54 protein-coding genes, 1 tRNA gene and 1 riboswitch (2 of these 56 only partly in view) are annotated in these 55,708 nt (G+C 69.2%); of the genes, 30 read left to right on the top strand and 25 right to left on the bottom strand.

What is annotated here, in order from left to right; translation table 11 throughout:
• Both ACGFNU_RS03205 and ACGFNU_RS03200 read left to right on the top strand, forming a co-directional pair.
• A protein-coding gene (locus tag ACGFNU_RS03205; protein ID WP_392589695.1) for a peptidylprolyl isomerase crosses the window boundary here: on the top strand, nucleotides 1-498 show its 3' portion. The gene continues 39 nt to the left of window position 1, outside the view; only the last 498 of its 537 coding nucleotides appear in the window; the start codon falls outside the window, past its left edge; the stop codon is at nucleotides 496-498.
• A 40-nt stretch (nucleotides 499-538) separates the two neighbouring features.
• Entirely contained in the window at nucleotides 539-1,450 is a 912-nt protein-coding gene (locus tag ACGFNU_RS03200; protein WP_392589694.1) for a rhomboid family intramembrane serine protease, read from the top strand.
• 466 nt (nucleotides 1,451-1,916) lie between these two features.
• Here the strand turns inward: ACGFNU_RS03200 and ACGFNU_RS03195 are convergent, their stop codons facing one another.
• Complete coding sequence (locus ACGFNU_RS03195) at nucleotides 1,917-2,174, bottom strand: cell division protein CrgA (RefSeq protein WP_392589692.1); 258 nt, start codon at nucleotides 2,172-2,174, stop codon at nucleotides 1,917-1,919.
• Nucleotides 2,175-2,391: 217 nt separating this feature from the next.
• Between ACGFNU_RS03195 and ACGFNU_RS03190 the strand changes: the two genes are divergently transcribed.
• The 4 genes from ACGFNU_RS03190 to ACGFNU_RS03175 are packed head-to-tail and all read left to right on the top strand — an operon-like array spanning nucleotide 2,392 to nucleotide 4,285.
• A complete protein-coding gene (locus ACGFNU_RS03190; RefSeq protein ID WP_392589690.1) occupies nucleotides 2,392-2,844 on the top strand; it encodes a DUF881 domain-containing protein in 453 nt (150 codons plus the stop codon).
• 39 nt (nucleotides 2,845-2,883) lie between these two features.
• The gene (locus tag ACGFNU_RS03185) at nucleotides 2,884-3,504 is read left to right on the top strand and encodes a class E sortase (RefSeq protein WP_392589688.1); all 621 of its coding nucleotides are present in this window, start codon (nucleotides 2,884-2,886) and stop codon (nucleotides 3,502-3,504) included.
• Between the two features lie 7 nt (nucleotides 3,505-3,511).
• Nucleotides 3,512-3,697, top strand: a complete 186-nt coding sequence (locus ACGFNU_RS03180; protein ID WP_392589686.1) for a hypothetical protein — start codon at nucleotides 3,512-3,514, stop codon at nucleotides 3,695-3,697.
• Nucleotides 3,698-3,709: 12 nt separating this feature from the next.
• Entirely contained in the window at nucleotides 3,710-4,285 is a 576-nt protein-coding gene (locus ACGFNU_RS03175) for an anthranilate synthase component II (RefSeq protein WP_392589684.1), read from the top strand.
• Between the two features lie 439 nt (nucleotides 4,286-4,724).
• Here ACGFNU_RS03175 and pknB read toward each other — a convergent pair whose 3' ends face one another.
• The 7 genes from pknB to ACGFNU_RS03140 all read right to left on the bottom strand — a co-directional run bounded on the left by pknB (nucleotide 4,725) and on the right by ACGFNU_RS03140 (nucleotide 14,179).
• Entirely contained in the window at nucleotides 4,725-6,548 is a 1,824-nt protein-coding gene (pknB, locus tag ACGFNU_RS03170) for a Stk1 family PASTA domain-containing Ser/Thr kinase (protein ID WP_392589682.1), read from the bottom strand.
• A gap of 22 nt (nucleotides 6,549-6,570) precedes the next feature.
• Nucleotides 6,571-7,896: a serine/threonine-protein kinase gene (locus tag ACGFNU_RS03165; protein WP_392589680.1), complete on the bottom strand. Its 1,326-nt coding sequence runs from the start codon at nucleotides 7,894-7,896 to the stop codon at nucleotides 6,571-6,573.
• Between the two features lie 274 nt (nucleotides 7,897-8,170).
• Nucleotides 8,171-9,631 (bottom strand): penicillin-binding transpeptidase domain-containing protein, encoded by a 1,461-nt coding sequence (locus ACGFNU_RS03160; protein WP_392589678.1) that lies wholly within the window; start codon nucleotides 9,629-9,631, stop codon nucleotides 8,171-8,173.
• A 54-nt stretch (nucleotides 9,632-9,685) separates the two neighbouring features.
• Nucleotides 9,686-11,338, bottom strand: a complete 1,653-nt coding sequence (locus tag ACGFNU_RS03155) for an FtsW/RodA/SpoVE family cell cycle protein (protein WP_392589676.1) — start codon at nucleotides 11,336-11,338, stop codon at nucleotides 9,686-9,688.
• On the bottom strand, nucleotides 11,335-12,933 hold the full coding sequence (locus tag ACGFNU_RS03150) for a Stp1/IreP family PP2C-type Ser/Thr phosphatase (protein WP_392589674.1): 1,599 nt from the start codon (nucleotides 12,931-12,933) through the stop codon (nucleotides 11,335-11,337). The genes ACGFNU_RS03155 and ACGFNU_RS03150 overlap by 4 nt, the downstream gene beginning before the upstream one ends.
• Nucleotides 12,930-13,415 (bottom strand): FHA domain-containing protein, encoded by a 486-nt coding sequence (locus ACGFNU_RS03145; RefSeq protein ID WP_392589672.1) that lies wholly within the window; start codon nucleotides 13,413-13,415, stop codon nucleotides 12,930-12,932. Before ACGFNU_RS03145 ends, ACGFNU_RS03150 begins: the two co-directional genes overlap by 4 nt.
• 11 nt (nucleotides 13,416-13,426) lie before the next feature.
• Nucleotides 13,427-14,179: an FhaA domain-containing protein gene (locus ACGFNU_RS03140; RefSeq protein ID WP_392589670.1), complete on the bottom strand. Its 753-nt coding sequence runs from the start codon at nucleotides 14,177-14,179 to the stop codon at nucleotides 13,427-13,429.
• 133 nt (nucleotides 14,180-14,312) lie between these two features.
• Between ACGFNU_RS03140 and ACGFNU_RS03135 the strand changes: the two genes are divergently transcribed.
• A tRNA-Leu gene (locus tag ACGFNU_RS03135) sits at nucleotides 14,313-14,395 on the top strand.
• Between the two features lie 931 nt (nucleotides 14,396-15,326).
• On the opposite strand, the gene ACGFNU_RS03130 is transcribed toward ACGFNU_RS03135, so the two are convergent.
• Nucleotides 15,327-16,709: an MFS transporter gene (locus ACGFNU_RS03130; RefSeq protein WP_392589669.1), complete on the bottom strand. Its 1,383-nt coding sequence runs from the start codon at nucleotides 16,707-16,709 to the stop codon at nucleotides 15,327-15,329.
• A gap of 141 nt (nucleotides 16,710-16,850) precedes the next feature.
• Between ACGFNU_RS03130 and ACGFNU_RS03125 the strand changes: the two genes are divergently transcribed.
• Complete coding sequence (locus tag ACGFNU_RS03125) at nucleotides 16,851-17,447, top strand: TetR/AcrR family transcriptional regulator (protein ID WP_392589667.1); 597 nt, start codon at nucleotides 16,851-16,853, stop codon at nucleotides 17,445-17,447.
• A gap of 28 nt (nucleotides 17,448-17,475) precedes the next feature.
• On the opposite strand, the gene ACGFNU_RS03120 is transcribed toward ACGFNU_RS03125, so the two are convergent.
• Nucleotides 17,476-17,745, bottom strand: a complete 270-nt coding sequence (locus tag ACGFNU_RS03120; protein ID WP_392589665.1) for a hypothetical protein — start codon at nucleotides 17,743-17,745, stop codon at nucleotides 17,476-17,478.
• A 354-nt stretch (nucleotides 17,746-18,099) separates the two neighbouring features.
• Nucleotides 18,100-18,573 carry a hypothetical protein gene (locus ACGFNU_RS03115; protein ID WP_392589663.1) on the bottom strand — a complete coding sequence of 158 codons (474 nt, stop codon included), beginning with the start codon at nucleotides 18,571-18,573 and terminating at the stop codon, nucleotides 18,100-18,102.
• Nucleotides 18,574-18,677: 104 nt separating this feature from the next.
• Between ACGFNU_RS03115 and ACGFNU_RS03110 the strand changes: the two genes are divergently transcribed.
• From ACGFNU_RS03110 to ACGFNU_RS03095, 4 genes are read left to right on the top strand one after another with little or no spacing between them, the layout of a single operon-like run.
• Nucleotides 18,678-18,947, top strand: coding sequence for a helix-hairpin-helix domain-containing protein (locus ACGFNU_RS03110; RefSeq protein ID WP_392589661.1), 270 nt, complete (start codon nucleotides 18,678-18,680; stop codon nucleotides 18,945-18,947).
• 16 nt (nucleotides 18,948-18,963) lie between these two features.
• Complete coding sequence (locus ACGFNU_RS03105) at nucleotides 18,964-19,605, top strand: TetR/AcrR family transcriptional regulator (RefSeq protein WP_392589659.1); 642 nt, start codon at nucleotides 18,964-18,966, stop codon at nucleotides 19,603-19,605.
• A 56-nt stretch (nucleotides 19,606-19,661) separates the two neighbouring features.
• Complete coding sequence (locus ACGFNU_RS03100) at nucleotides 19,662-20,522, top strand: SDR family oxidoreductase (protein ID WP_392589657.1); 861 nt, start codon at nucleotides 19,662-19,664, stop codon at nucleotides 20,520-20,522.
• Nucleotides 20,515-21,249, top strand: coding sequence for a carboxymuconolactone decarboxylase family protein (locus ACGFNU_RS03095; RefSeq protein WP_392589656.1), 735 nt, complete (start codon nucleotides 20,515-20,517; stop codon nucleotides 21,247-21,249). Before ACGFNU_RS03100 ends, ACGFNU_RS03095 begins: the two co-directional genes overlap by 8 nt.
• Here ACGFNU_RS03095 and ACGFNU_RS03090 read toward each other — a convergent pair.
• From ACGFNU_RS03090 to ACGFNU_RS03080, 3 genes are all read right to left on the bottom strand, one after another.
• Nucleotides 21,197-21,988, bottom strand: a complete 792-nt coding sequence (locus ACGFNU_RS03090) for an alpha/beta fold hydrolase (RefSeq protein ID WP_392589654.1) — start codon at nucleotides 21,986-21,988, stop codon at nucleotides 21,197-21,199. The two genes, ACGFNU_RS03095 and ACGFNU_RS03090, sit on opposite strands and share 53 nt — an antisense overlap.
• A 73-nt stretch (nucleotides 21,989-22,061) precedes the next feature.
• Nucleotides 22,062-22,493, bottom strand: a complete 432-nt coding sequence (locus ACGFNU_RS03085) for an SMI1/KNR4 family protein (protein WP_392589652.1) — start codon at nucleotides 22,491-22,493, stop codon at nucleotides 22,062-22,064.
• Between the two features lie 26 nt (nucleotides 22,494-22,519).
• The gene (locus ACGFNU_RS03080; RefSeq protein WP_392589650.1) at nucleotides 22,520-23,326 is read right to left on the bottom strand and encodes a glutamate ABC transporter substrate-binding protein; all 807 of its coding nucleotides are present in this window, start codon (nucleotides 23,324-23,326) and stop codon (nucleotides 22,520-22,522) included.
• A gap of 636 nt (nucleotides 23,327-23,962) precedes the next feature.
• On the opposite strand from ACGFNU_RS03080, the gene ACGFNU_RS03075 reads away from it, so the two are divergent.
• On the top strand, nucleotides 23,963-24,571 hold the full coding sequence (locus ACGFNU_RS03075) for a TenA family protein (protein WP_392589648.1): 609 nt from the start codon (nucleotides 23,963-23,965) through the stop codon (nucleotides 24,569-24,571).
• On the opposite strand, the gene ACGFNU_RS03070 is transcribed toward ACGFNU_RS03075, so the two are convergent.
• Both ACGFNU_RS03070 and ACGFNU_RS03065 read right to left on the bottom strand, forming a co-directional pair.
• Nucleotides 24,568-25,638: an alkene reductase gene (locus ACGFNU_RS03070; protein WP_392589646.1), complete on the bottom strand. Its 1,071-nt coding sequence runs from the start codon at nucleotides 25,636-25,638 to the stop codon at nucleotides 24,568-24,570. The two genes, ACGFNU_RS03075 and ACGFNU_RS03070, sit on opposite strands and share 4 nt — an antisense overlap.
• Nucleotides 25,639-25,882: 244 nt before the next feature.
• Entirely contained in the window at nucleotides 25,883-26,269 is a 387-nt protein-coding gene (locus ACGFNU_RS03065) for a RidA family protein (protein WP_392589644.1), read from the bottom strand.
• A 105-nt stretch (nucleotides 26,270-26,374) separates the two neighbouring features.
• Here ACGFNU_RS03065 and ACGFNU_RS03060 point away from each other — a divergent pair, with 105 nt between their 5' ends.
• Both ACGFNU_RS03060 and ACGFNU_RS03055 read left to right on the top strand, forming a co-directional pair.
• Nucleotides 26,375-26,797 carry a MarR family winged helix-turn-helix transcriptional regulator gene (locus ACGFNU_RS03060; RefSeq protein ID WP_392589642.1) on the top strand — a complete coding sequence of 141 codons (423 nt, stop codon included), beginning with the start codon at nucleotides 26,375-26,377 and terminating at the stop codon, nucleotides 26,795-26,797.
• 293 nt (nucleotides 26,798-27,090) lie between these two features.
• The gene (locus ACGFNU_RS03055; protein WP_392589640.1) at nucleotides 27,091-28,626 is read left to right on the top strand and encodes a M28 family metallopeptidase; all 1,536 of its coding nucleotides are present in this window, start codon (nucleotides 27,091-27,093) and stop codon (nucleotides 28,624-28,626) included.
• Between the two features lie 119 nt (nucleotides 28,627-28,745).
• On the opposite strand, the gene ACGFNU_RS03050 is transcribed toward ACGFNU_RS03055, so the two are convergent.
• Nucleotides 28,746-29,504, bottom strand: a complete 759-nt coding sequence (locus ACGFNU_RS03050) for a hypothetical protein (RefSeq protein WP_392589638.1) — start codon at nucleotides 29,502-29,504, stop codon at nucleotides 28,746-28,748.
• 157 nt (nucleotides 29,505-29,661) lie between these two features.
• Between ACGFNU_RS03050 and ACGFNU_RS03045 the strand changes: the two genes are divergently transcribed.
• Both ACGFNU_RS03045 and ACGFNU_RS03040 read left to right on the top strand, forming a co-directional pair.
• On the top strand, nucleotides 29,662-30,078 hold the full coding sequence (locus ACGFNU_RS03045; RefSeq protein ID WP_392589636.1) for a hypothetical protein: 417 nt from the start codon (nucleotides 29,662-29,664) through the stop codon (nucleotides 30,076-30,078).
• Nucleotides 30,079-30,149: 71 nt separating this feature from the next.
• Nucleotides 30,150-30,395, top strand: coding sequence for a hypothetical protein (locus ACGFNU_RS03040; RefSeq protein WP_392589635.1), 246 nt, complete (start codon nucleotides 30,150-30,152; stop codon nucleotides 30,393-30,395).
• A 61-nt stretch (nucleotides 30,396-30,456) separates the two neighbouring features.
• Here ACGFNU_RS03040 and ACGFNU_RS03035 read toward each other — a convergent pair whose 3' ends face one another.
• Genes ACGFNU_RS03035 through ACGFNU_RS03025 form a run of 3 tightly spaced genes read right to left on the bottom strand, consistent with a single transcriptional unit; the run spans nucleotide 30,457 to nucleotide 34,005 of the window.
• The gene (locus ACGFNU_RS03035; protein ID WP_392589634.1) at nucleotides 30,457-32,763 is read right to left on the bottom strand and encodes a heavy metal translocating P-type ATPase; all 2,307 of its coding nucleotides are present in this window, start codon (nucleotides 32,761-32,763) and stop codon (nucleotides 30,457-30,459) included.
• A gap of 29 nt (nucleotides 32,764-32,792) precedes the next feature.
• Nucleotides 32,793-33,791, bottom strand: a complete 999-nt coding sequence (locus tag ACGFNU_RS03030) for a hypothetical protein (protein ID WP_392589633.1) — start codon at nucleotides 33,789-33,791, stop codon at nucleotides 32,793-32,795.
• Between the two features lie 7 nt (nucleotides 33,792-33,798).
• Nucleotides 33,799-34,005, bottom strand: a complete 207-nt coding sequence (locus ACGFNU_RS03025; RefSeq protein WP_392589631.1) for a heavy-metal-associated domain-containing protein — start codon at nucleotides 34,003-34,005, stop codon at nucleotides 33,799-33,801.
• A gap of 382 nt (nucleotides 34,006-34,387) precedes the next feature.
• On the opposite strand from ACGFNU_RS03025, the gene ACGFNU_RS03020 reads away from it, so the two are divergent.
• The gene (locus ACGFNU_RS03020; RefSeq protein WP_392589629.1) at nucleotides 34,388-35,251 is read left to right on the top strand and encodes an Fpg/Nei family DNA glycosylase; all 864 of its coding nucleotides are present in this window, start codon (nucleotides 34,388-34,390) and stop codon (nucleotides 35,249-35,251) included.
• A gap of 162 nt (nucleotides 35,252-35,413) precedes the next feature.
• Here the strand turns inward: ACGFNU_RS03020 and ACGFNU_RS03015 are convergent, their stop codons facing one another.
• The gene (locus tag ACGFNU_RS03015) at nucleotides 35,414-35,848 is read right to left on the bottom strand and encodes an SSI family serine proteinase inhibitor (protein ID WP_392589627.1); all 435 of its coding nucleotides are present in this window, start codon (nucleotides 35,846-35,848) and stop codon (nucleotides 35,414-35,416) included.
• 73 nt (nucleotides 35,849-35,921) lie between these two features.
• Between ACGFNU_RS03015 and ACGFNU_RS03010 the strand changes: the two genes are divergently transcribed.
• From ACGFNU_RS03010 to ACGFNU_RS02995, 4 genes are all read left to right on the top strand, one after another.
• Nucleotides 35,922-36,254, top strand: coding sequence for a rhodanese-like domain-containing protein (locus ACGFNU_RS03010; protein ID WP_392590983.1), 333 nt, complete (start codon nucleotides 35,922-35,924; stop codon nucleotides 36,252-36,254).
• Between the two features lie 57 nt (nucleotides 36,255-36,311).
• Nucleotides 36,312-36,430, top strand: a riboswitch (TPP riboswitch).
• Entirely contained in the window at nucleotides 36,422-37,906 is a 1,485-nt protein-coding gene (locus ACGFNU_RS03005) for a purine-cytosine permease family protein (protein WP_392589626.1), read from the top strand. (Overlaps the previous riboswitch by 9 nt.)
• A gap of 115 nt (nucleotides 37,907-38,021) precedes the next feature.
• Complete coding sequence (locus ACGFNU_RS03000) at nucleotides 38,022-39,884, top strand: PAS domain S-box protein (protein ID WP_392589624.1); 1,863 nt, start codon at nucleotides 38,022-38,024, stop codon at nucleotides 39,882-39,884.
• Between the two features lie 394 nt (nucleotides 39,885-40,278).
• The gene (locus ACGFNU_RS02995) at nucleotides 40,279-40,824 is read left to right on the top strand and encodes an ATP-binding protein (RefSeq protein WP_392589622.1); all 546 of its coding nucleotides are present in this window, start codon (nucleotides 40,279-40,281) and stop codon (nucleotides 40,822-40,824) included.
• A gap of 240 nt (nucleotides 40,825-41,064) precedes the next feature.
• On the opposite strand, the gene ACGFNU_RS02990 is transcribed toward ACGFNU_RS02995, so the two are convergent.
• Entirely contained in the window at nucleotides 41,065-42,279 is a 1,215-nt protein-coding gene (locus ACGFNU_RS02990; RefSeq protein ID WP_392589620.1) for an arginine deiminase, read from the bottom strand.
• Between the two features lie 66 nt (nucleotides 42,280-42,345).
• On the opposite strand from ACGFNU_RS02990, the gene ACGFNU_RS02985 reads away from it, so the two are divergent.
• The 5 genes from ACGFNU_RS02985 to ACGFNU_RS02965 all read left to right on the top strand — a co-directional run bounded on the left by ACGFNU_RS02985 (nucleotide 42,346) and on the right by ACGFNU_RS02965 (nucleotide 48,166).
• Nucleotides 42,346-43,740 carry an MFS transporter gene (locus tag ACGFNU_RS02985; protein WP_392589619.1) on the top strand — a complete coding sequence of 465 codons (1,395 nt, stop codon included), beginning with the start codon at nucleotides 42,346-42,348 and terminating at the stop codon, nucleotides 43,738-43,740.
• Between the two features lie 107 nt (nucleotides 43,741-43,847).
• Nucleotides 43,848-44,882: an NBR1-Ig-like domain-containing protein gene (locus ACGFNU_RS02980; protein ID WP_392589618.1), complete on the top strand. Its 1,035-nt coding sequence runs from the start codon at nucleotides 43,848-43,850 to the stop codon at nucleotides 44,880-44,882.
• 524 nt (nucleotides 44,883-45,406) lie between these two features.
• Entirely contained in the window at nucleotides 45,407-45,559 is a 153-nt protein-coding gene (locus ACGFNU_RS02975; RefSeq protein ID WP_392589616.1) for a hypothetical protein, read from the top strand.
• A gap of 180 nt (nucleotides 45,560-45,739) precedes the next feature.
• Nucleotides 45,740-46,924: an elongation factor Tu gene (gene tuf / locus ACGFNU_RS02970; protein WP_392589614.1), complete on the top strand. Its 1,185-nt coding sequence runs from the start codon at nucleotides 45,740-45,742 to the stop codon at nucleotides 46,922-46,924.
• A 339-nt stretch (nucleotides 46,925-47,263) separates the two neighbouring features.
• Entirely contained in the window at nucleotides 47,264-48,166 is a 903-nt protein-coding gene (locus ACGFNU_RS02965) for an endonuclease/exonuclease/phosphatase family protein (RefSeq protein WP_392589612.1), read from the top strand.
• Between the two features lie 410 nt (nucleotides 48,167-48,576).
• Here ACGFNU_RS02965 and ACGFNU_RS02960 read toward each other — a convergent pair whose 3' ends face one another.
• From ACGFNU_RS02960 to ACGFNU_RS02950, 3 genes are all read right to left on the bottom strand, one after another.
• A complete protein-coding gene (locus ACGFNU_RS02960) occupies nucleotides 48,577-50,139 on the bottom strand; it encodes a long-chain-fatty-acid--CoA ligase (protein ID WP_392589611.1) in 1,563 nt (520 codons plus the stop codon).
• A gap of 122 nt (nucleotides 50,140-50,261) precedes the next feature.
• Complete coding sequence (locus tag ACGFNU_RS02955; protein ID WP_392589609.1) at nucleotides 50,262-50,432, bottom strand: hypothetical protein; 171 nt, start codon at nucleotides 50,430-50,432, stop codon at nucleotides 50,262-50,264.
• Nucleotides 50,433-50,497: 65 nt separating this feature from the next.
• Nucleotides 50,498-51,271 carry a hypothetical protein gene (locus tag ACGFNU_RS02950; protein ID WP_392589608.1) on the bottom strand — a complete coding sequence of 258 codons (774 nt, stop codon included), beginning with the start codon at nucleotides 51,269-51,271 and terminating at the stop codon, nucleotides 50,498-50,500.
• Between the two features lie 117 nt (nucleotides 51,272-51,388).
• On the opposite strand from ACGFNU_RS02950, the gene ACGFNU_RS02945 reads away from it, so the two are divergent.
• The 3 genes from ACGFNU_RS02945 to ACGFNU_RS02935 form a co-directional block, all read left to right on the top strand.
• Nucleotides 51,389-52,111 carry a response regulator gene (locus ACGFNU_RS02945; RefSeq protein ID WP_392590982.1) on the top strand — a complete coding sequence of 241 codons (723 nt, stop codon included), beginning with the start codon at nucleotides 51,389-51,391 and terminating at the stop codon, nucleotides 52,109-52,111.
• Entirely contained in the window at nucleotides 52,108-53,226 is a 1,119-nt protein-coding gene (locus ACGFNU_RS02940; protein ID WP_392589606.1) for a sensor histidine kinase, read from the top strand. The genes ACGFNU_RS02945 and ACGFNU_RS02940 overlap by 4 nt, the downstream gene beginning before the upstream one ends.
• Nucleotides 53,227-54,339: 1,113 nt before the next feature.
• Nucleotides 54,340-55,708, top strand: partial view of an FG-GAP-like repeat-containing protein gene (locus ACGFNU_RS02935; protein WP_392589605.1) — the 5' portion only. It continues 74 nt past the right edge of the window; 1,369 of the gene's 1,443 nt are visible here — the first part of the coding sequence; the start codon lies at nucleotides 54,340-54,342; its stop codon lies off the right edge, out of view.

The following is a 55,708-nucleotide window of genomic DNA, read 5'->3' as shown; positions in this document are numbered from 1 at the left end:
GGCAAGATCGTCATCCAGCTCTACCCGGAGCAGGCGCCCATCACGGTCGACAGCTTCGTCGGCCTCGCCGAGGGCACCCGCGACTGGCGGCACCCCGAGACCGGCGAGCAGAAGAGCGGCACGTCGCTCTACAACGGCACGATCTTCCACCGGGTCATCCCGGGCTTCATGATCCAGGGCGGTGACCCGCTGGGCCGGGGCACCGGCGGCCCGGGCTACGAGTTCAAGGACGAGTTCCACCCGGACCTGAAGTTCAACAAGCCGTACCTGCTGGCCATGGCCAACGCCGGGCCCGGCACCAACGGCTCGCAGTTCTTCATCACCACCGACCAGATCGGCCAGGTCCAGCACCTGACCCACCGTCACACGATCTTCGGCAAGGTCATCGAGGGCACCGACGTCGTCGACGCGATCAGCAACGTGCCGACCGGCCGCCAGGACAAGCCGGTGACCGATGTCGTCATCGAGTCGGTGACGATCGACCGCCGCCAGTCGTAGTACCTAGAGAGACCCCCTGCGCCGGCCCTACGGAGCCTCGATGAGCACAGATCCCACCCCATCGTCCGGGGCGGACACCCCGGTGCCGACCTGCTACCGGCACCCCGGGCGTGAGACGTACGTCCGATGCACCCGGTGCGACCGCTACATCTGCCCGGAGTGCATGCGGGACGCCGCGGTCGGGCATCAGTGCGTCGAATGCGTGGCCGAGGGCAACAAGGGCGTGCGGCAGGCCCGGACGCGCCTCGGCGCCAGGAGCGCGGCGGACGCCACGCCCGTGGTGACCTACTCGCTGATCGGCCTGTGCGTGCTCGCCTACGTGGCCGAGCTGGTCTCGACGCGGGTGGTCGACGAGTTCGCGATGTTCGGCGGCCAGGACCGGTTCGGCCAGCTGATCCCCGGGCTGGGCGTCGCCGGCGGCGAGTGGTACCGGATGATCACCGCGATGTTCCTGCACCAGCCGCTGAGCGCGGGTGGGTTCGCGCTCACCCACATCCTGTTCAACATGTGGGCGCTGTGGGCCCTCGGGCCGGCGCTGGAACGGGAGCTGGGGCGCCTGCGGTTCTTCACGCTCTACATGGTCGCGGGCTTCGGCGGGTCGGTGCTGACCTACCTCGTCGACCCCGGACAGGTCGGCGTCGGGGCCTCCGGCGCCATCTTCGGCCTGTTCGCCGCGTTCTTCGTGATCGGCCGCAGGATGGGCGGCGACGTCAGGCCGATCGTGTTCCTGCTGGTCCTCAACCTGGTGATCACGTTCTCCGCGAGTTCCGCGATCTCCTGGGAGGCCCACATCGGCGGCATGGTCACCGGAGCGGTGATGGCCGTGGCCTACGCGTACGCACCCGCGGCGCGGCGCACGATCGTCAACGTGGCCGCTCCCGCGATCGTCCTGGCGGCGCTCATCGTGCTGGTCGCGGTGAAAACATCCCAACTAACCTCCGGCGCCGCATAACGCACGAACACGCAAAACCAACCGCGAGCAGCCCGCACGCTGCCCTGCCCAAGGCAGGCCAGCGTGCGGGCATGCCAGCGCGTGGGCGGGCCAAAGCAGGCAGGCCAGCGCGAGCAGGCCAGGGCAGGCGCTAGCAGGGACGCTCTGGCAGGCCAAGGCGGCAGGCCAGCGCGTGGATAGGGGGTGCTGGTTGGCGGGTGGGTTGCCTGGTTGGGTAGGACGGCAGAGCCCGGCGTCAGGGGGGTCCTGACGCCGGGCTCTTCTTGTCGCGCGATCTCCGCGTAGAGGCCCAAAGTCTCTGCGTGCGGAGTCCAAAAGTGGCCAGCGCGACGGCATGCTCGCGCGCCGCGGTGACAGTGTGTGCTGGCCTCTGTGGAAAACCTGTGGAAAATCGGCCCTGAAATCCCCAGGGTGTGGATAACTCTGGTGGATTACGTGGCCGGGATGTGGGTACCGGGACGGCCGATCAGCGCCAGCGGGTCGACAAGATCACGCCCATGATGATCGCGGTGAAGCCGATCCCGAGGTTCCAGTTCCTCAGGTCGCTCATGACGGGCACCTCGGTGTTCGTGCTCGCCGTCACGTAGAACACCGCGATCCAGGCCAGTCCGACCAGCCAGAGGGTGATCATCGTCGGGACCAGCCAACGGGGGCTGACCTCGGGAGCCTTCGACTTCTGCGGCGGCGTGTAGACGGCCTTCTTGCGCACTTTGGACTTGGCCACGGTGGGATCGATCTCCTCGGGCGGGCGACGGCCGGAGCGCCGGTCCGCGCATGGGTGTTTTGTCGGTTAGCGTAGTCGCTGGTGAGCAGCGTACGGCGTCGAGCGTGGGGAAGCATCATTCCAGGCTTCACGCTTGTGGCGGGAACTTCGTTGCGGCCGGCGCGAGCGCGCGAGGAGGGCCGGCCCCGGATCACGGCCGAGCAGCGCCGGACACGCCATGAGCGCGCCGACTACCAGCGGCTTCAACTCGATCTTCGGGCAGACCGGCCGGCGGGACGCCCGTCTCAAGGCCGCGCCGACGCCCTCGCGGGCCGGTCTGGATTCGCCTTGCTGTGGGCGCGTGTCCCTGGACGACGCGTCGCAACGCGATTATGGCCATGAGGTCAGGCCCCGACCTCGTCGTCCACCAGGTGGACGTGAACGCCCCGGCGGCGCGGCCGGAATGCAAATTATGGACCAACGCGTGACCTCCACCAGCGCGGTGCGGTGCGTGGGCAATACCCTGATCCTCCAGGGCGTCGTCTGCTCGCCGCCGTCAACGATCACCGCAGTGGGAATCCGCGACGGCTGCGGGCCGCGCTCGACGGCTCCCCGGAGACAACGACGTGCAAGCGCTACGTTCGCGAACACGGGCTCGGCTATTCGGCCAGGACGCCGATCGAGTCAGTGACGATGAACCACGTGATGGTGCCCTAGGAGGAGACGCGCAGTGCGGATTCTGATCCGTAGCCTGGGCGAGCTGTGCATCACCGCCGGCCTGGTCCTGCTTCTCTTCGTCACCTATTCGCTCTGGGGCACCGGCCGGTACACCCGCGAGCAGCAGGACCGGCTCGGCAAAGAGCTCATGAAGACCTGGCAGGCCCCCCAAGTCACCACGGAGAAGGTGCGGCTCGGCTCCGGCCTGGCCATGATCCGCATTCCCCGCTTCGGCGCGAAGTATCGCTACGTGGTCATCGAGGGCGTCGACCTGGCCGACCTCCGCAAGGGACCCGGCCACTACCCCGGGAGCGCCCTGCCTGGCGAGGTCGGCAACTTCGTGGTCTCCGGCCACCGGACGACCTACTCCGCCCCGTTCAACCGCGCGGGCGAGCTGCGTCCCGGCGACAAGATCCTCATCGATACCCGGCAGAAGCAGTACGTCTACCAGGTGACCGGCAAGAGGATCGTCAGCCCCGGCGCCGTCGAGGTCACCGCCCCCGTCCCGTTCAAGCCCAAGGACAAGCCCACCAAGCGGCTGATCACCCTCACCACCTGCAACCCCAAGTACTCCGCCGCGCAGCGACTGATCATCTTCGGTGAGCTGACCGGCGAACTGCCCCGCCGCGCCTAGGAGAGCCATGTACGCCTGGATCTGGCGTCACCTGCCCGGTCAGTGGCAGGCCAAGACCGCCCTCGCCGCAGCCCTGGTCCTCGCCGCGGCCGCCGTCTTCTGGTACGTGGTCTTCCCCTGGCTCGAACCCAAGGTCCAGTTCGACCGCGGCGTCATCAACACCCCGTCGTCCCCCGCCACCGACCGCCGCTGAAACACTGAGGGCGTGCGTCTCCTCGTCGTCGACAACCACGACAGCTTCGTCTTCAATATCGTGCAGTACCTCCTCGAACTGGGAGCCGACTGCACGGTGAAGGACCGCTCGGACGTGACGCTCGCCGACGCCTCCGTGGACGGCATTCTGGTGAGCCCCGGGCCCGGTCATCCCGCCGACGCCGAGATCTGCCTGGACCTCGTTCGGCACGCCCACGAACGCCGCACACCGCTCCTGGGCGTCTGTCTCGGCCACCAAGTGATCGCCCACGTCTACGGAGCGGTCGTCTCCCGGGCCCCCGAGATCGTGCACGGTTACACCAGCCAGATCCGCCATGACGGCCGCGGCGTCTTCCAGGGCCTCCCCGATCCCCTGGAAGCCACGCGCTACCACTCGCTCGCCGTGGAGCCCGCCACGATCCCCGCGGACCTCGATGTCACCGCTCGTACGTCCGACGGCGTCATCATGGGCCTCCGGCACCGCACCCGGCCGATCGAGGGCGTCCAGTTTCACCCGGAATCTGTGCTCTCCGCCCACGGCCACGACCTGCTCCGCAACTGGCTCGCGACCTGCGCATCTAGCGTATGAACGGCCCGCCCGCGAGCCGATCGACCACGCTGGGAGAAGTTTTTGGGAGAAATCTGTAACACCGGCTCCCCCTGATCCGAAGAACATGATGAGGGCTTCCGCCATTGCCCCCGAGTGGCGGAAGCCCTCCTCTATGCCCAGGCATCCCCCCGGCGCCTGCACCCACCGGAACCGCCCGGACAGCCTCGCACCCTTGGATGTTGCCGGACCTCAGTTCCTTGCTGCTCTCGGCGTCCCTCAGGAGCCTGGAGTCGGCTGCCCTGCGCTCAGCGTCCGCCAAGACGCGCCTAGCGGCCACCAAGATGCGCTTGGCGGCCGCCAGATGTCCTCGGCGTCCGACCACCGCGTTCGGCGTCACACCAAACCGCGTGTGGCGGCCGCAAAGACAAACGCCCGGCTCCTCAGCAGAGGAGCCGGGCGTTCAGTGCGTGGCGGGCTGTCAGCCGCCGCCTTCGTCGTCGCCGGACGGGGTCGGCGAGCCGGTCCCGGGGCCCGGCTGCTGCTTGGGAGCGACGACGATGGTCACCGTCTCACCCTGGGCGAGGGTCGAACCGGCCGGCGCGCTCTGCTGGTAGACGAACCCGGGCGTGACGGTGGTGCCCAGCGGCGGGGCCACGATGTCGATATTGCACCTCAGGTTCAGCTGCTTGAGCTGGCCGCAGGCCGCCTTGGCGCTCCGGTTGGACAGGTCCGGGACCTCGACGTTCTCGGCGCCGGACGACACGTACATCCGGATGATCGAGCCCTTCTTGACCTGCTCGCCGGCGGACGGGTCGGTCCGGGTGACGTTCCCCTGCTCGACGCTGTTGGAGGCCTCCGACTTGGTCACGACGCGGAAGCCCTTGGACGCGAGCTGCTGCTGTGCTTCGGTGACGGACATGCCCGCCACCTTCGGGACCTCGACGGTCGTGGCCGGCTTCTTGCCCTTGGAGACGACGAGGTTGACCGGGGTCTTGGCCGGAACCTCCTTGCCCGACTCGGGGTCGGAGCTGATGACCATGCCTTCGTCGACCGAGCTGCTGTACTGCTGCTTGACCTCGCCGACGGTCAGCCCGGCGCTCTCGATCGCCTTGGTCGCGGCGTTCTGCGTCTGGCCGACGATGCTGGCGGGAACGGCGATGTTCTTGGTCTTCTCGCCCCCGCCACCCCCGCCGCCGCCATCGGACAGCAGGAGGCCGACGAGAGCGGCGCCGCCGATGAAGAGGACGGCCACGGCGATCCAGATGGCGGCCTTCTTGCCGCCGCCGCCACGCTGGTCGAGGTCCTGGTCGTCGTAGTGGACGGGCGGCAGGTCGTAGCCGGTGCCGACCGGACGCTGCATCTGGGTGCGCGGGCCCCCCATGGCACCCATGACCTGGGTGCCCTGCGGGTGCTGCTGCTGCGCGCCCATGAGCATGGTCGAGGCAGCGGTGGACGCGACGGGCTGGCCGTGGAGGGCGCGCTGGATCTCCTGGCGGAACTCCGTGGCGTCCTGGTAACGGTGGTCGGCGTCCTTGGCCATCGCCTTCAGGACGATGGCGTCGGCCCACTGGGGGATCTCGGGGTCGACCTGGGACGGCGGGATCGGCTCCTCGCGGACGTGCTGGTAGGCGATCGCCACCGGGGAGTCGCCGGTGAACGGCGGCTTGCCGGTGAGGAGCTCGTAGAGCACGCAGCCCGTCGAGTAGATGTCGCTCCGGGCGTCGACGCGTTCGCCGCGGGCCTGCTCGGGCGAGAGGTACTGGGCGGTGCCGATCACCTGGGCCGTCTGGGTCATCGTGGACGCCGCGTCGTGCATGGCCCGGGCGATGCCGAAGTCCATGACCTTGACCTCGTGATTGCGGGTGAGCATCACGTTGGCCGGTTTGATGTCGCGGTGCACGATCTGGCCGCGGTGGCTGTAGTCGAGGGCGCGCAGGATGCCGTCGACGATCTCCAGTGCCTTCTCGGGCATGAGCGCGCGGTTCTCGCGGAGGAGGTCGCGCAGCGTGCTGCCGTCGACGTACTCCATGACGATGTACGGGATCGAGGTGTCGCCGATCATGTCCTCGCCGGTGTCGTACACGGCGATGACCGACGGGTGGTTCAGCGACGCGGCCGACTGGGCCTCGCGGCGGAACCGGGCCTGGAACGTGGGGTCGCGGGCCAGGTCGGACCGCAGGGTCTTGATGGCGACCACACGATCGAGGCGCAGGTCTCGAGCACGGTAGACCTCGGCCATGCCGCCGCGCCCGATGACGCCATCGAGCTCGTAGCGGCCGCCGAGCAGCCGAGGTTGACTCATATGTGCACTTTCCCTCGTACGTCTACACCTTGTCCTCCGAACCTAGCTCCCCGCTGTCGGTGGGTGAGGGAACCGGGCTCGGAGTTGACGGAGTCGTGGTGCTCCCCGTCGGTGTGGGTGTTGGGGTGATGGGAGATCTTCTGGTCGGTTTCCTGGCGGGCTTCTTCTGGGACGTCTGAGACGGCTTGATCGTTGACCGGGGGCCGGGAACGTTCGGCGGCCGCCGCCCGTTCGTTGAGCGTGGGCGTACGGCGGGTGCGACCGGCGTGGACTGGAACGCGGGGTCGCCGTCCGGTTGAACGGTCGGCAGGGGGCTCCGGTTCTCCACGAGGTCGGCCGAGCTGAATCCGCGCCACAGCGAGCCGAGCACGATGGCGCCGAGCAGGACGACGCCGGCGGCCACCGAGGTGTACATCAGCGCCGAGCGTCGTTGCCCAGACCCCTCCGTGAGGTTATCCGGCCTTACGCCGCCGTCAAACTCCGGTATGGCAGGGCCTTCGCCGAGCAGCGCGGCCGGGTCTTCGCCGAGCAGCAGGGCCTGACGGATCTTCGTGGCCCGGCGCGCCACGTCGCCCGCGCCCGCGGGGCGTTCGGCCGGGGTCTTGGCGAGCAGCTCGAAGATCAGCGCCCGGACGGCGGCCGGGACGTCCCCGGGGAGCTCCGGCGGCGCCTCGCGGACGTGCTTGAGCGCGATCATCACGGGGGTGTCGGCGTCGAACGGGGCGTTGCCGGTCAGGCACTCGTACGCCACGACGCCGAGCGAGTAGAGGTCCGAGGCCGGGGTGATCTCCTGGCCGGACGCCTGCTCGGGCGAGATGTAGTGGGCGGTGCCCATGACCATGCCGGTCTGGGTCTGCGAGCTGGCGGCCCGCAGCGCCCGGGCGATCCCGAAGTCGGTGATCTTGACGGTGCCGTCCGCGGTGATCATCAGGTTGGCGGGCTTGACGTCGCGGTGCACGATGTCGTGATCATGCGCGACGGCGAGCGCGCGGGCGGACTGGGCGACCAGGTCGAGGGTGGCCTCGGGGGTCAGCGCGCCGGTGCGGTCGAGGATGGCCGACAGGGGCTCGCCGGGCACCAGCTCCATCACGAGGTAGGCCCGGCCGTCCTGCTCGCCGTAGTCGTACACCTGTGCGATGCCGCCGTGCTGGAGCCCCGCCGCGAAGCGCGCCTCCGCGCCGAACCGGCCGCACGCGCGGACGTCGGAGATGAGTTCTTCGCGCAGCAGCTTGACCGCCACCTCGCGTGCCAGCGCCTCGTCCAGGGCCCGCCACACTTCGCCCATACCGCCGGTGGCCAGCAGTTCGAGCAGCCGATAACGGTCGCTGAGCAGAAGATCGCCACTCATGCGACCCCTCCCAACGCCCAAACGCCCCCCGCAACCCGCACGCCTCGCATCGCCCGCGTACCGCGCACGGCGCCTGTACCCCGCATCGCCCGCGTACTCCGCACCGCGGGCGCCTTGCCAGAACCCTGCGCCGTCCGTACTGCTGCGGAGGGCTGCATCGGTTGTGTGGTCTGGCTTGGTGCGGGCGGGCTTGTTGGTCGACTTGACCGGGCCGTGGCATACGGCACCGGCGCGGCCCCGTGGGACGCACCGGTGGGCGGGGTGGCGGGGCCGCTCAATCCTTGCGCACCGCCTGCATGATCTTGCCGGCGACCGGCCCGGCGAACTCGCCACCGGAGCCGTCGCCCACGGTGTAGACGGCGAAGGCGTAGCGCGGGTTCTCGATCGGCGCGAACCCCACGAACCAGCGGTTGTTGAACTCGACGCCGTCGATGTCGGCGGTGCCGGTCTTGCCGGCGATGTTGAACTGGGCCAGCGACTTGCCGGTGCCGGAGCGGACGACCTCGCGCATCATGTCGGCCAGCTGGTCGGCGTTGCCGGCGGACATGGCCTGGCCGAACTCCTTCGGGTCGGCCTCCTGGATGACGTTCTGGTTGTCGCCGGACACGACCTTCTCCACCAGGTACGGCTTCATGATCTTGCCGTTGTTGGCGGCCGCCGCGCCGATCATCGCCATGTGCAGCGGGGTCGCCGAGTTGCTCCCCTGCCCGATGGACGCCAGCGCCGTCTGGGCGCCGTCGGCGTCGGGGGCGGTGAAGGTGCTCTTGGCGGACGTCATGTTCGGCTCCACCTCGATGCGCTGGTCATACCCGAACTTCTTCGCCGTGGCGGTGACCTTGTCCTTGCCGAGTTGCTGCGAACCCAGGATGCCGTAGGTGGTGTTGCAGGACTCGGCGAACGTCAGGATCAGCGGAGCCTGGCCGGCGCCGCCGCAGGCGCCGCCCTCGTGGCTGTTGGGCAGCGAGGTGTTGGTGCCCGGCAGCAGGAACGTCGACGGGGCGGGGACGCTGCTGTCCTTGCTGAGCCCGTTCTCCAGGGCGCTGGCGGCGACCATCGACTTGAACGACGAGCCGGGGAAGTTGACCTCGCTCATCGCCTTGTCGACATTGGGCTTGGCCTTGTCCCTGTTCAGCTGGTCGAACCGCTTGACGCCGGCGTCGCCCGTCTGCGGGGCGACCGTCGTCGGGTCGTAGGACGGGAACGAGGCCAGCACCTTGAGCGCGCCGGTCTTGATGTCCATCACCACGGCGCCGCCCTCGCGGCTCGTGCTGGCCTTGAGCGCGTTGTAGGCGACGCGCTGGGCCTGCGGGTCGATCGTGGTCTGGAGGTTGGCGGCCTTGGCCTTCTTGCCGATGAACGTGTCGAACCACTCCTGGTTGACCAGGCGCTTGTCCTGGCCGCTCAGCAGCAGGTTGTAGGCCCGCTCCAGGCCGCCGGCCCCGGCCGCGCCGGTGAAGTAGCCGGTGATCGGGGCGAAGATCTCGCCGTCCTTGTAGGCGCGGCCCCACTTGGGGTTGTTCTTCTTGGTCTCGACCGAGGTCACCAGGATCTCCGGGCCGGCCATGATCGTGCCGCGCGGCTCGTTGAAGAGGTTGAGGAACTGGCGCGAGTTGTTGCGGTCGGTACGGAGCTTCTCGGCCTGGCTGCCCTGGACGTAGTTGACCTGTGCCATCAGCCCGAAGAACAGCAACATGCCGAAGATCGCCACTCGGCGAAGCGGCTTGTCCATGTTCATGAGTGATCGCTCCACATCCTGCGTTCGAGGGGCGTGCCGTTCATTGCGAGATCCCTACCTCGTGCTCACGATCTGGGTCATGCCCTCGTCCTGGATCGCCTGCGGGGCCGGCTTGCGAGCGTCATGGCTCATCCGGACCAGGATCGCGATGAGGATCCAGTTCGCCATCAGTGAGGATCCACCCTGGGAGAGGAACGGAGTCGTCAGGCCGGTGAGCGGAATGAGCTTCGTGACTCCGCCGACGATGACGAATACCTGCAATGCCAGTACGAACGACACTCCACCCGCGAAAAGTTTCAGGAACGGGTCGCGGGCGGCGACGGCGGTCTTCATACCGCGTTGCACGATCAGCGCGTAGAGCAGCAGCAACACCATCAGCCCCGTCAGGCCGAGCTCCTCACCGAGTGAGTCGAAGATGAAGTCGCTGAAGGACAGGGGGGTACGCCAGGGTTCGCCCTGGCCGAGGCCGGTGCCGAGCACGCCGCCCTCACCGAGCGCGAACAGGCCCTTCATCAGCTGGGCACTGTCGGAGTACTCGCCGCCGAGCTTGGTCTGGCAGGCGTAGAAACCAGGACCGATGAGGCGGGTGTTCTTCGCCTTCTGCTTCTCGCCGGCCCGCTCGTACTCGAGGGCCTTGGCCTCCAGTTCGGCCTTGACCTGCTTGTAGATGTCGGTGTCGGGGTTGACGGGGGTGACCTTGTCGTGGATCAGGCAGCCGCCGTCGAAGTAGGGCTTGGGATCCTGCCAGATGCTGATGCGCTGGTTGACGTGGCCCATGAACGGCAGGAGCGTGGCGATGAAGATGCCGACGGCCAGCAGGCCGACGCCGATCATGACCCAGGAGACCCGCTGGGTGGCGATGTAGAGCATCGACACGAACAGGCCGAAGTACAGCAGCGCGGTGCCGAGGTCTTTCTGGACGAACAGCACGCCCAGCGCGAAGAACCAGATCACCATGATCGGGCCCAGGTCGCGGGCCCGGGGCAGGCTGAACGGGCCGATCTTCTTGCCGATCAGCGACATCGCCTGCCGCTTGTTGACGAGATAGCCGGCGAAGAAGACGACCAGCATCAGCTTGGCGAACTCGCCGGGCTGCACCGAGAACGGGCCGATGAAGATCCAGACCCGGGCGCCGTTCACCGAGCCGCCGAGGCCCGGGACGATGGGCAGCAGCAGCAGGATCATGGCCGAGAGGCCGACGATGTAGGTGTAGCGCTGCATGGTCTTGGGGCTGATCGCGAGCGGGCCCTCGCCGTTCTTGGTGTCCCGCATGATCAGCACCGCGACCACGAACATGGCGATCCCGACGAACGTCCACATCAGCTGGCCGGGCGCGGACGCCTCGTCCTCGGCGAGCTTCTGGCCGGCCTCGACCGCCTGGATCTTGGTCTTGCTGGTGTCCAGGTCGAGCCGGTAGATCATCGCCAGGCCGATCCCGTTCAACCCCACGGCCAGCGGCAGCAGCAACGGGTCGGCGTACGGGGCGAACTTGGCCTGGACGAAGTAGGCCGCGAAGCCCAGGATCGCCAGGCCACCGCCGTACAGGGGAAGCCCGATCGGGAGCTGGCCGTCGCGCGCCACGCCGACCTCGGCGAAGGCGGACAGCGTCAGCACCATGGCGAAGATCAGCAGCGCCAGGGACGCCGCGTTCCGCTTGGTGTAGGGAAGCTGGGCGCGGATCTGCTCCCCGATCGAAGGCCGGCTCATGGCTTGGCCCCGTCCTGCGGGCAGTCCTTCACCTGCGGGTCCTTGGCCGCACACCTGTCCTTGAGGGTGTTGAGCTCGGTCAGCTTCTTGTCGGCGGCGGCCATCCCGATGAACGAGAGCATGCCCTTCTCGACGGCGTCGGAGTCGGCCTGCGGCAGATCAGCGATCTTCAGCTCGCTGCTCTTGACCTTGCTCTCCTTGCAGCTCTTCTGGTCACGGCCCTTGATGATGACGACCTTGCCGCCCTCCTGCTGGAGGGAGTACTTGCAGACGATCGCCTTGAGGTCGTTGATCGCGGCGGGGCCCTTGACCTCGTAGGTGTCCTTGACGGCCTGGGCCCGGTCGACGGGCAGGTCGGCGAGCAGGATCGGCGGGTTGGGCTGGTCCTTCTGGGCGGCCTTCTTGGACAAGGGCAGGCCCGGGACCTTCTGGGAGGTGCCCTTGAAGAGCACGACCTGCCCCTTCTCGGCGCCGATGTAGTAGCCGCCCTGGAGGTACCTCAAGGTCACGATACTGATCGCGACGAGCGCGATCACGACCACGCCCGCGGCCACGATCAGCCACGTCCAGCGGCGCGCGCCGCCCCCGGAGGCCCGGCGGGCATCGCGCCGCGACATCGGCTGCTGCTGCATCGCGCCGGGCGGCGCCGCGCCCATGGGCTCGTTCATCGGGCCGGACGCGGGCGGCGGCGGCCTCTCGTCGACCGCGACCGGCGGCTGGGGCATGGTGTCGCGCAGCTGCGCGGCGCGTCCGGCGGGCGTGTCGACCGCCGTGGGAGCCGCACCGCCCTGGCCGCCGCCGGGCAGGTCCGACGCGGGCGCGGAATTGGCCGCCGCGCCCACGGCCTGCCCGGGACCGACCGGTGGCTGCTGGCCCAGATCGACGACGTCGGCGACCACGCACGTGATGTTGTCGGGGCCGCCACCGCGGTTGGCCAGGTCGATCAGGTTGCGGACGGCCTGGTCGGCGTCGTCCACATCGGTGAGCACCTGGAAGATCGTCTCGGCCGTCACGACGCTGGACAGGCCGTCGGAGCACAGCAGGTAGCGGTCGCCGACCTTGGCCTCGCGCAGCGAAAGATCGGGATCGACCTCGCCCCGGCCGTCGAGCGCGCGCAGCAACAGCGACCGCTGCGGGTGCGACGCCGCCTCGTCCGGGCTGATCCGGCCCTCGTCCACCAGGGACTGGACCAGGGTGTGGTCGTGCGTGATCTGGAACAGGCTGCCGTCGCGCAGCAGGTAGGCGCGCGAGTCACCGATGTGCACCAGCGCGACCTGGTTGCCCGCCCACAACATCGCCGTCAGCGTGGTGCCCATGCCCTGCAGGGCGGGGTCGGACTCCACGATGCGATGCAGGTTGTCGTTGGCCGACTTGACCGTGTGCTCGAGCGCGGCCAGCAACTCGGTGGCGGGCAGCTCCTTGTCGAGCTTGCGCAGCGCCTCGATGGCGGCGGCACTGGCGATCTCGCCGCCGACGTGCCCGCCCATGCCGTCGGCCACCGCGAGCAGGTGCGAGCCCGCGTAGGCCGAGTCCTCGTTGCCCTCGCGCAGCATGCCGACGTCGGAGCGCGCGGCGTAGCGGATTCCCAGAGTCATTTGCGCAGCTCGATCACGGTCTTGCCGATACGGACCGGCACGCCCGGGGGCACCGGCATCGGCCGGCTCACCTTCGTGCGGCCGAGATAGGTGCCATTGGTCGACCCGAGATCTTCCACGATCCACTGACCGTCCTGCGCGTAAATTCGGGCATGCCGGGTCGAAGCGTAGTCGTCGGTCACCACGAGCGTGGCGTCATTCGCCCGACCGATGGTGATGGGCACGCCCGTGAGATCTATGACGGTTCCGGCCCGTTCGCCTTGGACGACGACCAGTTTCGTCGGGGCACTGCGCTGCTGCTGTTGCTGTGCCCGCGGCGGCTTGGGCTGCTTCGGCGCCTTGGCGGCCCGGGACGTGGCGGCTCGCGTCGCCGCCTTCGAGCCGAACAGGTCGGCCCGGATCACACCGACGGCCGCGATGACGAAGAGCCAGAGCACCGCGAGGAACGCCAGCTTGATCAGCGTGAGGGTGAATGGGGTCATCGGAGTCGGGGTTACTCCCTGTCGCGGCGGAACACAAGGGTCGTTCGGCCCATCGTGACGCGGGACCCGTCGACGAGCGTCACTCGCCGGATCGGTTGCCCGTTCACGAAGGAGCCGTTGGTCGACCCTAGATCCACGAGAACGATTTCGGGACCTTCTACGCGTATCTCGGCATGGTGCCGGGAGACGCCCGGGTCGACGAGTCGCAGGTCGCAGTCGGTGCCGCGACCCAGCAAGGTCACCGGAGTATTGATCTCATATGTGCGTTGCGTGGCGGGCGTGCCCTCCACGGCCGTGGTGACCAGCAGCCGCGGATGGCCGCCGAACGCCCCGGCAGGGCCTCGTGGCACGTCCGTCGGCGGCTGGCGGATCTCGCCGCCCTCCACCGTCGTGCCGCGGATGACGCCCGACCTGATCCGGAACATGCCCGTGGCCAGATCGCCCGCGTTCTCGAACCGGACGCGCACCGGCCCCACGAAGGAGTACCCCTGCTCCTTCGCGTACTCCCGGGCCAGATTGGCCAGCTCCTGGCTCAGGCTGTCGGCGTACACCTGCAGCCGCTGGCCGTCCTGCTCCGAAATCTCGACGACGAAGTCGTTCGGCACCAGCGTCCGGCCCTGAGCCACGATCGCGGCGCGATCGTCCATCTCGCGCTGAACAGCACTGGCCACTTCGACCGGCTGCAGCTCAGACTTGAAGGCCCGGGCGAAGGCTCCTTCGACCATGCCCTCGAGCCTTCGCTCGAAGCGCTGAATGACGCCCACGGGCACCTCCCTTCCCCACTGGTAGACGATCGTATCGGTGCGAAGGTTCGCTCGAAGTATCTGGATACCTAACCACTGCTCGGGCCGTGCTAGCCTTTTCGAGCACGCCCCAAGAGGGCCGATGCGACACCCCGGGCGGGTGGCGGAACGGCAGACGCGCACGGTTCAGGTCCGTGTGTCCGAAAGGATGTGAGGGTTCAAATCCCTCCTCGCCCACGAACGAGGTAGGGGCGGTGTGCTCGCGGAAAGCGCGAGCCGTCGCCTCTTTTCGTCGTGTTTGCCTGGGGAGCGACCCCCAGACCCCCGAAGAGGCGGGGGTGGTGTGCTCGCGGAAAGCGCGAGCCGTCGCCTCTTCGGTATGTGTCCACCTGGGGGGCGACCCCCAGACCCCCGAAGAGGCGGGGGTGGTGTGCTCGCGGAAAGCGCGAGCCGTCGCCTCTTCGGTATGTGTCCACCTGGGGAGCGACCCCCAGACCCCCGAAGAGGTGGGGGTGGTGTGCTCGCAGACAGCGCGAGCCGTCACCTCTTCGGTATGTGTCCACCTGGGGGGCGACCCCCAGACCCCCGATGTGGGGGCTCCGCCCCCACGCCCCCGCTGGGGCTCCGCCCCATACCCCGGCGCCTTCCGGGGGGCGATCCTTCCGTGCGTTCCGCCTTCGGGCCTTCCGTGGATTCCTCTTCTGGGCCCTTCGTGGCTTTTGTCGGTGGACCTTCCAGTGGGATGCACAAATCTTTCTGCGCGCGTCCACGTGCATCGTGCGCCGCCGGGGTTTGCGGGCGCGTTTGTTCGGGCGATGCACGAGGACATGCCTTTACTCTCCCCGTCGTGGAGCGCTCTGACCACCCATCTGTGTGATGGCTTCACAGGACGATGAGCCGGTGTGAACGCTGCCACGCCGTTCATGGCGTGTCTCCGGGGCCGTGCAGGTCGCGCGGGTGATCGAGGCCTCGTATCGGGCGTGTGCAGGGGGCCCGTTTGCCCTGGGCCGGAATGACATCCTGGGCGCGCGGGACGGGCCGGTGGGAGCCTGTCGCTCTCACCGGCCCGTTCGGTCAGTTCGACTGCCAGATCTTGCTGCGTGGGTCTGTGCCCCGGATTGCCTGGACGCGCCGGCGGGGCTCGTCCAGAACTGCCCAGCTCGTTCCTTCAGATCTGAGCCGGGACGGGGACGGGCGGGGTCCGGCGGGTCAGGCCGGTGGCGGTGATGGCGGCACCGGCGACGGCGGCGGCCACCGGGACGATCAGGGCGGTGCGGAAACCGTCGAACCCGGCGCCGGCGGCGACGTTGACGGCGCTGACCGTCGAGATGCCGAGCGCCATCCCGAACTGGATCGAGGTGTAGAGGAGCCCGCCGGCGAGGCCGCGTTCCTCTTCCGCGATGCCGTCGGTGGCCGCGATCGTGAGCGGCCCGTAGGTGATCGAGAAGGCCAGGCCGAGCAGGACCATGCTCGGGAGCATGAGGGTGTAGGCCCAGTCGAGACCGGCGGGCAGGAAGAGCGCGTACGCGGCGATCGAGGTGATCAGGCCCGCGAAGATGACGCGGACGTTCCCGAAGCGGGCCACGAGCTTGGGGGTCAGGGTGGGGGCGAGGATGGTGTCGATCCCGATCACCAGCATCGCCAGGCCGGTCTGCAACGCCGACCAGCCGCGGAGTTCCTGGAGGTAGAGCGTCACCAGGAACTGGAACCCGGCGAACGAGCCGACGAAGAGCAGCGCGCCGAGATTGGCGCGGACCAGCGGGCCCGAACGCAGGATTCCCAGCCGGACCAGGGGCGCGGCCGAGCGTCGCTCGATCGTCACGAACGCGGCCAGCAGGACGAGACCGGACGCGAACGAGGCGATCGTCCAGCCCAGGCCCTCGGCGGGGTGCTCCAGCCGCACGACGCCGTACGCCAGCAGGAGCATCGCGCCGGTCGCGGTGATCGATCCGGCGATGTCGAAGCGCCCCCGTTCACGCGCCGCGTCGTCCTTGATGAGCGGGATCGCGGCCAGCAGGATCACCGCCGAGAGGATCACCGGGGCGAAGAACACCCAGCGCCACCCGATCGCGGTCAGCAGGCCGCCGGCGACCAGGCCCAGCGAGAATCCGCCTGCCGCGGTACCCGCGTACACGAGCAGGGCCTTGTTGCGCTGCGGTCCCTCGGGGAAGTTCGAGGTGACCAGGGACAGTCCGGCGGGCGCCATGAACGCGGCGGCGATGCCGGTCACGAAGCGGGCGGTGAGCAGCTGCCAGCCCTCGGTCGCGAACCCGCCGAGACCCGAGAAGACCAGGAAGACGCCGAGCCAGAGAAGAAACATGCGGCGGCGGCCCAGCAGGTCGGCGGCGCGCCCGCCCAGCAGCATGAAGCCGCCGTAGCCGAGCACGTACGCGCTGACCACCCCGCTGAGCATGCCTGTGGACAGGCCCAGGTCCTCGCGGATCGCGGGCAACGCCACGTTCAGCATCGCCACGTCGATCCCCTCCAGGAAGATCGCGCCGCACAGGACGAACAACACGCTCCACGCTCGCGTGTCCCATCTATCGGACATGCCGACTCCTTGCTAGTTCCTTTTGGTAACCGGCAACAGCGTGGGTCGAGGGGGAGAGATCCGGAAGAACGCACTTTGCGGTGCACTCGGTTACCGCGGAGGAACCGTCAAGATTTGTATCGACCGCTATACAATGGGCGGATGAGCAGAACGCCGGGGCGTCCCCGCGCCTTCGACCGTGACGCGGCGCTGGAGAAGGCCCTCAGGGAGTTCTGGCGGCACGGCTACGAGGCGACGTCGATCGCCGGTCTGACCGCCGCCATGGGCATCCGCCCGCCGAGCCTGTACGCGGCGTTCGGCGACAAGCGGAAGCTCTTCAGCGAGGCAGTCGAGCGCTATCAGCAGACCCACGGCGCATTCAGCACCCGCGCCCTGGCCGAGGAGCCCACGGGCCGCCAGGCCATCGAACGCGTCCTGCGCGAGGCCGCCGTCAACTACTGCGACCCCGAGCACCCGCCCGGCTGCCTGATCATCACCGCCGCGATCAACCACGGCCCCGAGGCGGAAGACGTCGAAGAGGAACTGCGCGCCCACCGCATCGCGGCCAAGCGAGCGTTCGCCGAACGCATCGAGAGTGATGTTCGCCTGGGCCGCATCCCTGCCGACACCGATGTTGATGGCCTCGCCACGTTCTACGCGGCGACCGTCCAGGGAATGTCGCGTCAATCCCAGGACGGCGCCACCGCAGAAGAACTCGACCGCGTGGCCACCCTCGCCATGCAGGCCTATCCCGCCTAGAACTCCACCATCTCCCCAGGGGCTCTGTTCAGGAGGCTCCGTGGTGGCGGAGGAGGTTGAGCAACTCCTTGTTGCGGAGGACCGGGTCGGCGCCCGCTTCTAGGAGAACGCGGGATCGGACATCGTGACGCCGCAGGCGGTCGAGGGCTTCGTTCACGCGTGCCGAAGGGAGCAGCTCGATGTCGGCGGTGACTCCGTGTTCGGCGCAGAAGTCCGGCATGGCGGCGGTCGCGGACCTGCCGCCGCTGCCCGCGGAGCTGAGCTTCTTGCGTCCGACGAGCAGGATGGTCATCGCCATGTCGCTGGCCTGGTCACCGGTCAGCAACGTCTACGCCGCGACCGCCCAGGAGCCCTCGGAGTCGCACGAGCGGCGGCGCGCGCTTCTCCGCCAAAGCGTCCAGCGCGCAATGACGCCGTCCGCTGAACAACAGCCGTGAACCCATCGCCAGCGGCGATATCGACAAGCCCTGGAGGAAAGACGCACAAGGGCTGCAAGAACAGGGGATACAGGTCCTTCAAGAACCTCAAGCTGAAGACCGGAACCGCGTGCGTGCACCTCTACGTCAGCGCTCAACAGGTCACCAAGCAGTGCCACCACATCAGCAAGAAGTGCCCTGACTCGACGCTCCAGGGGCTGCGGCCCCTTCGTCGTTCAGGTGGTGAGGTCGCCTACGGCGTCGGCGTAGTAGGCGGATTCGGCCAGGTGGAAGGCGATCTGGCGGAACGTCCAGCCATCGCCGGGTGAGCGGTCGAGCTCGTCCGGGGAGAGGGCGTTCAGGCGGACGGTCCAGATCTGCGCCAGGCGCGTGAGGCGGCTGTGCGCCTCGTCCAGATCCTGCTGGGTGAACGGGGCGAGATCCGCCGAGTCGGTGAACGACGACGCGTGCCAATGATCGGGGATCGGGGCCACCCCGGCGAGCCGTGCCTCGAGTTCGGCGAGATGGTCCACGAGGTGATCGACCACGCGGCGGATCGCCTTGTGCGGAGTGTAGGTCCGGTCGTCGACGGGGCGCGGGCTGCCGTCCCAGGCGGTCCAGGTGGCCGCGAGGCCGAGGACGTGATCGACCATCTCGCGGACGACCTGGGACGGCGGGCGGTCGTCGGTGATCGGGATGTCGTCTGCCATGGTCAGACGCTAGATCGCCGAAAGCTCGACCTCCGTCGAAGTGTGGCGGGGGCGTGTCCGGTTTCGACAAGACGGGGGCTCGGCCGGGCTGGTCCGCTGGGGGCATGAGTGATGAACGAGTGGTCACGTTGGCGAATGTCGGACCGGCCATCGCGCGGAAGTTCGAACGGATCGGGATCACACGTGTCGGCCAGCTGGCGGGGCGGGACGCGTTCGAGGTGTTCGAGGAGATGTGCGCGGCGGACGGCGTGCGGCATGACCCGTGCCTGCTCGACACCGTGATGTCCGCCGTCGACCAGGCCGACGGGCTGCCCGGCCGGCCCTGGTGGGAGTACACCGGCGAGCGCAAGCGCCTCCTCGCGCGGAGCCGGTGACACCTAGCATGGCCGGGTGGACGATCTCTCCCTGCTGCGCGCGCGTTCCGCTGAGCCGCTGTCGGGCCGGTCGCATGGCCTGACGCGGGAAGAGGTCGCGGCCCGGCAGCGAAGCCGGCTGCTGGTGGCGATGGTCGAAGTGGCGGCGGAGAAGGGGTACGTCGCGACGTCGGTGGCTGATGTGCTCAGGCGTTCCCGGGTGTCGCGGCTGACGTTCTACGAGAACTTCGCCAACAAGGAAGCGTGCTTCATCGCCGCGTACGAGTTGGTCACCGACCTCCTGGTGGAGCAGGTCGAGGCGGCGCTGCGGCTCGGAGGCACCCCGCTGGAACGCCTCGACCGGGTGGTCGCCGCGTACCTCGCGGCGCTGGCGGCGGAGCCCGAGGTAGCGAGGGTCTTCCTGGTCGAGGTGTACGCGGCGGGCGTCGAGGTGCTCGGCCGCCGGCTGACCGTCCAGGCCACGCTGACCGAGTGGGTGGCCGAGGCGTTCGGCGCCACCACGCCCGAGCAGCGGCTGGCGTGCGAAACGGTCGTGGGCGCGCTGGTCTCGCTGGTCACGACGCGCGTTCTGACCGGCGACCAGGCGGGGCTGGTCGCGCTCCGGGAGCCGTTCGTCGCCCTGGTCGCGCGGCTGATGGGGTTCGGCGACGACCTGTAGACATGGGTGTCTATGGCTATAGACACGGATGTCTACAGCTGTTTAGGTTGTGCCCCGTGACGAGTTTGTCCGGTAAGAAATGCCTGGTCACCGGCGCGGGCAGCGGGTTGGGGCGGAGCATGGCCCGGCTGGCGGCGGCGCGCGGCGCCGACCTCGTGCTCACCGACATCGATGCCGGCGGCCTCGCGGAGACGGCGTCCGCTCTCCGCGACCGCGGCGCCACGGTCCTGCTCGCCGAGCCCGCCGACGTCGTCGATCAGGCCGCCGTGTCGCGCCTGGCCGAACGGGTGCACGCCGAGGTCGGGAGCCTGGACCTGGTCATGAACGTCGCCGGGGTGTCGGCCTGGGGCACGGTCGACCGGCTCGAACACCGGCACTGGCGGCGCATGGTGGACGTGAACCTCATGGGGCCCGTCCACGTCATCGAGGCGTTCGTGCCGTCCATGATCGAGGCGGGGCGCGGCGGTCACCTGGTCAACGTGTCCTCGGCGGCGGGCCTGTTCGGCCTGCCGTGGCACGCCGCGTACAGCGCGAGCAAGTTCGGCCTGCGCGGGGTGTCGGAGGTGCTCCGCTTCGACCTGCGCCGCCATCGGATCGTGGTGAGCCTGGTGTGCCCCGGCGGCATGGACACACCGCTGGTACGCAGTGTGGAGATCGTGGGCGTCGACAGGGACGCGCCTCGGACGCGGCGTGTCATCGAGCTTTTCCGCCGCCGCGCCATCTCGCCGGACAAGGCCGCGCAGGCGATCATTCGTGGGATCGAACGCGACAAGTATCTGATCTTCACTTCGAAAGACGTCCGGCTGCTGCATCTGGCCCAGCGCTACGTTCCCGTGGTGTACACCTTGATCATGCGGGGACTGAACGTGGCGATGACCCGCTACCTCGACCCGCCGAAAAAGGACGCCCGTGCCTGAACCCCACGTCCCGCCGAACGGACCCAGCGCCTCGCCGAGCGGGCCGGATACCCCACCCGGCGGGTCGGATCTTTCGCCTAGCGGGTTGGGTGCGTCGCTCGGCGAGTTGGGTGCCTCGCCCGGCGGGTTGGGTGAGTTGCCCAGTGCTCGTCTTGGCGGGTCGCGTGGTTCGTCTGGGGCGGCCCGTATTTCGCCTGGCGGACTGCGTGAGGTTGGGTTTGCCAACTGGACGGCTGCCCAGATCGCCGGGCTCGTTGGCGGGACGACTCCCCCGAACCTCTTCCTGACGCTCGGCAGGCATCGCAGGCTCTTCCGCGCCTGGGGCCGGTTCGGGGGCCGGTTGATGCCGCGAGGCATCCTCCCGCGCCGCGAGACCGAGCTGGTGATCCTGCGGGTCGCGCATCTCCGGGACTGCGCGTACGAGTACGAGCACCACGTCCGGCTCGGCCGCCGTGCGGGCGTGGACTCCGGCGATGTCGCGCGGATCGCCGAGGGCCCCGCCGCCTTCGGCTGGACGGCGCGCGAGCGGGCCGTCCTCACCGCCGTCGATCACATGCACGCGCACGGAGATCTCGACGATCCGGCGTGGGCGGGGCTCCGGCGGCACCTGTCCCCTCGCGAGTGCATCGAGCTGTGCATGCTCGCCGCGCACTACGAGATGCTCGCGACCGTGATCACGTCGCTGCGGATCCAGCCCGATCCGCCACGCCGGCGAGAAAGCCGGTGATCAGCTTGGCCCAGGCGTCCGGGCGTTCGGCGAACGGGAGATGACCCGTTTCGAGCTCGGCGAGGCGGGCGCCGCTGATCTGGGCGGCGACCTCGCGGTGCAGCGCCGGGGGGACGAGCCGGTCTTCGGTCGTTGAGATCACCAGGGTGGGGACGCTGATCCGGGCCAGGTCGGCGCGGACGTCGACCCGGGGGAGGATCTCGGTGTGCTCGGGAGTGCCGGGCGGCAGGGAGCCGGCGGTGGCGTTGACGACGTTCGCGAGGTCGGCCGCGGGGATCGAGGCCAGCGCGTCCGGGCCGGTGGCCTGAAGGAGAAGGAACTCGGCCAGCAGCGAATGATCGCCGGAGGCGTAGAGCCTGGACCAGATCGAGGTCAGGAGGCGGAAGTAGGTGTCCGGGTAGGCGAACGGGGCGGTCAGGACGAGGGCGGTCACGCGTTCCGGATGGCGGGTCGCGGCGCGGACGGCGACGGCCGCGCCCAGGGAGTAGCCGGAGATCGCAAAGGTCTCCAGGCCCTCGGCGACGGCGGCGCCCACGACCTCGTCCGCCAGGTCGTCGAGGTCGAATGGGCCGGTGCTGGGCGGCGTGGCCCCCGTCCCGGGGTAGTCGACGCCCACGACCGTGTGGCCGGCGGCGAGCGCGTCCATGATCGGGCCGTAGTTGGCGGCGATGCCGCCGCCCGCGCCGTGGGCGAGGGCCAGGCCGGGACCGGTGCCGTGGACGGTTCGGGCGAAGGACATGACAGCTCCCTAGATCTATAGCGTTCGCTACAGATTAGCGCGATTCTGTAGTGGTTGCTACATATCTAGGGCCTCACAGCTGGATATGACCCGTCAGCCACGCTTCGATGAAGTGCTCCAGGGAGGGCGCGATGCGGCGGCGGCTGTCGGTCCGGTGGTCCCAGACGAAGATGTCCGGCCTGCCTTCGGGTATGAGCGCGTAGGCGAACAGGTTGCCGTCGCCAGGAGCATCGGAGAAGAACAGCAGCTGGTCGAACGCCATGTAGAGCCGCTTCAGCGCGGGATAGGTGCGCATCTCCAGATTGCCCTGGAGAAGCTGTTCGGCGGAGAAGATCAGGTTGTAGCCGTTCGCGTCGACCACGCCGTCCGTCTCGCCGAGCAGTTTGATCAGGTCGTCGGGAAGCAGGTGCCCCAGAGTCTCCTCGGCCCGGTACAGCGCCTCCTCCGTGACCGGAGGGGCGAACCGGGCCTGGGAGGTGTGTTCTTCGATCAGCTCACGCCACATTGCCAAATCATGACGATTGCCATCGGTCAGGAGCAACCTTCGAACTCGGGAACGGATTCGGTGAGCTGGAGCCCGGCCGCGCCGAACCACTTGCGCAGCAGGTGGGAGGCCGTACCGTCCTGGTACATCTGCGTGATCGCCTTGTTGACGCGCTCGCAGCTCTCGATGTCGCCCTTGCGCAGGCCGACGCCATACCGTTCCTCGGTGAACGGGGAGTTGGTGATCCGCACCCGGTCGCGCGCACGGGCGGCGAACCCTGCCAGGACCAGATCACCCGTGGACACCGCGTCGACCTCACCGGCGAGCAGCTTCTTGAAGCACTCGCTGTAGGACGGCGACGGTACGGGTTTGGTCGCGATGCCCAGGCCACGGGTGACCCGCTGGGACGAGACCGAGCCGCTCGCCTGGCACATGCGGCGCCCCGCGAGGTCCCGGGCTGAGCGGATCCCCTGCTCGCCCTTGCGGACCATGATGTCCTGGTGGGCGACGTAGTACGGGCCGCCGAACGTGACCTTCGTCGCACGTTCGGCCGTGATGGAGTACGAGGCCAGCACGAGATCGACCGTGCCCGCGTCGAGCAGCCGCTCCCGGTCTTCCGAGGTCACGGTCTTGAACGTGACGCGCGTCGCCCCGAGGCGCTTGGCGACGTACGTGCCGACGTCGACCTCGAAGCCCTTGTGGCCGCCCCTTTCCAGGAGGCCGAGGCCGGGCTGGTCGGCCTTGACGCCGACCACGATGGTGTTCTTCTGCGAGGCCGTGGCGGCCGCGGTACAGCCCGCTAGCGCGAGGGTGAGGATCACCGCTCCGGTTGTGCGGGCGAGCCCAGAATGCACACCGTCCACGCTGCCGGGCGCGGACGACCCCCTAGCGGCCGTCAGATGAACGCCGGGTGACGGGAAGGGCTCGAAGGGCCGTGGCTGGGGCCTATGGAACGGTCCCTGCCGCAGGGAACGGTCCTGGGCGGGACGAGGGGGGGGTGGGCGGCTGGACGGGCGCCGGGCGGATTGGACGGTGGGGCCGCGGCCGATCAGGCGGGGATGCGGGAGGTGCTCGGCCGGACGCGGGCCTGATCTTGACCGCTTGACCCCCGCCCGCGACCAGCGACAGGTTCAACCGGGTGGACGATCTCGGTTGGACGGCGCTGGACGGCGCCGGGCGGGTTGGGCGGTGGGGTGGCTGGGCGGCGGCGAGCGGGTTGGGTGATTGGACAGCGGCGGGCCAGGTCGGGGTGTCTGAACGTCGCTGCGGGGGCATGGGAACAATCTCGGAGGGGGAGCGGTTACATCTCATGGCCGGTGTGCCTGGGTGTCCCCGGGCCCTACCTATTGCCTCTGCGGAATACCGTTCGGCTGGAGCCGCATTGTGCCTTTCGCCGAGAGGCGACCCCACACATCGGCCAAGACGTGGGACCCCGCCGGACGTACGTCCGGCGGGGTCTTCGTCATTCGGGCCGATGGGAGACTTCGGGCATGAGTCTCGCGGCGCATCTGGAAGAGCTCGGCCTGCCGTTGGTCGAGGAACAGTTGAAGCATCCGACAGTGGTGGGCATCGCCAGCGGAGACCTGGACGAGGCGGTGTTCCGCTCCTGGCTGGAGCAGGATTACCTTTTCCTCCTCGACTACGTACGGGTGTTCGCGCGGCTGGCCTGGCAGGCGCCCGCGTCCCATCTCGGGGACCTCGTCGACCTCGCGCACGCCACGTTTCACGAGGAACTGTCGCTGCACCGCTCGCTGGCCGCCGAGTTCGACGCCGACCTGGAGGGGGCCAGCAAGGGCCCGGCGTGCGCCGCGTACACCCGCTTCCTCCTGGACAGCGCCGTCTCGTACGGCGAAGGCCTCGCGGCGCTCTATCCCTGCATGTGGGGCTACTCGACGCTCGGCGCCCGCCTCGCCGCTCATCCCCCGGCCGAGCCGCGCTACAGGCGCTGGGTCGACACCTACGCCGACCCTGGCTTCGCCGAGCTGACCAGGCGCTGTGCCCAGATGATCGACGAGGCCGGGCCCGACCGGGAACGCGCCGAGAAGCTCTTCCTGGAGGGCATGCGGCATGAGATCGACTTCTGGAACGTCCGGCTTTAGACGCGCGACGCGGTGAGGGCGGGGTAGTCGACGTAACCCTCGGCGCCACCGCCGTAGACGGGTCCCCTATCCGGCGCGCTCAGGGCCGCGCCGGCGGCGATGCGGGCGGGCAGATCGGGATTGGCGATGAAGTGCCGCCCGAACGAGAAGAGATCGGCGAGCCCGGCGCCGAGGACGTTCTCGCCCGCGTCCACCGAGGTGGCCTCCGGGCCGTTGAAGTTTCCGATCAGGGTGCCCGACCAGCGGGGACGCAGATCGGCGAGGGCCCCGTACGCGCCGCGTTCGATCACGTGCAGGTAGGCGAGCCCCAGCGGATCGAGCGCGTCAACGAGCGTCCGGTAGGTGTCCTGCGCGTTCTCCTCCGCGATCTCGTTCTCCGGGTTGTCGGGCGAGATCCGCAGCCCCGTGCGCGCCGCCCCGACCTCGGCCGCGACGGCCTCCACGACCTCGATCGCGAAGCGCAGCCGCGCGTTGCGGGAGCCGCCGTAGCGGTCGGCGCGCAGGTTGGTGTTCTCGGCGAGGAACTGCTGGATCAGGTAGCCGTTCGCGCCATGGATCTCGACGCCGTCGAAGCCCGCCGCGATGGCGTTGCGCGCTTCCGCCGCGAAGTCCGCGACCGTGGCCTCGGCCTCGGCGGTCGTCAGCGGGCGCGGGGTGACGTGATCCACCAGGCCGTCGGCCGTGAAGATCTGCTCCCCTTCGATCCGGACGGCGGAAGGGGCAACGGGCGGTTGCCCGTCCGGCAGGACGAGCGGATGCGACATTCTCCCCACATGCCACAGCTGGGCATAGATCCGCCCGCCGGCGGCATGGACGGCCTCGGTCACCTCGCGCCAGCCCGCCACCTGCGCGTCCGTCACCAGGCCGGGAATCCCCGGGCCGCCCTTGCCCAGCGCGTTCGGATAGATCCCCTCGCTAACGATCAACCCGGCGCCGGCGCGCTGGGCGTAGTAGTCCTTGGTCAGCGGGCTCGGCACGCCGGTCAGATCGTCGGCCCTCCCCCTGGTCATGGGCGCCATAGCAATGCGATGAGGAAGCTCAAGCGCCCCGAGTCGATAAGGCCGCAACAACTCAGAACCGCGCGGTGACGCGAAGGCGCGCGCGGACTCGCGGCGTGCCTCGGAGGTGCGCGACGGCGCGGAGACGGGCGGTACTTCAGAGGCGCGTGGTGATTCGCGCGGTACCTCAGACGTGAGCGATGGCTCGGAGCTGTGCGGTGGGATGGAGGCGCGTGGGGTGGAGGGGTGGGGTGAGGGGGAGGTGGGCATGGGGCTTCCTCTGGGGATGAGTGATTTCAATGGGTGGGGTTAATTAGCGGGCTAGGGCGGTGACCTCGACTTCGATCTGCCAGTCGGGCTGGGCTAGCGAGGAGATCTCGAGCAGGGTGTCGGCCGGGTAGGGCTCGCTGAGGAACTCCTCGCGGAGCTGGATCACCTTGTCGAGGTTGGACGCCATGTCGGTGACGAAGATGCCGACCTTGACGACGTCGCTGAAACCGGCGCCTGCCTCGGCCAGAACGCGCTTGATGTTGGCGAAGGCCTGCCGTCCTTGCGCGAGGAAGTCGTCGGAGACGGTCTTGCCCTGCTCGTCGATGCCCGCCTGGCCCGAGACGTGGATGAGGCCGCCCGCCTTGATCGCCTGCGAGATGCGGTAGGGCGCGTACCAGTCGGGCATGGTGGCGATCTTCTCGATGGTCACGTCTCTCCTTGATCGAAATTTCCATGCATGTACATGGATTGCATGCACATGCAGATATTGGCTCTGCATGTACTCTGTTGTCAACAGGTGAAGGCGAGGGCGGTCATGGACGCGCAGGTCTGGGACCAGGTCGTGACGTTGCACGGCCGGGTCGAGAACGAGCTGGCGAAGGCGCTCCAGCGCCACCACGGCATCGGGCTCTCGGAGTTCCGGGCGCTGTGCCGCCTCTCCCGCGCCGACGACGGCGAGCTGCGCATGCAGGAACTGGCCGACCTCATCGGCCTCAACCAGAGCTCGGTCAGCCGCCTCGTCGCCCGGCTGGAGGCCGCCGGGTTCACCCGCCGCGACCTCTGCGCGAACGACCGTCGCGGCGTCTACACGGTCATCACCGACCAGGGGCGCACCGCTGTGGACGACGCGTCGCCCACCTACCACGAGACGCTCAGCCGGTCACTGGACGACGCGTCCACCGACCCGCGCGTGTCCGCACTCGTCGCCACCCTGCGGACCGAGGCCCCGGTCGCCTAGCAGGCGCCCGCGCATCGAGGGAGAGCCTCCTCGACGACGTCGTGCCCGTACAGGATCTGTCGGGCATCGCTTCGTCTATACGTTGGCGGTACGGCTCCGCCCTGTGGCGCGGTCGCGACCTGGCCGGGGGAGCCGGAGACGCGTGGGCTGCGCGGCTGGGTTCAGTTGTGGACTGGCCGGATGTGGGCGGCCATATGTGGCACGCAGGTGTCCAGTTCCGATGGTGGGCGTTACGTTCCAAGGCACGGAAGTTTCGGGGGGTTTACGTCGATCGTCCTAACAAAGGAGTTGGCGTGCGTATTCGCCGTCGGAGGCGGGCCGCAGGCGCCGTACTGGTCGCCGCGTCCGTGATCCTGTCCCTGTCCGTATCCGCGCCGGCCGAGGCCGGTTCCCTCGACGATGTGTTCGCCAAGGTGCTGGTGAAGAAGGTCAAGGGGGAGAACGTCAAGAAGCACCTGGACGCCCTCCAGGGGATCGCGAACGCGAACGGGGGCACCCGGGCCGCGGGGACTCCGGGCTACACCGCCTCGCGTGACTATGTCGCCGGCAAGCTGCGCAGAGCGGGCTACAAGGTGACGCTCAACCCGATCAACTTCGTGGAGAGCTGGAGCGAGAACAGCCCGGCCATCCTGGCGCAGCAGTCGCCGACGCCGAAGACCTACACGCCGGGCACGGACTTCGTCACCTTCGAGCCGTCGCCGGCCGGTGACGTCACGGCGCAGGTGCAGGGCGTGGACCTCGTGCTGCCGCCGACGCCGACGCCGACGTCCACCAGCGGCTGCGAGGCCTCGGACTTCACCGGGTTCGTCGCGGGCCGGATCGCGCTGATCCAGCGCGGCACCTGCCCGTTCGCGACCAAGATCCTCAACGCGGGACGGGCCGGCGCGTCCGGCATCATCATCTTCAACGAGGGCCAGCCCGGCCGGACGGACCCGTTCCCGCTCAACATCGGTGAGTGGCGCGCCGGGATCCCCATGGTGTTCTCCAGCTTCGCCGTCGGCAACGAGCTCGCGGCCAACCCGGGCACGACCGTCCGCCTGAAGGTGGACTCCAACCTGGTCCTGGGCACCAACCACAACGTCATCGCCGAGTCGCGGCACGGCCGGGCGAACAACGTGGTCATGATCGGCGCCCACCTCGACAGCGTCCACGAGGGTCCCGGCATCAACGACAACGGGTCGGGCACCGCGGCGATCCTCGAGACCGCGCTGCAGATGCGGAACTTCCCGGTCAAGAACAAGATGCGCTTCGCGTTCTGGGCCGCCGAGGAGATCGGTCTGCTCGGCTCCGACCAGTACGTGGCGAACCTGTCCAAGGCGGAGCAGGACAAGATCCGGCTCTACCTGAACTTCGACATGATCGCGTCGCCGAACTACGCCTACAAGCTGTACGACGGCGACGACTCCGACGCCACGGGCTCGCCCGCGGGCCCGCCGGGATCGGCGCAGATCGAGAAGCGGCTGGAGAAGTTCTTCGACTCCCGCGGCCTCGGCCACGTCGGCACCGACTTCGACGGACGCTCCGACTACGGGCCGTTCATCGCGGTCGGCATCCCGTCCGGTGGGATCTTCACCGGCGCGGAGGGCATCAAGACGCCCGCCGAGGCGGCCCTCTTCGGCGGCACCGCGGGCGTCGCGTACGACGTCTGCTACCACCAGGCCTGCGACACGATCGCCAACATCAACATGACGGCGCTGGACGTCGACTCCGACGCCATCGCCGATTCCGCGGCCAGGTACGCCTTCAACACCAGCGACATCCCCATCAACCCGCTCGCGCCCACCGCGCGGGTGGCTCCGAAGGGGATCCAGGGCTCCGGCGCCCGATGAGCTGATCCGCCAAAGGCCGTCCGGGATCTCGCTGAGGCCCGGGCGGCCTTTGCCGCGTTCAGCCGGACGTGGCCCGCGGTCGCCTTCAGCCGGTCAGAGCTGTGAGCCGCGATCACTAGTCAGTGATGGTCGGCGACGATGGTGAACGCGGCCGTGCGGACCACGTCCCCGTGCTTGAAGTCCAGGAAGGCGCGATACGTGCCCGGCCCGGGGACGTGCGCGTGGAACGTGATGGCGGGGCCGGGCTCGGTCACCCCGTCGCCGGGCTCGCCGTTCGGGTGGACGTGTACGTAGGCGAGATCCCCGGCCCGCAGGATCACGAGGTGGCCGTACGCGGCGAGATAGGGCTGCAGGTCGGTGACCGGCTTCCCGTCCTTGTGGACGGTCAGGGTGAGCTGGCGGCCTTCTCCGGGTGCGAGCCCGCCCTCTATCTCGACCTCGTAGCCGTCGACGGCGTAGGTCTGGGACGGCTCGGGTGTCGGCTCGGGCTCGTACGGCCCGGCCACGGCGAGATCGGCGCCGAGCGTGATCGTCCGGCCGAGGTCGCGCGGGGCGATGTCGGTGAAGACCCGGTAGGCGCCCGCCTCGGGCAGGTTCAGCCGGACCGACCAGGTGCCGTCGCCGGCGCGTTCGGGGTGGACGTGCCAGAAGCCGGTGAGCTCGCGCCGAGCGACGATCAGGTGGAGCTCGCGGTCGTGGATCGGGGTGAACGCGGTGACCGGATGCCCGTCCGGCCCGAGGATCCGGAACCGGAAGTCGACCTCGCCCCGCTGGATGATCGTGTCCAGCAGATCCAGCGTGTGGCCGTCCGCCGAGATCTGCAGGCCTCCGGGAGTGTCGCCCGCGTGGTGACCGGTGGCGTGTGTCGTGGTGGCCATTTGGCTCTCCCCTTCCGGAGTGGTTTCGATGTCCTGAACATATACCCCCTATGGGTATAAATCAAGCGAAAGGCCCGCCGAGATGAGGCCGTGCCTACCAGGCAGAAGTTACGTTCAGCAAAGATTGATATACACAGTGTTAGGTAAGGTTCCTGGTGTGGCAGGACGTCGATACCGGCGGGTATCGGTCGACCGCAGGATGAGGATGCTGTGGCCGGCCGTTCTGGCCGTGATCATCTTGCTGACGGCCCCTGCCTCGACGGGGGCGAGCGCCGGCCTGGCCACGCAGCCCGCGCCGTCCACCGCCACTGCCGTCACCGCTGAAAGGCTGGGCGAGCGCGACCGCGAGACGGGCACGGGGCAGTACGAGGCGGCCCGGCCCCGCTCGGCCGTCCGGCGCCTCACCCGCTGCAGCGACCTCGGTTCGAACCCCACCCACCACGCGGCGACCGATGAGGCCGCCCTGGGCAGGCCCGTGGGCCGGCCGCCGTCCCTGCCAGGACGGCCCGCCCGGCCTTCGAGCCGCACGCCAGGCGCCTGCCTGCTCATCGCACTGAACATCTTCCGCACGTAGATCGCATGGCGCGTGCCCTTCCGCGCCCTCCGAGATCCATTCGTCCGCAGCTGAGCAGGAGCGAATCTCGCATGCGAACTCGGGATGTTCACGTCATTACGGAGCGGTGGTACTTCTACTGCCTCGACTGTCTCCGGCCCTACGAGAAAATGTACGAGGCGCGCCACGCCGACGACGGTCACGGCGGCGACGCGGTCGCCTGGTTCCACGAGGGGATGGCGAGCCAGCCCCCGTGGACCGAGCCGACGTGCCGGCACTGCGGCGGCCTGCACGTCAAGGTGCTGCCCAAGGGCACCTTCGTGCCACAACAACGCTGACAAAGCCCCGGGCCGTGCCCTCCTGGGGAGGGCACGGCCCAGGGCCGGCCTGTGAGCGGGATCAGGCGGTGGGGACTGGCTGCTTGGTCGGGGTCTTGGTTCCGGTGGCCGGGGCCGGGGCGGTGTTCAGCGGCTTGAACCGGCGGAGGCGCAGGCTGTTGCTGACCACGAAGACCGAGGAGAAGGCCATCGCCCCGCCGGCGATCATCGGGTTGAGCAGGCCCGCCGCGGCGAGCGGGAGGGCGGCCACGTTGTAGGCGAAGGCCCAGAACAGGTTGCCCTTGATGGTGCCCAGCGTGCGGCGCGAGAGCCGGATGGCGTCGGCCGCGGCGCGCAGGTCGCCGCGGACCAGCGTCAGGTCGGAGGCCTCGATGGCCACGTCGGTTCCGGTGCCCATGGCCAGGCCCAGGTCGGCCTGGGCGAGCGCGGCGGCGTCGTTGACGCCGTCGCCGACCATCGCCACAGTGCGGCCCTCGGACTGGAGGCGCTTGATCACGTCCACCTTGTCCTGCGGCATGACCTCGGCGATGACCTCGTCGATGCCGACCGTCCCGGCCACCGTGCGGGCGACCGTCTCGTTGTCGCCGGTCAGGAGGACGGGCCGGAGCCCGAGCGCCGTCAGCTGTCCGATCGCCTCGGCGGAGGTCGGCTTGACCTGGTCCGCGACCGTGATCACGGCGCGGGCCGAGCCGTCCCAGCCGACCGCGACCGCGGTGTGGCCCAAGGCCTGCGCCTCGTCCATGGCCTTCATCAGGTCGGCGGTCAGGTGCTGCGACCATTCGGCCAGGAGTTGCGGACGGCCGACGAGGACGCCGTGACCGTCGACCATGCCCTGGACGCCCAGGCCCTCGATGTTGGCGAAGTCTTCAACCGTGCCGAGGGTGCCGGCCCGTTCGGTCGCGCCCTTGGCGATGGCCTGCGCGATCGGGTGCTCCGAGGCGTCCTCCAGCGCGCCGGCCAGCCGGAGCACCTCGCCCGCGTCCACGCCTTCGGCGGTGACGACGTCGACCAGGGCCATCTTGCCGGTGGTGACCGTGCCGGTCTTGTCGAGGACGACGGTGTCGATCGTCCGGGTGGACTCCAGGACCTCCGGGCCCTTGATCAGGATGCCCAGCTGGGCGCCGCGGCCCGTGCCGACCATGAGGGCGGTCGGGGTGGCCAGGCCCAGCGCGCACGGGCAGGCGATGATCAGAACGGCGACGGCGGCGGTGAAGGCCGCGGCGATCCCGCCGCCGGTGCCGAGCCAGAAGCCCAGGGTGGCCACGGCGAGCGCGATCACGATGGGGACGAAGATTCCGGAGATCGAGTCGGCCAGCCGCTGCACCTGGGCCTTGCCGGTCTGGGCCTCCTCGACCAGCTTGGCCATCTGGGCGAGCTGGGTGTCGGAGCCGATCCGGGTCGCCTTGACCAGCAGGCGGCCGCCGGCGTTGACGGTCGCGCCGACCACGGCGTCGCCCGGGCCGACCTCGACCGGGACGGACTCGCCGGTCAGCATCGACGCGTCCACCGCGGAGGAGCCTTCGGCCACCACGCCGTCGGTGGCGATCTTCTCGCCGGGACGGACCACGAACGTGTCGCCGACGCCGAGCCGGTCGACGGGGATGCGCTCCTCGCGCCCGTCCCGGACGACCGAGACCTCCTTGGCGCCGAGCTCCAGCAGGGCCTTGAGGGCGGCGCCGGCGTGGCGCTTGGAGCGGGCCTCGAAGTAGCGCCCGGCGGTGATGAACGCGATCACGCCGGCGGCGGCCTCGAGGTAGATGTTCATCGAGCCGTCGGAGCGGGTCATCGAGAACTCGAAGCCGTGCCGCATGCCGGGCTCGCCCGCCATGCCGAAGAACAGCGCCCACAGCGACCAGCCGAACGCTGCCAGCGTGCCGCCGGAGACCAGCGTGTCCATGGTCGCGGCGCCGTGCCGGAGGTTGGTCCAGGCGGCCTTGTGGAACGGCCATCCCGCGTAGACCACCACGGGGGAGGCCAGCGTCAGCGACAGCCACTGCCAGTTGTCGAACTGCAGAGCCGGGATCATCGCCATCGCGATGATCGGGATCGACAGCACGACGGAGGTGATCAGCCGCTGGCGGAGCGGCCGCAGCTCGTCCTCGCCCTCGACGGCCGGGCCGTCCGTGCTCTCCGCCTTCGGCGGCGCGGGCAGCTCGGCGGTGTAGCCCGCCTTCTCGACCGACGCGATCAGCTCGTCCGGGCTCACGCCCTCGGGAAACTCGACCTTGGCCTTCTCGGTGGCGTAGTTGACCGTCGCGGTCACGCCCTCGATCCTGTTGAGGCGCTTCTCGATGCGGGCCGCGCACGACGCGCAGGTCATGCCGCCGATCGCCAGCTCGATCTGCCCGGTTGCGGCTCCGGTAGTCATCGCTCCTCCTTCGTGATCGGTTTCGGCGGTCAGCCGTGGGTGTGGCCGTCGTCGTCGTGGCCGCCCTGCTCACCGGGCGGCTGGCTCGGGGCGGGGGTCTCGGCCGGGGTCGCGGGCTGGGGCGCCGGTGCGGTGCCGGCCACCGCGGTGAATTCGGCGGTACGGACCTTGCCTCCGTGCTGGAAGTCCAGGTAGAGACGGTACGCACCGGAGCTGGGCACCTCGGCGTAGAACGTGATTTCCGGTCCGGGCTTGGTCTTGCCGTCGCCGGGTTCGCCGTCCGGGTGGACGTGCAGGTAGGCGAGATCACCGTTGCGCAGCGCGACCAGGTGGCCATATGCCTCAAGGTACGGCTGCAGGTCGGTGACCGGCTCACCGGCCTTGCTCACCGAGAGGGTGAGCTTGCTGGTCTTGCCCGGGACGAGGGCGCCGTTCAGCTTCACCTCGTAGTCGTCGACCTTGGCGGCCTGCTCGACCTCGGGCAGCGCGGTGGGCGTGAAGTCGCCGGGTGCGGTGAGGTCGGCGCCGAGCGTCAGCTGCTTCTTGGCGCCGGCCGGCTTGATGTCGGTGAAGAAACGGTAGGCGCCGGCGTCGGGCACCTTCACCGGCACCGACCAGACGCCGCCTCCGGCCTCGGCCGGGTGCAGGTGCTGGAAGCCGGACAGGTCACGGCGGGCCAGGATGAAGTGGATCTTCTTGCCGTGGAGGGTCTCGTACCGGCTGACCGGCTTGCCGTCCGGGCCGGTCACCGTGAACCGGAAGTCGGTCTGCTCACCGGGCTTGATCGTGGTGGTCCGGGGGGCCAGCGTGTAGCCGTCCTGCGAGATCTGCAGCCCGCCCGGTACGGGGGCGGCCACCGTCTCGGCGGATGATCCGCCGCCGTGGGAAGCGTGCCCGCCGCTGCCATCCTGGCTGCCGGACTCCGCCGAGGCGCCGACGGGACCGACGATGTCGCCGACCCCGGCGGCTCCTCCGAAGACGACGGCCAGGCCCAGGGTGAACGCCCCCAGCTTGGTCGCGGTGTTCATGACGTCCTCACACCTTCACTTCGTATCCGGCCTCTTCGACGGCCTCCGCGATCAGGGAGTCGTCGACGGGGCCGTCGCTGGTGACCGTCACCTTGCCGGTCGCGAGGTCGACGTCGACGGCGGTGACACCGGCGACCTGGCCGACCTCCTCCTTGACCGATCCGACGCAGTGGCCGCAGGTCATCCCGGCAACGGTGTAGGTGGCGGTGCTCATCGTCGTCATCTCCTCGTTGGTCTGGATTTGTACCCCTGGGGGGTATCTCGTGGTCCTCATGCTGCCATAACCCCATGGCCGTTGCAACCCCTACCCCCTAGGGGTTGTTCCGAGACCCGCGTCACAACCTCGGTGCTCGGGCCAGGTGGTATGTGCCAAAGTGGCAGGCCCTCGGCCGGTGGCGCGGCTCGCGCGTTTCGAGACGGCGGTTATCCACAGGTCGATGGCGGCCCACGTTGAGATCTCTGGGCTGTTATGGGGGTGTTCATAGAGGTATTGCCCTCGGGATCCTCCTACGCCACAGGCGATCGAGCGTTTCTCACAGAGTTGTCCACAGGAATCCACAGGGCTGTGGACGCCGGATGTCGCGGATACTGGAGACATGCCTGAGCTACCTGAGGTGGAGGCGCTCGCCACCTTCCTGCGAGAGCGCGCGGTCGGCCACGCGGTCGCCCGTGTCGATGTTCTCGCCATCTCCGCGCTCAAGACGTACGACCCGCCGATCACCGCGCTCGGCGGGTTGACCGTCACCGGTGTCGCCCGGCACGGCAAGTTCCTCGACTTCGACATCGACGGCCTGCACCTGGTCGTCCACCTGGCCAGGGCCGGTTGGCTGCGGTGGCGGGACGAGATCCCTGCCAAACCGGTACGCCCCGGGGGTAAGAATCCGCTGGCCCTGCGCGTGCAGCTGGAGGACGGGTCCGGCTTCGACCTGACCGAGGCGGGGACGAAGAAGGGCTTGGCCGTCTATCTGGTACGGGATCCCGCCGACGTGCCCGGCGTGGCCTCCCTGGGCCCCGACCCCCTCAGCGAGACGTTCACCCCCGCCGCGCTGGGCGAGATCGTCAACGGCCGCCGCACCCAGATCAAGGGCCTGCTCCGCGACCAGAAGGTGATCGCCGGCATCGGCAACGCCTACTCGGACGAGGTCCTGCACGCCGCCAAGATGTCGCCGTTCAAGATCGCCTCTTCGCTGACCGACGAGGACATCGCGACCCTCCACGATACGATCGTCACGACCCTGCGGGACGCCGTGCAGCGCTCGCGCGGCCTGGAGGCGCAGGATCTGAAGGGCGAGAAGAAGACCGGCCTGCGCGTGCACGGCCGCACGGGACAGAAATGCCCGGTGTGCGGCGACACCGTCCGCGAGGTCTCGTTCGCCGACTCGTCGCTGCAGTACTGCCCCACCTGCCAGACAGGCGGCAAGCCTTTGGCGGACCGCCGCATGTCGCGCCTCCTCAAATAGCAGGCAAAGACACCAGAGCCAGAACCCCAAGCTCAGGCGTAGAGACGGCCCTGGCATAACAACGGCCCTGGCGTAGCGATGGCCCAGGCGCGGCGACGGGCCCCGGTCGCGCGCCGACCGGGGCCCGTCTCGTGCTGACCGAGTCCGAACGGGGTGGACTCGTCAGCCGACCTTGGGAACGCCGCCGAAGAGCGGTGCGAGCTTGTCCCAGCGGGAGAGCTCGCAGCCGTCTGTACGGCTGAACTTGGCGTTGACAGGCTTACCTTGCCACGTTCCCTTCACGGTGGCGATCTCGGGGCCACCGTAGATCTTCGTGCACATCTGGTCGGCGGGCGGGGGTTTGAAGGGATCCTTGGCCTGAGTGACGGCCGTACAGGCCTGGCTCGCCTTGGGATGATCACCCCCGGCCGGGTCGCAGGACAGGGTCCACGTCTTGGCGGGGGCCTTGGCGGAGGCCTTCACCTGGACTGTCAGCGTGGCGTTGGGGGAGCCCGAGGGCGCGACGGACGTCGTGGCCGAGGAGTTCCCTGGGCTGCTCGAGGCCTGTTCGGAGCCGCAGGCCGCCATCGACATGACCATGGCTAGGCCGGGCGTCATGAAAAGGAGCGTCCGATACCGCATGGGTGATTCGACGCGGGAGGGTTCCGCGCGGTTCCATGGAGGCGTGATGATTTTCGGGGATGACGTCCCGGCCGTGGACGCGGCCGACGTACCGGAGGGCGCATACCTTCTCGACGTCCGTGAGCAGTACGAGTGGGACGCCGGGCACGCGCCCGGGGCCGCCCACATCTCGATGGCCGAGCTGAGCGACCGCGCCGGGGAGATTCCGCGCGACCAGGACGTGTACGTGATCTGCCGGTCCGGGGTGCGTTCCGCGCAGGTGACGGTCGCGCTCAACCAGGCGGGCTGGCTGGCGAAGAACGTCGACGGGGGCATGAAGCGCTGGGCCGAGGCCGGCCGCCCGATGAAGGGCGGCACGGACGGGCCACCGCACGTGGCCTGAGGGCCGGCCGTCTTACATTGCCGCCTGGGCCGATGTACGATTCGTCCCGTTCAAAAGCAACCCCACCGCGGGAGCTCGGGCCGACCGGGCTGAGAGGGCGACACGTTCGCAGGCGTCGCCGACCGCATGAACCTGTCCGGGTAATGCCGGCGTAGGGAGCGTGTTCGATGACGTCTGCCGTAAAAGAACGCCCTCGTCACGAGGCGCCGTACACCCTTGACGAGCCCGCGCCCAAGGTTCTCAGCTTCTGGGACCAGGGCGCCTTCTGGGCCAACCTCGGGGTCAGTCTGTTCGCCTTCTCCGGCGCCTACACCGTGCTGGCCCCCGACGCCGACGGCAAGCCGACGCTGTCGATCGTGGCCGGCATCGTCGCGATGATCGTCGGCACCGCGATCGGCGGGCTGATGCTGGGGCTGGCCGCGGCGCCCGGCGCGATCACGGGCAAGCCCGCGATGGTGCTGCTGCGCGGGCTGTTCGGAGCGCGGCTGTCGTACGTGCCGACCGCGCTCAACATCGCCCAGCTCATCGGCTGGGGCACGTTCGAGCTGATCGTCATCGCGGACGCGGCGCGGTCGCTGTGGGACGGCGTGCCGCGCTGGACATACGTGATCGCGGCGGGCGTCCTCACCACGGTCCTGACGATCTGGCCGCTGGGCTCGGTGCGCATGTTGCGCCGGTATGTGACCGCCGCGGTGATGGTCGCCCTCGTCTACTTCTACGTTCAGCTGCTGCGGGAGCCGTTGCCTGATCTGAACGAGGGTTCGTGGGGCGGTTTCTGGATCGGGGCGGACGCGGCGCTGGCCGTCTCGATCTCGTGGGTGCCGGTGGCGGCCGACTACACCCGCCACGCCCGCAGTGCGCGCGGGGCGTTCGGCGCGGCCGCCGTCGGTTACTCGGCGACCCAGATCATCGCCTACATCCTCGGGCTGCTGGCCCTGGCCCTGGTGGCGGGTGACTCCACCAAGATCTTCGACCCGTTCCTGGGCGTGACGCTGGGCGTGCTCTTCTTCGCGGTATTCGTCCTGCGCGAGGCCGACCAATCGTTCGCCAACGTCTACTCCACCGCCGTCTCGATCCAGAACCTGGTGCCGCGCGCCGATCGGCGCGTCCTGTCGATCGCGCTCGGCACGCTGATCACCGGGCTGGCGCTGCTGCTCGACATCGGCGACTACGCCAGCTTCCTGTCTCTGATCGGCTCGGTGTTCGTCCCCATGCTGGGCGTGCTGGCGGCTGATTTCTTCCTGGGACGGGGACGGCGTTCCTGGGCGACGTCTTCTTCCTCTCCGGGCGAGGGGTCGTCTTCTCTGGGGGATCAGAGTCAGGAGCTTGAGGGGACGTCGCCTGTTGGCGGACGGCTTGGCGAGTGGGACACCTCGGGGTCGGCTCCGTCTCGCTGGGGGATGATCGTGGCCTGGGCGGTCGGGTTCGGCACATACCAGCTGATCAACCCGGGCACCGTGAGCTGGTGGGCGAGCTTCTGGCACGACGTCCAAGAGGCGATCGGGTTCAGCACTCAGAGCTGGATGAGCGCCTCGCTGTTCTCGTTCCTGATCGCCGGTCTGGCCGCGCTGCTCATCGGCCGGATCGGGCCGGGCGGGGGCGGCCGGGCGGCCGGGCGAACCGACGGCAAGATCGACTCACCGGCCGTCTGAACGGGTGGGGCACGCCCTGGACGGCGAAGGCTTGCGGGCGGACGAGCCGGTCGGTGGAAACATTTCGGCGGTGGTTGCCCGGCGCCGCCGCAAGATCCGGTGGCACGATACAGGCGTGCAACTTTCGGTCCACGATCCGATCCTCCGCGCGGTCATCGAGTGCGCGGCCGATGCGATCGTGGCCGTCGACCACTCGTTCCGCGTCACCGTGTGGAATCCGGCGGCCGAGCGCATGTTCGGCTGGCGCTCCGACGAGGTGCTGGGCCGGGTGCCGCCGATCGTGCCGGACGAGCTCAAGGCCGAGCACAACGCCGTCCAGGAACGGCTGCTGACGCGGCGGGCGGGCGAGGGCGACAGCGGGCAGATCTCTATCGCCACCCGCCGGTTCCGCCGCGACGGCAGCCTGATCGACGTCCGGATCGACACCAGCGCCCTGCAGGCCCGGGACGGCACGCTGCTCGGCTGGGTCGGCGTCTACCACCCGGTCGAGGAGGACGAGGTCGCGCAGCACCACATGGCCGAACGCGCGCGCCTCGTCCGGCGGCTGAACGACATCGTCGCCGACCTCAACGCCGAGCTCGACCTGGACGTGGTGCTCGACCGGATCACCGCCGCGCTGATCGAGCTGACCGGCGCGGACGCGGGCGGATTCGTCCGGATCGAGGACGAGCGGCTGCGCCTGGTGAGCATGTACGGGCTCCCCGACCACATGCGCGGTGCCTCGGCCGACCTGCGGTCCAGCCTGGTCGGCGAGCTGCTGCGGTCCGGCAAGACCGTGATGCTGGCCACGGGCGAGCGCCGGCTCGGCGATCTCGTCTGGTCCGAGCTGCCCGGCCTGCACACGATCGCACTGGGCCTGTCGTTCTTGCAGAACAAGCCGTACGGGGCCCTCTACGCGCTCTTCTCGGGCCGCAAGATCGGCCACACCGAGCTCGAACTGCTGGAGCTGCTCGCCGGGCACGCCGGGGTGGCGGTGGGCAACGCGGTCGCGTACGCGGAGGTCGTGCGGCAGCGCGCCCACGAACGCGCGGTGATCGACTCCAGCGCGGACGGGATCGCCGTGCTCGACCGCGACGGCACCGTACGCCAGTGGAATCCGGCCGCGCACGTCCTCACCGGGCTCGCCGCGCGGGATGTGATCGGCCGGCCGCTGCCGTTCGAGAAGCCCCGGCCCGGCGAGATGCTGACATTTCCGCTGGAGTCGGGCGTCTGGCTGAACGTGCTCTCCGCGGAGATCGAGGAGACCGGCGAGATCGTGGTCGACTTCCGCGACGTCAGCGAGGCCAAGGCGCTGGAGGAGGCCAAGGATCTCTTCCTGGCGACCACCAGCCATGAGCTCCGGACCCCGATCACCGTCGTCCAGGGTTTCGCGAGCACGCTGGTCAACCGGTGGGACGAGCTCGCCGACGCCGACCGCCGCTCCGCCGTGGCCACGATCGCCGAACGCGCCCAGTCGCTCGGGCGCCTGGTGGAGCATCTCCTGCTGGGGTCCCGGGCCGGCGCGGACGAGCTGGCCGTGACCATCGAGCCGTTCGACCTGGCGCGCGTGCTGACGGGGGTGGTGGCGGGGTTCCGGTCGTTGTCGAGCAAGCACCGGGTGGAGCTCGACATCGCCGAGGATCTTCCGCTGGCCGCCGGCGACACGATGGCCACCGACATCGTCCTCGGGCAGCTTCTGGAGAACGCCTTCAAGTACTCGCCCGACGGGGGCACGGTCACGGTCAGCGCGTGGGCGGCCGGATCCGAGGTGACGGTCACCGTTCAGGACGAGGGCATCGGCATCGCCCCAGGCGATCATGAGCGCATCTTCGACCGTTTTGTTCAGGGCGAGGCGGGCGACCGGCGACGTTTCGGCGGTATCGGACTCGGGCTTTATATCGTGCGGCGGCTGACCGAAGCCCAGGGCGGGGCGATCTCCGCCCATCCCGGGCCTGCTGGGGGCACCTGCATGCGCCTGGTTCTGAAGACCGCGTCCTGACGCCGTTTCTTTGTGGTCCAAATCACAACGTGACGTGGCCTGGGCCGATAATGGCCACAGGCGAGGGGAACGTCTGTTTTGACCGGATCTTGCCGTGAAGTTGATGGAGTGAGCCCGGTGCTCTTGCGGGAAAGTGCAGTGTGGCGGCAGTGTGACGGACGAAACGCGCGCGCGAGGAGTAATCCTCCGTGGGCTGGATAGATCCTTAGTTGGTGTTGCGTTGGGGGCGAGGTTCCGTTCGACGCCATGTACGGGGGGTGAGACCCGTGACCGGATGGTCAGTCGCTCGTTGTGGGAGTGATGGGCCGTTTCGCGCAGGTTTCCAGGCGTCCCCATCTGGGCATTTCGGTCATACCAAAAGAGCAGTCGACCGGCTGGAGAGGGTGACGGGGAGGTGAGGGCGTCGAGCGTCGTACTGCTGCCACACGCGCCGTCCAGCGTCGCGGTCGCGCGCAAGCGCCTCGGTTCCGACCTGATCGCCTCGGGGGTCTTCGACTCCGTCGTGGACGACGCCAGCGTCATCATCAGCGAACTGCTCAGCAACGCGCTGCGGCACGCACGCCCCTTGCCGTCCGGACAGGTGCGGGTCACCTGGTCCTACCAGGGCGAGATGCTCGAGGTCGCCGTCAGCGACGGCGGAGCCATGACCGAGCCGCGGCGAGGCCCCGGCACGCTGTCGTCCCTGGGAGGCCGCGGCCTCGGCATCGTCGAGGCGCTGTCCGAGGGATGGGGGGTCCGTCACGAGGACGGCGCCACCACGGTCTGGGCCCAGCTGCGCGCTCCGCACACCTCGGCCCTGAGCGGCTCGGCCCCCCGCCACGCGGCCCACGCGGCGCTGCCCGACTTCTGCGAGCACCCCGATATGCAGGAACGTCCGGCCCGCAAGGTCTACAACGAGTCGTGGTACGGGGCCGCAACAGGACGGGCCTACCCCGCCTGACCTGCAAGGACGTGCGTCCTCAACAAATCATGCATACCCCCGGGTAGCCGGACCTTTCCCCCACCTTGTATGGTCCTCCTCAAGCTCGGGCGCTGTCGTGCCCCCGTCGACACCGCCCGAGCCTCCAAACATCGAGAAAGCCCCAGGAGCCCAACGCTCCCGGGGCTTTCTACGTTCCAACCGCCTCCGCGTACCCGCACGGCGCTTTGCTGGGCGCGGGTTGTCGGGTGGGCTTTTGGGTCAGGGGGTCGGGGGCGGGTCGCGGAGGATGGGGCAGGACATGCAGCGCGGGCCGCCCCGGCCGCTGCCCAGCTCGCTGCCGCTGATCCGGATGACCTCGATGCCCGCCGTTTCCAGCTGGGCGTTGGTCTCGATGTTGCGCTCGTACGCCACGGCGAGGCGGGGGGCCACGGCGAGGGTGTTGTTGCCGTCGTCCCACTGCTCGCGTTCGGCGGTCACCGGGTCCAGCCCGGTGTCGATGACCTTGAGCCGGTCCAGTCCCATGGCCTCGGCGGCCGCTTCGAGGAAGGAGCGGGGTTCCGAGACGCGCAGGTCGCCGTTCGCGGCGGTGACCGTGAACGCGGTCAGCGAGTGGGCGATCGGCGGGTACATCACGACCGTGTCGACGTCCACCATGGTGCAGACCGTGTCCAGGTGCATGGTCGCCCGCTGCTGCTCGATCGGCACGGCGAGGACGGTGCGCGCCAGGCCGGCGGCGAAGACCTGGCGGGCGAGGCGTTCGACGCCCGCGGGCGTGGTGCGTTCACCGGTGCCCACGGCGACGACGCCGGGGGAGAGCAGGAGGATGTCGCCGCCCTCGACGTGTTCGAGCGTGGGGTTGTAGATCGGCTTCACCCCGGCGAAGCGCGGATGGTGGGCGTAGATCAGCCCGGTCAGGGCGGATTCGCGGCGGCGGGCGGGCATCGCCAGGCTCGTCACGGCGACCCGGTCACCGATCCACGCGCTGTTGTCGCGGGTGAACAACAGGCCGGGCAGCGGGTCGATGACGAAGTCCAGCCGGTCCATGAGGCGGTAGACGAGGCCGTGTCCGGTCTTGAGCTCCTCGTGGGCCAGCCCGTCGATCAGCGTGCGGGAGAGATCCTCGGTGTCGAGGTCACGCAGATAGCCCTCGACCACGCGGCGCAGCTGGTCGCCCAGGCGGTGGTCGCTGAGGACGTCGGCGATCGCCTCGTCCCGCGCCGCCTCGTACTCCAGGGCGTCCTGGAGCAGCTCCGTCACGTACAGCACTTCGACGTCCCGGTCCCGCAGGGCCTGGGCGAACGCGTCGTGCTCCTCCTGCGCGCGGCCCACCCACGGGATGGCGTCGAACAGGAGCTTGTCGCTGTTGCGCGGGGTGAGTCGCTTCAGTTCGGCGCCGGGGCGGTGCAGCAGTACGGTGCGGAGCCGCCCGACCTCGCTGGTGACTCGGTGCTCATGCGCTGTTGGTTGTGCCACGTTTCGCAGTCTAAGTCCGGTTGTCCCCGGCTTTCTGGGTACCTGACCGTATGTCACGATCCAATGGTGATCGGCAGACCGACCGCGCTCCCCCTCTACCTGTCCACGGCCACCCTGCTGCGCGTCTCCGCGGAGGGCGGAGCGACCGCCATCGTCCTCGCCGTCCACGCGCGCACCGCCCACGTCGCCACCGCGGGTTTCCTGCAGACCGCGATGACCCTGCCGTACATCCTGAGCGGGCCGATCATCGGGCATGCGATGGATCGGGTGACCCGGCCCAGGGCGGTCGCCTTCGCGCTGACCATCGGCTATGCGATCGCCATGAGCCTGCTGCTGATGATCGCGGGCGACTCGCCGCTCGGGTTCGCCCTCATGATCGCGGCGGTCATCGGGTGCACGGAGCCGATCGTGGTGGCGCTGACGAGCCTGCTCCCCCGCTTCGTCCCGGTCGAGCGGCTGACCCGGGCGTACGGGCTGGAGGCGTCGAGCTACAACCTCGCGGGCATCGCGGGACCCGGCCTGGCCGCCGGATTCGCCGCCTGGCTGGGCGGGGGCGGGGCCGGGATCCCGATCGTCGCCTGTGCCTTCCTCGGATTCCTCGCCTTGCCGCTCCTCCCGTTCCGCGGCCCTGGAGCCGACGGCAAGGGTGCCCGCGTCCACGAACCGTGTGATCACAAGCCGGACGCCGGCGGCCTGGGCGGCGCAGACGCAATTGCCGCAGGCGGGGGCGTAAGCGGCACGTGGGTAAGCGGCACGGGTGGGGGTGAGGGCGGGGCGGGCGAAGGTGGGGACGCCGACGGAGGCGTGGGTGGAGGCCCGCCCGGCGTGGACGTGGGTGGCGCCGGTGCGGGGCTCGTCAATGTGGTTGTTGGCGGGTTGTTTGTGTTGGCGGACAATCGGGTTCTGCGGGCGTTGACGGTGGCCACTACGTTGGCCTGGCTCGGATTCGGCGGGGTCGCCGTCACCTCGGTGCTCTTGGCGGAACGGATCGGCGCCGAGCCCAGTGCGGGCGGGCAGATGCTCGCGGCCATGGCGGTCGGGTCGCTCATCGGGTCGCTGGCGTCCGCGCGGTGGTTGTCGGTCCGGCACGCCGAGACGGTGATGCTGGCCGGGCTCGTCGCGTTCGGGACGGCGCTGGGGAGCCTCGCGCTGGCGCCCGCACTGCCGTGGGCCATGATCATCTTTCTGTTGGCGGGCGTGACTGAGGGGCCGGTGTTCGCTGCCACACTGATGTTGCGGCAGCGGGAGTCGCCGCCTGATCGGCTGGGGCAGGTCAACACGACTGGAGGTAGCCTGAAGATCGGTGCCTCGGCGGTTGGCGCCGCGCTGACCGGCACGTTCGCCGACCGGATCGGCCCGGTGGGGCTCGTGCTGGCGATCTCCGCCTGCCAGTTCGCGGGGGTCGTCCTCGGCTTCGTGATCCTTCGCACACAACGAACGGCGGCCCGCCCGCGTCCGTAAGAAGCGGGTGTGTTCCTATCTCTACCCGTCCATGTTGGTTTTGACAGGTATCGTCTTCATGATCCTGCGGTGCTTGTGGGCAGCTCGAGTCTTGAGAGGCAGCAAGGGTGAGTTCAGCGGTTGATCAGGGAAAGGATGGTGGCCGGCGCGGACGCCGGTCACGGCGGCCTGACCCCTCGTCCGGGCCCGTCGCCGGGCTCGCCGAACGGTTGTGGCGGCTGAAGCAGGAAGCCGGCGACCCTTCGTACGCGGAGATGGCCGCGCTGGGCGCCGCCGCGTCCAAATCGTCGCTGGCGGCGGCCGCCCAGGGCCGGAATCTGCCGACCTGGGGGACGACGTGGGAGTTCGTCCGGGTTCTCGCGGTCGACCGGCTGGGACACGACCCGGAGGCGACCGAGCGGGAGTGGCGCGCGCACTGGCAGAAGGCGCGCGACGCGGTCACGGCCGCTGAGGACGCCGAGGAGTTCGGTGAGTCCAACGGTGAGGCGGCGGCCGGTCCTTCACCGACGCGGACGACCGCCGAGATGGTCCTGCCGAACGTGGGAATGGACGAATACCGCAGGCCTGTGGACGATCTCACCGGGGCGCACGCCCGGATCGTCCACATGGGTTCGCCGCTCCCGAGCCCGAGACGGTTCCCGCTCGGCCTGATCGCCGCCGCCGCGGCTGCCGCACTGGTCGTCGCGGGCGGTGTGACGTACCTCGCCTGGCCGGAGGACAAGGTCGCCCCGAAGAACGTCACGGCGAGCGGCCCGGTAAAGAATTCGCCCGACACGACGACCCAGATAAACGAGATCCCTCAGGACGACTCGCAGTTCGTCGGCGACATCACCTACCCGGACGGAACGCGCGTCAAGGCGGGTGCCACTTTCGAGAAGGTGTGGCGCCTTCGTAATTCGGGAAAGGTGCACTGGAAGGGCCGCAAGATGGTCCGCCTCGGGTCGGGTCCCTGTGCGGCCCCCAAGAGCGTGCCCGTCCCGTCGACCCCGCCCGGCCAGCTCGTCGACATCCATGTCCGCGTCCGGGCCTCCCAGCGTCCGACCCGCTGCAAGATCTACTGGAAGATGCACGACGCGTCCGGACGGGTGACCATGCCCACCAAGCGTCCCATCTTCTTGGACGTCCAAGTCGTATCTGCCTGACCTGCGGCTTCTTTTGTCCAGTGACGGCTGTACGGCTCTTGGACGAAGTTCCCTTGGCGTGGGACGGCGGCGCGTGTCAACGTTGCCCTGCAGCAACCGGCCGGTCGCTCTCCCCCGCTCAGGGCCCCTTTCACTCCGCTCGGGCCCTATGCGTACTCATCGCACAGCGTTCAGCCACACAACGGAAGGAATCGCGGCCCTAATATGCCTGCCCCCGCCATATCTGATGACCACGGCGGTCGTGGTCAGGCGATGTCACCGAGCGGCTCGGTGACGTCATTGAATCGGTCATCGTTCACCGCCGGGTCGGCGTCAACAGACCCCCCGCATTCGCTCGCGGGAAATATATAGATGGCCTCTGGCCAATAAGCAGGACCACGATGTCCCCTCCCAGTGGGATGTGGGACCGCCGTTATCCCAGAGACGCGGCGTGCCCGGTCGTTCGGCGCGGACGACCATGGCACGCCGCGTCTCGACGGAAAACCGATCGACTCGTCCGAGGGGCGGACCGTACCCTCGGACCCATGTTCCTCGCAGCCGGCACCCGCATGCTCGCAGACCTCGGTCTGCTGAGCGCGGTGTCGGCTGCCTTCCTTTCGGCGGCATCGGCCGCCGTTCCGGCAGCAGCAGTCGTTCCGGCATCGGCAGCAGCGGCCGTCGACGGCGCGCGAAGCTGACCCCTCTCCGTCCCACCTCCGGAGAACCAGTGGAGGGGGGTGTCAGGTCTCACGGGCACAACCGCCACTAGACACGCGGTCACCGCGCGTCTCGTGGCACAGCGCCCGCCACGCGATGGCTGGCGGCGGTACGCCCTGAGGGTTCTCGCGTTCCTACTCCATACGTGAGGACGAAGTTCCATGGCCAAGCAGCTTTACGAGCGCAGCAAGCCGCATCTCAACATCGGCACGATGGGTCACGTCGACCACGGCAAGACCACCCTCACCGCCGCGATCACCAAGGTGCTCGCCGACCAGGGGCTGGCCTCCGCCGTGCCGTTCGACGGGATCGACCGAGCCCCGGAGGAGCGCGACCGCGGCATCACCATCAACATCGCGCACGTCCAGTACGAGACCGCCGACCGGCACTACGCCCACGTGGACATGCCGGGCCACGCCGACTACGTGAAGAACATGATCACGGGTGCGGCCCAGATCGACGGGGCCGTGCTGGTGGTCTCGGCGCAGGACGGCGCGATGCCGCAGACCCGGGAGCACATCGTGCTCGCCCACCAGGTGGGCGTCCGCCACATCGTGGTGGCGCTCAACAAGGCCGACATGGTCGAGGACACCGAGCTCCTCGACCTCGTCGAGCTGGAGCTCCGCGAGCTCCTGGGCGAGTACGGGTTCCCCGGCGACGAGGTGCCGGTGATCCGCGTGTCCGGCCTGCGGGCGCTGGAGGGAGACCCGTACTGGACCGCCCGGATCGGCGACCTGCTCGACGCGATCGACGCGTACGTGCCGGTGCCGCCGCGGATCCTCGACCGGCCGTTCCTGATGCCGGTGGAGAACGTGCTCACCATCACCGGGCGCGGCACCGTCGTGACCGGCGTCGTGGCCCAGGGCGCGATCCGCGTCGGCGACCCCGTCGAGGTGGTCGGGCTCGGTGACGGCTTCGGCTCGGTCGCGACCGGGCTGGAGACGTTCGGGCAGGCGATGGACCACGCCGAGGCCGGCGACAACACGGCGATGTTGCTGCGCGGCGTCCGGCGGGACCAGATCCGCCGCGGCCAGGTCATCGCCGCGCCCGGCTCGATCCGGCCGCACAGCCGGTTCCGTGCCCAGGTGCGGGTGCTCACCGCCGACGAGGGCGGCCGGAGCAAGCCGTTCTTCCACGGCTACCGGCCGCAGTTCCACTTCCGCACGACCGACGTGGTCGGCGGGGTGGACCTCGGTGGCGAGGGCGGCATGGCGCTGCCCGGCGACTCCGTCGAGATGACGGTCGAGCTGGGCAAGCCGGTCGCCATGGCCGAGGGCCTGGGCTTCGCCATCCGTGAAGGCGGCCGCACCGTCGGCGCCGGCACGGTGACGACCCTGCTCGACTAGGCGTCCCACCGGGCACTGCGCGCAGCGCCCGGTGGGACAGCGCGGGCAGGCCCCCGGCGGGGAAGCATCTTCGGGCCCCGCCGGGGACTGCGTACAGGACCCGGCGGGGTAGTGCGTGCAGGGGTTGGCGGAAGAGCGCGCCCGTTCTGGCGATGGACTGTCGGGACGGGCGTTCGGCTGCGGATCGCCCGGTTGGCCCGTTCCAGCAGGTCTGTCACGGGGTGTCGACAGAACGTGAAATTGTCTGGAGCGGGTAGTCTCGTTTTCCTAGCGCGGGCGCCGGTTGATGTGGTGAGATTCGTCGTGATCTTCCCCGCTTGATCCATTGATGGAGACCGTGTGCGAGCCCCCCGCGCCCTCATCCCTTTGCTTGCCGTCGCCGGAGCGGCCGTCGTGGTCGTCACCGCCGGAGCCGGAGCGGCCATCGAGCAAGGGGACGACTCCGGTCCGCCTCGCGCCGACGCGGCCCAGGCCACGCGGACGACGGCGGTCAACGTCCTCAACTGGAACGTCTGCGGCGACACCGATGCCCGATGCCCGCTCGGAACCAAGCCCGCCGAAGTGGTCAAGACGGTCGTCACCCAGATGAAGAACAACGTGGTCAGCGGCCGCAAGGTCAAGGCGGACGCGGTGTTCTTGCAGGAGGTGTGCAGCGGGCACGTCAAGGCGATCGCCGAACAGACCGGGACGAACGCCTGGAGCTGGAAGTTCGCGCCCGTCCTCCAGACGAACGGCAAGCCGGCGACCTGCAAGAACGGGCAGGGGCAGCTCGGGGTGGGCATGGGTACCGAACACGAGATCACGGGTGTCGAAAAGGTCTACCTGCCCTCGCCGCGCGCCCGGCGCCAGGTGGCTCTCTGCGGGAACGTCGCGAGCCTGGGCAACCTCCGGCTCTGCACCGCGCAGCTGAGCGACGAGCCGAACGGCGAGTGGCGCCGCAAGCAGACGCAGAAGATCGTCTCGTTGGCGGGCGCCGGCCGCGTGGTCTTCGGCGGCGACTTCAACGACCAGCCGAAGCAGCCCGCCCTCGACGTGCTCTACCGTTCGTTCGCCGAGTGCGACCAGGCCGCGGGCGGCGCCCGCGCGGGCGAACGCACTCACCAGAACGCCCAGGGGCTGGCCGTCGCGAAGACCGACTACGTCTTCGCCACGAAGACCGCGGGCATCGCCTGCGAAGTCCCCAACCTGCCCGTCCGCACGTCCGACCACCGTCCCATCGCGGCCGTGGTCCACTTCCGCTGATCACCGGCCACCGGCCACCGTGCACGCTGATCGTCCGCGAGCGCTGATCGGCGGTGGATGCTGATCGCCTGTGAGCGCTGACCGTCCGCGGGCGCTGACCGTTCGTGAACGCTGACGTCAGCGAACGCTGATCGGTGGTGGACGCTGAGGTCCGTGGATGCCGGCAGATGGTGGGCGGACGCCGATCGGTCTCGCTGAGCGCTACCCCAGGCGATTGATCGTCGCGGGTGATCGGTGATCGTCTGATCGGCGACCTGTCGCCGTTGATCGGTGCTGGGCGATTTATCGGGTTAGGCGCAACGGGCCGCGGGATGTGAGGTGAAGCGCTCACGATCCGGTGCGCCGGCTCGTCCGGGGGAGCATGAGGGCCGGGCGATCTTTGCTGAACGGATCGCCCGGCGTCCCATGGGTCAGTGCACCGCGCGGTCTTGGCCCTCCCAGTACGGGGCGCGGAGTTCGCGCTTGAGGATCTTGCCGGTCGGGTTGCGCGGGATCGCGTCGCGGCGTTCGATCGACGTCGGGCACTTGAAGTGGGCCAGGCGCTCGCGGCAGTACGCGATGAGGTCCTCCTCGGAGACGTCCTCCGACAGCACCACGATCGCCTTCGGCGTCTCGCCCCACTTGGTGTCCGGGATGCCGATGACCGCGCAGTCGGTGACGGCGGGATGGCTCATCACGGCGTTCTCGACCTCGGCCGGGTAGATGTTCTCCCCACCCGAGATGATCATGTCCTTCACGCGGTCGTGGATGAAGAGATAGCCGTCCTCGTCCAGATAACCGGCGTCACCCGTCCGGAACCAGTTGTCCTCAAGCAGCGCCGACGACGTGGCCTCGGGCATGCCCCAGTAGCCCTGCATGTTCTGCGGGGTCTGGCAGAGGATCTCGCCAACCTGGCCGAGTGGCACCTCCTCCAGCGTGGCGGGATCGACGATCTTCAGGTTGCAACCCGGGTTGGGGATCCCCGCGCTGCGCAGGCGCTGTGGGTTGGGGCCGCCTGGAACGTGGTCCTCGGGCGGCAGCGTGACGATCGCCCCGGTCGTCTCGGTCAAGCCGTACACCTGCATGAACTCCGTGCCCGGCAGCATCTTCATGGCGCCGCGCAGGACGTCCTCGCTGATCGGCGACGCGCCGTACAGCAGCAGCCTGAGGCTCGACATGTCCGCCTCCGCCACCTCGGGCATCAGCTGCATGAACTGCAGCAGTACCGGCACGAGGAAGACGTGCGTGACGCGGTCGCGTTCGATCGCCTTGGCGATGCCGACGGGATCGGGCTCGCGCATGATGACGCCGGTGATGCCGTCGAAGATCACGATCACGGCGAGCGCGCAGCCCGCCACGTGGTACATCGGCATCGCGACCATCATCACGTCGTCCCCGCCGACGCCCCAGATCTCGTTGGTCAGCGGCAACACCGCGGTGAAGTTGCCGTGGCTCAGCATCACGCCCTTGGGCAGCCCCGTGGTGCCCGACGAGTAGAGCTGGACGAACGTGTTGGTGGTCTCGATCGCGCCGTCGTCGATGGACGGAGCGTCCTCATGGGCGCCCACCCAGGCGGCGTAGTCGAGGTACGCGTGCCCCGAGCCGCCGGCGACCACCACGTGGGTGGTGTGCTGGAGCTTCTCGGCGATGGCGTCGAGCACCGGGAGGAAGTCCGGGCCGACGATGAAGACCTTCGCCTGGGCGTTGTTGACGATGTAGGCCACTTCGTCGGGCGCGAGGCGATAGTTCACCGGTACCTGGACGGCGCCGATCCGGGCGGCCCCGAAGAGCTGCTCGACGTACTCGATCGAGTTCTTGTCGAGGATGGCGACCCGGTCGCCCTGACCGACGCCGGCCGCGGCCAGCGCGGCGGCGGCCCGGTCGGCGCGGCGATCGAACTCCTGGTAAGTGATCTTTATGTCGTCCGCGACGAAGGCGACACGGTCGGGCTGCTGCCGCGCACGGTCGCGCAGCACTTCGGTAAGGCCTGGCACGAGGGCCCCTTTCACCGGAAACCACCTGCTTACGCTGCCTGTCCAGGCATCATGCGGTGACCGGTGGGCGGGGAGCAAGGGGCCCCGCGCGTTCGCTCAGCTTTCCCGCGTCCGGACGGTCGTCAATGGTTGCGGGACATCTTGGAGACGACCGTCACCGCCAGCACGACCAGTACGGCGACGAATCCGATGAAGAAGAAGAGCTTCAGCATCGAAATGATCGCGCCGATGACCGTCATGAGCAGCCATACGGCGAGCACTACACCAACGATTGTCAGGATTGTCCGACCCATGTCCCACACCGTACGCGCGGGTCGGATGAGCCGTCATCACCCTGCGGGACGATCCGCCCCTGAGATCAACCCTGGGGCCGCCCCGGGGCCGCGGGTGGCTGCTGCCCGTAGGGATAGCCGGATTCCGGCACCTGTCCGGGGCCAGAGTGCCCGAACACCGGATGCCCTGGGGCGGGCTGCCCCGGGATGGATTGCCCTGGGACGGGTTGCCCCGGGAGAGGCTGCCCGGGGACGGGCTGTCCAGGGACGGGGTAGCCGCCGGGGACGGGCTGGCCGTCAGGGACGGAGTGGCCGCCGGGGGCAGGCTGACCAGGGTAGGGCTGGCCTGCCGGGAAGGGGGCGACGCCAGGGTTGGGAGCGTTCCACGGGCCTGGCGCCGGTGCTGGACGTCCACCCCTCGAACCCCCCGCGCCGCTCGCCATCAGAACGCGCAGTCCCGTGATGGCGGCGGCGGCCACCGGGGCCACGAGGTCTTCGGCGTTGAAGGCCGGCTTGAAGAAGCTGAAGCCCGGATGACCCTGGACGCCCACGAGGTAGATCCAGAGCCCCAGCCGGACGCCGACGATCAATGCGACGTAGGCGGCCACGGCGGCGGCGATCGGGATCACGGGCAGCCGGGCGCGCGTGAAGAGCACACCGGCACCGGTCACCGACCCGACAAGGAGGGCCTGGAGCAGGTAGTAGGCCTGACCGTGCCGGAAGGCGCTGGCGACAGCGCTCTCGTAGACCCCGATGATGGTCATCACGATGGAGAGCCCCGTGGCGAGGGCGCCGCCGACCATCAGGGCGATGATGGGCACGGCGGGCGAAGGGGCAGGGCGGGAGCTGGACTGGGACATCTGGCCATTGAACCGACCATGGCAAACCCGCCGGTGATCGCCGCGCGACCCGCGAACCCTTACGGAGTGATGACGGGAACGACGAATCGCCCAGCTCAGACGTAACGTAAGAGCGTGATGCCACCGACCGTCCCCGGACGAAATCCCGCCGACACCACCGGCCGGATCCTGGTCGTCGACGACGATGTCACCGTCGCCGAGGTCGTCGCCCGCTACCTGCTCCGCGACGGGCACCAGGTCGAGTGCGTCGCCGATGGGCTGGAGGCGCTGCGCCGCGCGCAGGGCGACCCGTTCGACCTGATCGTCCTGGACCTCATGCTGCCCGGCATGGGCGGTCTGGAGGTCTGCCGCCGGCTCCGCGCGACCTCGCCCGTGCCGGTCGTCATGCTCACCGCGCTCGGCGAGGAGACCGACCGGCTGGTCGGGCTGGAGACCGGGGCCGACGACTACGTGACCAAGCCGTTCAGCCCGCGTGAGCTGGCGTTGCGCGTCCGGTCCGTGCTGCGGCGCGCCCGCCTCGTCCCCGCGGGTACGGAGGTGCTGCGGGACGGCGATCTCGTGGTGGACGTCAGCGCGCACGAGGCCCGCCGAGGGGACGACCACCTGTCCCTGACCGCCCGGGAATTCGACCTGCTCGCGTTCCTGCTGCGCCATCCACGGCAGGCGTTCGGCCGGGACCACCTGCTCCAGCAGGTGTGGGGCTGGTCGTTCGGCGACTCCTCCACCGTCACGGTGCACGTCCGGCGGCTGCGCGAGAAGATCGAGGACGACCCCACCGTGCCGCGGCGGATCGTCACCGTCTGGGGGGTCGGTTACCGCTACGAGCCGGAGGCCGAATGAGGATCCCGCTTGAGGATCTGCTCTGGATCGCCTGGTACGCGACGCTCCCCGCCGCGATCGTCGCCGCAGTCGGCCTGGGCGTCCTGCACCGCCTGCGCGGCCGTTCCGTCGCGACACAGCTGATCGTCGTCGGGGTGTCGACCGTGGTCGCGACGATCTCCGGCATCATCGTGATCGCCCTGATGATGCTGATCAACGAGCACGACCTCGCGGTGGTCCTGGCCGTCGTGACCGCCGCCGGGATCGTCTCCATCGGGGTCTCGGTCCTGCTCGGCCGCCGTCTCATCTCGGCCAACCGGCTGCTGGTCGAGGCCGTGCGGTCGGACCCCTATACCGTCCCCGCCGTCCGGCTTCCCGCCGAGCTGGCGGAGCTCTCCCGCGAACTGGACGCCGCGTACACCCGCCTGGCCGCCGCGCACGCACGCGAACAGGCCCTCGAAGCCAGCCGCCGCGAACTGGTCGCCTGGGTGAGCCACGACCTGCGCTCCCCCCTCGCCGGGCTGCGGGCGATGGCCGAGGCGCTGGAGGACGAGGTGGTGGACGACCCCGGGACCGTCAGCCGCTACCACCGCCGCATCCGCGTCGAGGCCGACCGGCTGGCCGAGATGGTCGACGACCTCTTCGAACTATCGCGGATCCACGCCGGCACACTCCGGCTGTCGCGGAGCCGGATCGGCCTGGCCGACCTGGTGGCCGAGGCGGTCGCCGGCACCGAGGCGCTAGCCCGGGCCAAGGGAGTGATCCTGCACGGCGACGTCCAAGCAGGCCTGCCCGTAGAAGCCGACGCGGGCGAACTGGGACGGGCCCTCCGCAACCTCGTCGTGAACGCCATCCGTCACACGCCGAGCGACGGCACCATCGTGGTCATCGGCGAAGTCCGCGACGGCGAGGCCCGCGTGACCGTGGCCGACGCATGCGGCGGCATCCCCGAAGAAGACCTGCCACGCGTCTTCGACGTCGCCTTCCGCGGCGAAACCGCCCGCACCCCAGGCGGCGGCGCCGGCCTGGGCCTGGCCATAGCCCGCGGCATCGTAGAAGCACACGCAGGCGAGATAGGCGTAGTAAACGCCGGCCCCGGCTGCCGCTTCGTAGTCCGCCTCCCCCTAACGACCTAACCCACCCGCCAAGTCCAACACCCCACCGCCTCACATGGCCCACCGCCCAACACGGTCCGCCACCCGAGACGGCCGGTAACCCGCGACCCGCCATCTGCCGCAGGCAGCATCGACATGACACGCGAGCCGACATGCCTCGGCACTCGACATGGTCGCAGCACTGAGGCGGCCCGCGCCTGACGTGGCCTGCCGTCTGGCGCGGACCAGCATCTGACGCGGTCGGCCATCCAAGGCGGTCCGCCGCCTGACGCGGCCGGTATGCCGCGTCATTTGCCGCGGGCAGCGCCCGACATGGCACGCCAGCCGACATGGCTCGGCACCCGACGCGCATAGCACTCGACCAGGAACAGGAGTGGCGTAGTCGCCAATGTCGAGCAGTGGCGCCAATCCGCTGGTCAGCGCGCTGAGCGTACGTGCGTGGCGTCTCAGCGTGCGTTGCACGCGAGCGCTGGCAGGTCGATTTGTCGACAAATCTACTTGTTGGTTTGTGGTCAGCGCCCCAGCGGTGGTCTGGAACATGTTTGCGGATGGGAAGGGGGAGGTCGGATGGGCTCGCGGTCCTTGGCGTGAACATTGGCATGGCTGTTGACGAGGGATTGCGTAGCTGGTGGGCAAGCGGGACATGGCGTGACGCATCGGAAGCACGGCTGTGCGTTCTCGGGTCGGTGTGAGGGTGACCTTGAGCGTTTCTTGGGTCGGTGCTGGTTTCGGGTGCGGCGGCGTGCCCATACGTCTTTGGTGGCGGCGGTCATCTGGCCGATCTGTGGGCCTAGCGGGGCGTCGGTTTCGTCCCGCGTCATCCACGGCTCGCGGTGTGAAGGGGCAGGTGTTGCCGGGGAACGGCCACTTGGGTGTTTCTGCTCGACCACACCAGGCACTGCGCGGCTGACCCGGTGGACGAGGGCAGGGCCTCACCGCCTGCGGGTTTGTGGTGGTCGGCTTGGGGCGTTTGCATGTGGGGCGAGAATGCTCAGCTGGTGGTTTCACCGGTCGGTGGGGAGTCAGGTGGGGATGTAAGAAAATCTCCGCGATGCGGTAAACCAGGAAAACGTGGCGTGCGTCTCTGTTGTGCGTCGCGCCAAACAGGCGCGTTCTCCCCCGGAGGTTCTCTTCTTGCGCACGCGTGTCTTCTCACGGGTTCTGGTTTCGGCCGCTGTCACGGGATCGGCCGGGCTTGGCCTCGCCGTTCTTGGTCCGGCCGCGTCGGCGGCGGCGCCTGCGAAGCCGTACGACTTCAATGGCGACGGCTACCGGGACCTCGCGATCGGCAGTCCGAACGGAAAGGTCGGGCGGGCCAAGGGAGCCGGATTCCTCACCGTGACGTACGGCTCGCGCGGTGGGTTGAACCTCAAGAAGCGGCAGATCCTCTCGCAGGACACGAGCGGGGTTCCTGGAGCGGCCGAGGCGGGCGACCACTTCGGGCACGCACTGGCCTCGGGTGACCTCAACCGTGACGGACGCGCGGACCTGGTGGTGAGCGCGCCGGACGAGGATGGCTCGGGCAAGAAGAACAACGGTCTTCTCGTGGTCTTCTGGGGTACGAAGTCTGGTCTCTCTACGCGAGCCTTCGTTCTCCCTGCGAACGACAGCGTCAGCAACGAACGGACCGGTCTTTCGGTTGCCGTGGGGGATTTCAACAGGGGCGGTTACGCAGACCTGGCCTACACGTCCTCCTACGGATTTGGTTGGTACGGCTTCGAACCGACTGCTGCTTCCGCTGCGGTTCACCACCGGATGTCGCTGCCTGGCCGTGCTCGTGCCGCCGCGCCGCGTGTCGTGACCGCCGCTGTCTACGCGGGCGACGTCCTAGGAAAGGGGCACCCGCAGCTTGTGCTGACCTGGCGGGACCCGGCATCGACGGAATTCCGTAACGACGTGAGTGTCTGGGCGCCCAAGACGAGCAACAGCCTCACAGTGCAGTCGAGCGTGCCGGTAGAGGTCGGACCCGCGGCCGTTGCGGACTTCGACGGTGACCGACACGCCGACATCGCGATTGGCCAGCGCTTCGACGCGGGCCACAGGGGCGGCCAGGTGACCGTGCTCAAGGGGTCGGCGGCCGGTATCGCACGTGGGGCCCAGTACTCGATCGGTCTGGACAGCGCCGGGGTTCCAGGCACGAGTGCCAACGGCAACCGGTTCGGAGCCGATGTGGCTGTGGGCGACGCCAATAAGGATGGGAAGGCCGACCTCGCTGTGGGTGCGCCTGGCGTCACGATCGGATCGGCGCGTGGTGCGGGCGCCGCGCTCGTCCTGTTCGGGCGTGCCACGGGCCTCGGCGGTGCGCAGTGGGTCTCGCAGTCGACCAGCGGGGTGCCCGGCGGATCCGAATCGAACGACGCGTTCGGCTCACAGGTCTCGCTGCTGGACCACAATCGTGACGGCTACGCGGACCTCACCGTTGGTGCGCCCACCGAGAACCGTGGCGAGGGGACGGTGACCCTCATCAAGGGCCGCGCGTCCGGAGTCGTGCCCATCTCTGGGG

The sequence above is a fragment of the Spirillospora sp. NPDC048911 genome, assembly GCF_043198015.1.
Taxonomy (GTDB): Bacteria; Actinomycetota; Actinomycetes; order Streptosporangiales; family Streptosporangiaceae; genus Spirillospora.
Note: the sequence above shows the minus strand (reverse complement) of the source record. Positions and strands in the feature narration are given on the sequence as shown.

Coding starts and splice junctions, on each gene's coding strand:
- ACGFNU_RS02940 (WP_392589606.1), top strand. CDS start 52,108: ATGAGGATCCCGCTTGAGGATCTGCTCTGGATCGCCTGGTACGCGACG.
- ACGFNU_RS03115 (WP_392589663.1), bottom strand. CDS start 18,573: ATGGCAGACGACATCCCGATCACCGACGACCGCCCGCCGTCCCAGGTC.
- ACGFNU_RS03150 (WP_392589674.1), bottom strand. CDS start 12,933: ATGACTCTGGGAATCCGCTACGCCGCGCGCTCCGACGTCGGCATGCTG.
- ACGFNU_RS03155 (WP_392589676.1), bottom strand. CDS start 11,338: ATGAGCCGGCCTTCGATCGGGGAGCAGATCCGCGCCCAGCTTCCCTAC.
- ACGFNU_RS03130 (WP_392589669.1), bottom strand. CDS start 16,709: ATGTCCGATAGATGGGACACGCGAGCGTGGAGCGTGTTGTTCGTCCTG.
- ACGFNU_RS03145 (WP_392589672.1), bottom strand. CDS start 13,415: ATGACCCCATTCACCCTCACGCTGATCAAGCTGGCGTTCCTCGCGGTG.
- ACGFNU_RS03025 (WP_392589631.1), bottom strand. CDS start 34,005: ATGAGCACCGCCACCTACACCGTTGCCGGGATGACCTGCGGCCACTGC.
- tuf (WP_392589614.1), top strand. CDS start 45,740: ATGGCCAAGCAGCTTTACGAGCGCAGCAAGCCGCATCTCAACATCGGC.
- ACGFNU_RS02945 (WP_392590982.1), top strand. CDS start 51,389: ATGCCACCGACCGTCCCCGGACGAAATCCCGCCGACACCACCGGCCGG.
- ACGFNU_RS03015 (WP_392589627.1), bottom strand. CDS start 35,848: ATGACGCCCGGCCTAGCCATGGTCATGTCGATGGCGGCCTGCGGCTCC.
- ACGFNU_RS03180 (WP_392589686.1), top strand. CDS start 3,512: ATGTACGCCTGGATCTGGCGTCACCTGCCCGGTCAGTGGCAGGCCAAG.
- ACGFNU_RS03200 (WP_392589694.1), top strand. CDS start 539: ATGAGCACAGATCCCACCCCATCGTCCGGGGCGGACACCCCGGTGCCG.
- ACGFNU_RS02975 (WP_392589616.1), top strand. CDS start 45,407: ATGTTCCTCGCAGCCGGCACCCGCATGCTCGCAGACCTCGGTCTGCTG.
- ACGFNU_RS03050 (WP_392589638.1), bottom strand. CDS start 29,504: ATGGCCACCACGACACACGCCACCGGTCACCACGCGGGCGACACTCCC.
- ACGFNU_RS03090 (WP_392589654.1), bottom strand. CDS start 21,988: ATGTCCTTCGCCCGAACCGTCCACGGCACCGGTCCCGGCCTGGCCCTC.
- ACGFNU_RS03085 (WP_392589652.1), bottom strand. CDS start 22,493: ATGTGGCGTGAGCTGATCGAAGAACACACCTCCCAGGCCCGGTTCGCC.
- ACGFNU_RS03060 (WP_392589642.1), top strand. CDS start 26,375: ATGGACGCGCAGGTCTGGGACCAGGTCGTGACGTTGCACGGCCGGGTC.
- ACGFNU_RS03075 (WP_392589648.1), top strand. CDS start 23,963: ATGAGTCTCGCGGCGCATCTGGAAGAGCTCGGCCTGCCGTTGGTCGAG.
- ACGFNU_RS02950 (WP_392589608.1), bottom strand. CDS start 51,271: ATGTCCCAGTCCAGCTCCCGCCCTGCCCCTTCGCCCGCCGTGCCCATC.
- ACGFNU_RS03110 (WP_392589661.1), top strand. CDS start 18,678: ATGAGTGATGAACGAGTGGTCACGTTGGCGAATGTCGGACCGGCCATC.
- ACGFNU_RS03190 (WP_392589690.1), top strand. CDS start 2,392: ATGAGCGCGCCGACTACCAGCGGCTTCAACTCGATCTTCGGGCAGACC.
- ACGFNU_RS03160 (WP_392589678.1), bottom strand. CDS start 9,631: ATGAACATGGACAAGCCGCTTCGCCGAGTGGCGATCTTCGGCATGTTG.
- ACGFNU_RS03030 (WP_392589633.1), bottom strand. CDS start 33,791: ATGAACACCGCGACCAAGCTGGGGGCGTTCACCCTGGGCCTGGCCGTC.
- ACGFNU_RS03040 (WP_392589635.1), top strand. CDS start 30,150: ATGCGAACTCGGGATGTTCACGTCATTACGGAGCGGTGGTACTTCTAC.
- ACGFNU_RS03165 (WP_392589680.1), bottom strand. CDS start 7,896: ATGAGTGGCGATCTTCTGCTCAGCGACCGTTATCGGCTGCTCGAACTG.
- ACGFNU_RS03120 (WP_392589665.1), bottom strand. CDS start 17,745: ATGGCGATGACCATCCTGCTCGTCGGACGCAAGAAGCTCAGCTCCGCG.
- ACGFNU_RS03035 (WP_392589634.1), bottom strand. CDS start 32,763: ATGACTACCGGAGCCGCAACCGGGCAGATCGAGCTGGCGATCGGCGGC.
- ACGFNU_RS03125 (WP_392589667.1), top strand. CDS start 16,851: ATGAGCAGAACGCCGGGGCGTCCCCGCGCCTTCGACCGTGACGCGGCG.
- ACGFNU_RS02955 (WP_392589609.1), bottom strand. CDS start 50,432: ATGGGTCGGACAATCCTGACAATCGTTGGTGTAGTGCTCGCCGTATGG.
- ACGFNU_RS03020 (WP_392589629.1), top strand. CDS start 34,388: ATGCCTGAGCTACCTGAGGTGGAGGCGCTCGCCACCTTCCTGCGAGAG.
- ACGFNU_RS03005 (WP_392589626.1), top strand. CDS start 36,422: ATGACGTCTGCCGTAAAAGAACGCCCTCGTCACGAGGCGCCGTACACC.
- pknB (WP_392589682.1), bottom strand. CDS start 6,548: ATGAGTCAACCTCGGCTGCTCGGCGGCCGCTACGAGCTCGATGGCGTC.